The sequence below is a fragment of the Yoonia sp. genome (assembly GCF_036770585.1).
GTDB lineage: Bacteria > Pseudomonadota > Alphaproteobacteria > Rhodobacterales > Rhodobacteraceae > Yoonia.
The window spans coordinates 11,269-64,613 of the sequence record NZ_DAIPIW010000006.1; the positions used below are offsets into that span (position 1 = coordinate 11,269).

The following is a 53,345-nucleotide window of genomic DNA, read 5'->3' on the forward strand; positions in this document are numbered from 1 at the left end:
TCGCCCGAGAAAGGATTTTGACAATGCGTATTCTGATTTCGACCGCCCTGGTGGGGACACTTCTTGCGGCCTGCGGCAGTTCCGGCGGCAGTTCCGGTGAACCGGTTCCGACGACCGTGTCGCGGAATACGCCGGCTGTGAGTTGGGGGTGTACCGACGACTTTTGCGGTATCTCCTACACTGAAGGGGTGCTGGAACTTGCCGATCTTCCGAAAGATGCTGATCTTGCTTACGGCGCATTCGAAGGTGCCGGAAGCAGCAGCGGTGAGATGCTGTTCGCGGTCGAAAGATTGGCATTGGGCCCGGGCTACAGCAGCACTGTCTCTGTCGCATTGATCCGCGACGAGTTTGGCGGAACGGGCGTCTTGTACGGCCGTGATTTCCTGTCAGAGCTACCCGCAGGCGATACTGGCTATTCTGGCGACTATGTCGGTCTGGTCACCAATGCCGCCAACGACAACGTCATTTACGTCATCAACGGGGACGCATCACTTTCTTTCGATTTCGGTATCAGCAGCGTTCTGGGGGCTGTCGGCAATCGTACCGTCCTTGGCCCGAGCGGTGATGCGGCTATCGGGGTGACCGCCGGAGACGTCCTGATGATCGGTACAGTGAACTCACAAGGGCTGTTCTCGGGGGTAACTGAGGGTGGCGACATCAGTGCGATGTCTGTCACCGATGCCCAGGACGGCACATTCGACGGCCTGATCGCGGGTCCGGACGGCTTCTGGGTCGTGGGAGGCTTGGATTTCGTGCACAGCCGGACAGGGGACGACTACCTCGAGACAGGTGCTTTCTACCTTGAAGACTGAACCATGCCTTGTTTCTGGCGGTTCACATTCACGGTCTGGCAATTTCGGCGAGCAGGATATCCCTCACGCCCAGCGGTGCCACCGGTCAGGATGCCCTCACGCCGCGGCCAAAGCGCTTCCAAAAACCCATTGATGCCTGAGAAAGGATTTTGACAATGCGTATTCTGATTTCGACCGCCCTGGTGGGAACGCTTCTTGCCGCCTGTAGCATTTCCGGCGGGTCGTCTGGTGAACCGGTTCCGACGACCGTGTCGCGGAACACACCGGCTGTCGGCTGGGGTTGCGTCGGCGACTTTTGCGGCATTTCCTATGAACTTGGGGGGGCGAACCTCGCCAACCTGCCGAAAAACGGCAATCTTGACTATGGCCAGTTCGGTGGCGCCGGAAGCAGTAGCGGCGAAATGCTGTTCGCATCCGAAACACTGGATTCTACGGTCGCCCTGATCCGTGACGACATGGAGGGAACGGGCGTTATTTACAGCCGGCTCGACCGAACGGTGTTGCCTTTGGGTGAGGTCTACTATTCCGGCGATTATGTCGGCCTTGTCACGAACACCGGCAACGGAAATGTCGTCTTTATCATCAACGGGGCCGCCGCCCTCGATGTCGATTTTGCAGGCGGCGATGTCTATGGGGGGATCAGCGGCCGAACCGTCCTCGGACCGACCGGCGACGCGGCCATCGGTGTGACGTCCGACGACGTGGTCTTTTGGGGACCGATCAACAGTCAGGGGCTGTTCTCTGGCGTGACCTCGGGGGGCGACATCAATGCGCTGTCCGTCACCGATGCCCAAGCGGGGACTTTCGACGGCCTGATTGCCGGCCTGACCGGTGATGAGGTGGTGGGTGGACTGGATTTCGTGCATAGCCGGACGGGGGACGACTATCTCGAGACGGGCGCATTCTTCCTGCAGGACTGACCGGGGCTGCGTTTCTGATCGAAGCAGGTCACGGTTCCGCAATCTTGGCGATTGTTGCATGACTTCACTTGCGCCCAGCGGTGCAAGCGGCCACCATGCTTGCATATCGACTCAAAGGAGAGCTGCTTGGCCACCAGTGCCCTGACCCCGCCCGCCGAAGCTATCTCAGAATCCATGCTGGATTTTCCCGATAACTTCCTTCTCATCGATCTTTGCGGGGAATATGACCGCAACCTTACCACAATCGAGAACGCCCTTGGCGTGCAGATCATCCGGCGCGGCAACCATCTTGCCGTGCATGGCGAGACCGAGGCGCGCAAGGATGCCGAAAATGTGCTGCGCGCGCTCTATCACCGGCTAGAGGCCGGGCGGTCGCTCGAAGCAGGAGATCTCGACCGTGAATTGCGGATGGGGGTAGAGCCTGCGGATGGCGGCGCGCGTGACGGCGACCAGATCGAGTTGTTCAAGGGCGAGACTGCGCGGGTCGAGATCAAGACCCGCAAAAAGCTGATCGAGCCGCGCACGGATGCGCAGAAGGCCTATGTGAAGGCACTGTTCGATAACGAACTGGCCTTCGGCATCGGGCCTGCGGGCACCGGCAAGACCTATCTGGCCGTGGCCGTCGGCGTGAACATGCTGATCAGCGGCCATGTCGACAAGATCATCCTGTCGCGCCCTGCGGTCGAGGCGGGCGAAAAGCTCGGCTATCTGCCGGGCGACATGAAGGACAAGGTCGATCCTTACATGCAGCCGCTTTATGACGCGCTGAACGATTTTCTGCCGGGCAAGCAGTCGGCCAAGATGATCGAGGAAAAGGTGATCGAGATCGCGCCGCTTGCTTTCATGCGCGGGCGGACGCTGGCGAATGCCTTTGTCGTGCTGGACGAGGCGCAGAATGCCACCACGATGCAGATGAAGATGTTCCTGACCCGTCTGGGCGAAGGCTCGCGCATGGTGATCACCGGCGACCGGACCCAGATCGACCTGCCGCGCGGGGTGGCCTCGGGCCTGTCGGATGCCGAACGCCTGCTGCAGGGCATCCCCAAGATCAGCTTCAACTATTTCACCTCGAAAGATGTGGTGCGGCATCCGCTGGTGGCGGCGATCATCGAAGCCTATGAGAAAGATGCCGAAAGCTGACGCGGCCCGCCGATGACCGTCGATTGCATCATCGAGGACGACCGCTGGGGCGATATCGACGCACTGGCGGACATCGCGACACATGCGGTGCTTGACCGGTTGGGGCTGGAACCGTCGGTCTTCGAGATCAGCCTTCTGGCCTGCGATGACGCGCGCATCGCCGCGCTGAACGCCGACTTTCGCGACAAGCCGCAGCCGACCAATGTGCTCAGCTGGCCCTCGGACGAGCGCGGCGCGGTGGTGGACGGGGAAATGCCGATGCCCCCGCAGATCGGCCCCGATACCGAATTGGGCGACATCGCCATCGCCTTTGACACCTGCGCGCGCGAGGCGGCCGCCGCGGCCAAGCCACTGCGCGACCATACCATCCATCTTCTGGTCCATGGCACGCTGCATCTTCTGGGTTTCGATCATCAGCGTGACGGGGATGCCGCACTCATGGAAGGATTGGAGACAGAAATCCTTGGCAAACTGGGTATTGCTGACCCATATAAGGATTAGGCGGCAAGGACCGCGGTTGATTTGAAGGGCATCAATGGGCGACAACGGCGTGGGTCCCTCTAGCGCAGCGCATGGCGCGCATGAGGAGACGACAGAACCATCACCGGGATTGTGGTCCCGGCTGCGACAGGCGATCGTCCTGCCGAAAGCCGACCAGAGGACAGCGCCGCATCCAGATGACAAGCCACGCGCGGCCGGTTCGGTGCTCGGGATGCTCAACCTGCGGCGGATGCGCGTCGAGGATGTATCGGTCCCAAAGCCCGATATCGTGGCGGTGCCTGTCACCATCGACAAGGAAGAACTGGTCGAGGTGTTCCGGACCAGCGGCCTGACCCGCGTGCCGGTCTATGATGGCACGCTGGATACGCCGCTGGGGGTCGCCAATCTCAAGGATTTCGCGCTCAAGCACGGCTTCAACGGCAACTCGCCGCTTGATCTGCGCGCGATGGTGCGCCCGCTGATCTTCGTGCCCCCGTCCATGCCGCTGGGCGTCCTGCTGCAAAAGATGCAGGCCGAGCGGATCCACATGGCCCTTGTCATCGACGAATACGGCGGGACCGACGGGCTGGTCACGATCGAGGATGTCATCGAACAGGTCGTGGGCGAGATCGAGGATGAACACGACATCGAAGAGGCCAAGTCCTGGGTCATGGAAAAGCCGGGCTGTTATCTGGCGCAGGCGCGCACGGATCTCGAGGATTTCGAGGCCGAGATCGGCATGGCGCTGACAGATCACGATGAAATCGATGAGGAAGAGATCGACACGCTGGGCGGTCTTGTCACGATGCTGGCGGGCCACCTGCCCGCGCGGGGCGAGGTGATCGTGCATCCCGACGGCCCCGAGTTCGAGGTGGTCGATGCCGACCCCCGCCGGATCAAGCGCCTGCGGGTGCGGATTGCCGCCAGACAGAATGGCTGACATCGTCGCTTGGTTTGCGGGCCAGCGTGGGCGGGTCCGGTTTGCCGTGCTGGCCGCCTTGGGTGTTGTGGCGGGCCTGGGGCAGGCGCCCCTTGATCTATGGCCGGTGACATTGATCGCCCTGGCCTTCGTGCTGGTCCTGTCGGACGGTTTCGGCGCGCCGCGCAAGGCGGGTGCGGCGCTGTGGGTTTTCGGGATCGGCTACTTCGGGTTCTCGCTGCGCTGGATCGTCGAGCCGTTTCTGGTCGACATCGCCCGCCACGGCTGGATGGCGCCCTTCGCGCTGGTTCTGATGGCGGCTGGCGCGGGGCTTTTCTGGGCGCTGGCAGGATGGGTGACGGCGCGCTTGCGGCTGGGGCGCTGGGGCCTTGCGATGACGCTGACCGGGGTCGAAGTCCTGCGGTCGCTGATCCTGACCGGCTTTCCATGGGCGCTGCTGGGGCATGTCTGGATCGAAACATCGGTCGCGCAACTGGCCGCTTTCGGCGGTCCGCATCTGCTGACACTGGTGACAGTCGTCGCCGCACTGGCCCTGGCGGGGCTTTTCGCGCGAGGATGGCGGATCGTCTCTGGCGTGGGGCTTGCGGGACTGGCCGTCGCAGCCTTGACCCTCGCCCCGCCGCAGAATCCCGGCGACATCGACGGCCCCATCGTCCGCATGGTGCAGCCCAATGCGCCGCAGGCGCAGAAATGGGATCCGGCCTATCGCGATCTGTTCCTGAACCGGTCCGTGCGGCTGACCGCCGAAGGGGATGTGCCCGATCTGGTGGTCTGGCCCGAGACATCGGTGCCCTATCTGCTCAATTTCGTGGAAGACGATCTGTCCCTTCTCGCGGATGCCGCGCGCGGCGCGCCGCTGGTCTTCGGCATCCAGCGGTTCGACGACGACCGGAACATCTTCAACAGTCTGGTGCTGATGGAAGCAGGGGCAAAGATCACCGCCATCTACGACAAGCGCCATCTGGTGCCCTTCGGCGAGTATTTTCCCGGCGCAGGGCTGCTGGGCAATGTCGGCATGGCGGGATTGGTGGGCAGCGGCTTCACCCCCGGCACGGCCCCTGCGTTGATCGACATTCCGGGCATCGGATCAGCGATCCCGCTGATCTGCTACGAAGGCATTTTCGCCGAAGAGATCGTCGCCGACATCTCGCACCGCCGGCTGCTCTTGCTGATCACCAATGACGCATGGTTCGGCAAGGCGGCGGGGCCCTTGCAGCATCTGGCTCAGGCGCGGCTGCGTGCCATCGAACAGGGGCTGCCGATGGTCCGTGTCGCCAATACCGGTGTCAGCGCGATGATCGACCCCTATGGCCGGATCACTGCGTCGTTGCCGCTGGGTGTGGACGGCGCTTTGGATGCACCCCTGCCGCCTGCCTTGGCGCCGACACTTTATGCGCATTTCGGCGATGGTCCCGTGATCACCGTGCTGATCCTTTTGCTGGGCGCTGGATTTCTGCGCCGAAAACGGGATAGCGATTGACCTTTCAGGGTCACCCCCATATGGCAAAAGGCACCCTGCCGCCACAACGGCTTCCTGACGTGGCGGCGTAACTTTCATCGGAGCACTTCATCAACATGGCACGGCAAGACTATATCTTCACCTCGGAATCCGTCTCCGAGGGGCATCCCGACAAGGTATGCGACCGCATCTCTGACGCAGTTCTGGACGCTTTCCTGAGCGAGGAACCCGAGGCGCGCGTCGCCTGTGAAACCTTTGCCACGACGAACCGTGTCGTGATCGGGGGCGAGGTCGGATTGTCCGATCAGGACAAGCTGAAGGACTATGTGGCGCGGGTCGAGGATATCGCACGCAACTGCATCAGGGACATCGGCTACGAGCAGGACAAATTCCACCACGCGACCTGCGAGATCACCAACCTGCTGCATGAACAATCCGCGCATATCGCCAAAGGTGTGAATGCCGCCAAGGACAAGGACGAAGGGGCGGGCGATCAGGGGATCATGTTCGGTTACGCCACCACCGAAACCGAGGCGCTGATGCCCGCGCCCATCCAATATGCCCATGCCATCCTGCGCCGTCTGGCCGAGGTCCGCAAATCCGGTGCCGAGCCGACCCTGCGCCCCGACGCGAAAAGCCAGATCTCGCTGCGCTATGCAGGCGGCAAACCGGTCGAGGTGACTTCCATCGTGCTGTCCACCCAGCATGCGGATGAAGGCCAGACCAGCGCGGATATCCGCGCCATCGTCGAACCCTACATCCGCGAGGTCCTGCCCGAAGGGTTCATCACCGACGCGACGGAATGGTGGGTGAACCCCACAGGCACCTTCGTGATCGGTGGCCCTGACGGGGACGCAGGGCTGACGGGGCGCAAGATCATCGTCGATACCTACGGCGGTGCCGCACCGCATGGTGGTGGTGCGTTTTCTGGCAAGGATCCGACCAAGGTCGATCGCTCGGCTGCCTATGCCGCGCGCTATCTGGCCAAGAACGTCGTGGCCGCAGGCATGGCGGAACGCTGCACCATCCAGCTGTCCTATGCCATCGGCGTGGCCAGACCGCTGTCGATCTACGCCGACACCCATGGCACCGGCGAGGTCGATCCGGCGGCGATCGAAAGGGCCGTCGCCCGCGTTATGGACCTGACCCCGCGCGGCATCCGCCAGCATCTGCAACTGAACCGCCCGATCTACCAGCGCACCGCCGCCTACGGCCACTTTGGCCGTGCGCCCGAGGCCGACGGCGGCTTTTCTTGGGAAAAGACCGATCTGGCCGACGCCCTGGCGAAGGCCGTCTGACAAGGCGGGGCGCTGTGGACGGCGCCCCTTGCCCTTGGTAAAGCCCCGCGCATGAGCAAGACCAACCACCCATCGGGCGCGCCATGGCGCAATTTCTATGGCCGCTTTCGCGGCAAGACGATCCGTGCCAGCCAGCAGGAATACCTCGACAGCGATCTCGCGGCCTTGTCGCCGGGACCGGTCGGCTGGGATGTGAACCCCGACCGCAACCCTCTGGACCTTGACGGCCCTTTTGGCGGCAAGCCGGTCTGGCTGGAAATCGGTTTCGGCGGGGGCGAGCATCTGGTGCATATGGCGAAGACCTATCCCGACATCGGGCTGATCGGCTGCGAGCCTTTCATCAACGGGGTCGCGATGCTCTTGGGCAAGATCCGGCAGGCCGGGGTCGCCAATCTGGCGGTCCATCCCGGCGATGCGCGCGATCTCTTCGATGTGCTGCCGGCGCAGAGTATCTCCAAGGTGTTTCTCAATTATCCCGACCCCTGGCCCAAGAAGCGCCATCACCGCCGCCGCTTCGTGACGCCCGAGCATCTGGAGCCGCTGCATCGCGTGATGCAGGCGGGCGCGGAACTGCGGGTGGCGACCGACATTCCCGACTATGTCCGCCAGACGCTGGAACAGGTGCCGCGGCATGGCTTTGCATGGTTGGCTGAAACCCCGCGTGACTGGCGTGCGCCTTGGGGCGACTGGATGTCGACACGCTATGAGCAAAAGGCCCTGCGCGAGGGGCGCACCCCCCATTATCTGACCTTCCGCCGGTTGTGAGACCTGATGCCTCCGGCGGGAGTATTTTGCGCAAAGCGAGGCCGGGGAATGGACCCTTGTGAGCGGCTGCGCTAAGAGGCGGGCAAGCAACGAAGGAAGCCCCCCATGTCCGGCCACGGCACCCCGATCCCGATGACATCCCGCCCTTGCGGTCCGCTGAGGGGCACGGCCCATGTGCCGGGTGACAAGTCGATTTCGCACAGGGCGCTGATCCTTGGCGCCATGGCGGTGGGCGAGACGCAGATCACCGGATTGCTGGAAGGCGAGGATGTGCTGGATACCGCCAAGGCGATGCGGGCCTTCGGGGCCACGGTGACCAACCATGGCGGTGGCGCATGGACGGTTGCGGGCGTCGGTGTCGGCGGCTTTGCCGAACCTCAGACCGTGATCGACTGCGGGAATTCCGGCACCGGCGTGCGCCTGATCATGGGGGCGATGGCGACCTCGCCCATCACGGTGACATTCACCGGCGATGCCTCGCTGAATGGCCGGCCCATGGGGCGGGTGACCGATCCGCTGGCGCTCTTCGGCACGCAGGCTGTCGGTCGCAAGGGGGGCCGTTTGCCGATGACGCTGGTCGGCGCCGCCGATCCGGTGCCGGTGCGCTATGTGGTGCCCGTGCCCTCGGCGCAGGTCAAATCGGCGGTGCTGCTGGCGGGGCTGAATGCGCCGGGCCAGACCGTGGTGTTCGAGAAAGAGGCAACCCGCGACCATACCGAACGCATGTTGCAGGGGTTCGGTGCGACGCTGACCGTCGCGGACACCGACGAAGGCCGCGTCATCACGCTGACCGGCCAGCCCGAGTTGCGCCCGCAGACCATCGTCGTGCCGCGTGATCCCTCGTCGGCGGCGTTTCCTGTCTGTGCGGCACTGATCGTGCCCGGCTCCGATGTGCTGGTGCCGAATATCGGTTTAAACCCGACGCGGGCCGGGTTGTTCACCACGCTGCGCGAGATGGGCGCCGATCTGACCTACGAAAACATGCGCGAGGAAGGGGGCGAGCCGGTGGCCGATTTGCGCGCGAAGTTCTCGCCCAACTTGAAGGGCATCGCCGTGCCGCCGGAACGTGCCGCCAGCATGATCGACGAATATCCGGTGCTGTCGGTTGTCGCGGCCTTTGCCGAAGGCGTGACCGACATGCAGGGCGTGAAAGAGTTGCGCGTCAAGGAAAGCGACCGGATCGATGCCATGGCCAAGGGGTTGCGCGCTGCGGGCCTGCAGGTGGACGAGGGCGAGGATTGGTGGAAGCTCACCGGTCTGGGTCACGGCAATGTGCCGGGCGGTGCGACCGTGGCCAGCCAGCTTGATCACCGGATCGCCATGTCCTTCATGGTCATGGGCATGGCCACGCAAAAGCCGATGCGCGTCGATGACGGCAGTCCGATCGCCACCTCCTTTCCGATCTTCGAACGCCTGATGGCCGATCTCGGGGCGCAGATCGTGCGGGCCAACACGGCATGATCTTCACTGTCGCCATCGATGGACCTGCCGCAGCGGGCAAGGGGACGATCTCGAAGGCGGTGGCCGCGCACTTCGGCTTTGCGCATCTGGACACCGGGCTGCTTTACCGCGCGGTCGGGGCGAAGGTGCTGGGCGGGGCCGATCCGGTGGTGGCTGCAAGATCGCTCGATCCCTCCGATCTGGAAAACGCCTCCCTGCGGACCCCCGCCGTGGCGCAGGCGGCCAGCGAGGTGGCGGTGATCCCCGAGGTGCGCGCCGCTTTGGTCGATTTTCAGAAGGCCTTTGCCCGCCGCACGGGCGGTGCGGTGCTGGACGGTCGCGACATCGGGACGGTGATCTGCCCCGAGGCAGAGGTGAAGCTCTTCGTCACCGCCAGCCCCGCCTGTCGCGCCGAACGCCGCTTTGCCGAGTTGCGCGCGGGGGGGATGGATGTTGTCTACGAGACAGTGCTCGAAGACGTGAAAGCCCGCGATGCCCGCGACAGTGGCCGCGTGGCCGCACCGTTGAAGCCCGCCGAGGATGCGGTGCTGCTGGATACCTCGGACCTGACGGTCGCCGCAGCCGTCGCACGCGCGATTGCCGTGGTCGCCGCCCATCCCGCCGCCCGCGACAGCGTTTGACATGCCCCCGCCAATCGGCAACATCACGCCATGGCAGATCAGAAAATCGACACCCGCAGCCTTGGCCTTGATATCGGGCTCAGTTTCTCGAAATGGCTGACAGGCGCCGAGAACCTGCACTACGGCTATTGGAAGGGGCTGGAGGTCTGCGCTGCCAATCTCGGGACGGCGCAGGCGGCCTATACCGACCTGCTGTTCGAGCGGCTGCCGCCGCAGCCCTGCCGCATCCTCGATATCGGCGGTGGTGCGGGCGAAACGGCGCGCAAGCTGATCGCGCTGGGCCATCAGGTCGAGATCGTGGTGCCGAGCGCCTATCTTGCCGAACGCTGTCGCCGCAACGCGCCGCAGGCGGTGGTCCACGAGGCGACATTCGAAGACGCGCGGCTGGAAGGCCGGTTCGATGTCTGCCTTTTTTCGGAGAGTTTCCAGTATATCCCGCTGGATCAGGGGCTGGCCAAATGTCTCGATCTGCTGGCCGAAGGGGGCAGGATCGTGCTTGCCGATTGTTTTCGCAGCGAAGGCTTCACGCCTGACAAGGTCCATGCCGTCACGGGCGGGGGGCATCCCATCGCCGCGTTTCGCAAGACGGTTGCGCAGTTGGGGTTGCGTGGCAGCGACGAGATCGACATCACCACCGATGTGGCACCTTCGATCGACCTCGAGCAGGGGCTTTTCAATGTGATCGGCTATGCCATCACCCGTGTGGATGGTGAACTTGCCGACAAGCGGCCCAAGACGCGCCGCGCGATCCGGTGGACCCTGCGCCGGTTCCTGAGCCCGCGCAGGCGCGCGCGGCTGGATCAGCGCTTGAACCGGCAAACCCGGAACGCCGCAGTCTTTGCGGCGAACAATATCTACCTGATGATGGTCCTCAGGCCTGTCTGAAGACCCTTGCAAACAAGGCCGAGGCAGCCTATACGCCCCCTGTCGAAGCGTCGGGACAGGCGCGGGCAGATGACTTGGGCAGGGTCGGTATCAACCGGCCCTCTTTGTTTTCTTTCCGCAGCGGCGTGATCGTCCAACTGAAACCTCGTCTCACCTTTGGTGAGCAATCCATCGAAAGACCGGCGGAGACAACCGCACGGCCCGTATAAACCAAACGTTAGGAAAACGACGCCACATGGCTAACACAATGGACGAGTTTGAAGCACTCTTGAACGAAAGCTTCGAAATGGACACACCGAGCGAGGGCTCGGTCGTCAAAGGCAAGGTCATCGCAATCGAAGCGGGCCAGGCCATCATCGACGTCGGCTACAAGATGGAAGGCCGCGTTGATCTCAAGGAATTCGCAAATCCCGGTGAAGTGCCTGAAATCGCAGTCGGCGACACTGTCGAAGTGTTCCTGCGTCAGGTCGAGAACGCCCGTGGCGAAGCCGTCATTTCCCGCGAAATGGCCCGCCGCGAAGAAGCCTGGGACCGTCTGGAAAAAGCCTATGCCGATGAAGAGCGTGTCGATGGCGCGATCTTCGGTCGCGTGAAGGGTGGTTTCACTGTCGATCTCGGCGGTGCGGTCGCCTTCCTGCCCGGCTCTCAGGTCGATGTGCGCCCCGTGCGTGACGCGGGCCCGCTGATGGGTCTCAAGCAGCCGTTCCAGATCCTGAAGATGGACCGTCGCCGTGGCAATATCGTTGTCTCGCGCCGCGCGATCCTCGAAGAATCGCGTGCCGAACAGCGTGCCGAAGTCATCGGCAATCTGACCGAAGGTCAGGAAGTCGACGGCGTGGTCAAGAACATCACCGAATACGGTGCGTTTGTTGACCTCGGCGGTGTTGACGGCCTGCTGCACGTCACCGACATGGCATGGCGCCGCGTGAACCACCCTTCCGAGATCCTGTCGATCGGCGAGACGATCAAGGTGCAGGTCATCAAGATCAACAAGGAAACCCACCGCATCAGCCTTGGCATGAAGCAGTTGCAGGCCGATCCATGGGATGCCGTCGAAGCCAAGTTCAGCCTTGGGTCGGTCCATCAGGGCCGCGTGACCAACATCACCGACTACGGCGCATTCGTCGAGCTGGAGGCCGGTGTCGAAGGTCTGGTGCACGTCTCGGAAATGTCCTGGACCAAGAAGAACGTCCACCCCGGCAAGATCGTCTCGACCAGCCAGGAAGTCGACGTCATGGTTCTGGAAATCGACAGCGCCAAGCGCCGCGTTTCCCTTGGTCTCAAGCAGACACAGCGCAACCCGTGGGAAGTCTTTGCCGAGACCCATCCCGAGGGCACCGAGGTCGAAGGCGAAGTCAAGAACATCACCGAATTCGGTCTGTTCATTGGCCTCGAAGGCGACATCGACGGCATGGTCCACCTGTCCGACCTGACATGGGAAGGCCGTGGCGAGGACGTGATCGGCGACTTCCGCAAGGGCGATATCGTCAAGGCGAAAGTGTCCGAAGTCGACGTCGAGAAAGAGCGTATCAGCCTGTCGATCAAGGCGCTGGACGGTGATCCCTTCGCCGAGGCCACCGGTGGCGTGAAGCGCGGTTCGGTCATCACGGTCGAAGTGACCAAGATCGAAGACGGCGGGATCGAGGTCGATTATGAAGGCGCGAAATCCTTCATCCGTCGCTCTGATCTGTCGCGTGACCGGTCCGAGCAGCGCCCCGAGCGTTTCCAGGTCGGTGACAAGGTCGACGTCCGTGTGACCAACATCGACAGCAAGACCCGCAAGCTGGGTCTGTCGATCAAGGCGCGCGAAATCGCCGAGGAAAAGGAAGCGGTCGAACAGTATGGGTCGTCCGATTCCGGTGCCTCGCTTGGCGATATCCTTGGTGCGGCGCTGAAGGGCGACGACTAAGTCCGACCTGACGGTCTGAATTCGGCCCCCGCCGCAGACACCTGCGGCGGGGGTTTTCTTTTGCCGGGTCCTCGACAATCGCGGCGGGGTCTGGGATTTTGCGCGCATCCCGAAAGAGACCCAAGCCATGCCGACCACCCTGATCGTCCTCGCCCATCCCGACCCCCGTTCGTTCAATGCCGCCTGGGCGCGCGCCACGGCAGAGGCCGCGACTGCGCAAGGGCACAAGGTCATCTGGTCGGACCTTTATGCGATGGGGCTTCATCCGGCAGAGGCGGCGGCGCGTTAAGACGGCTGGGGCGATGCGCCGTTCGACCCCCTCAAGGCGCAAGAGCAGCGTGCGGCGACCGGTGATCTGCCTGACGAGATCGCGGGCGAGGTCGCAAAGATCAAGGCCGCCGACCGGATCATCTTTCACTTTCCGATGTGGTGGTTCGCGCCGCCCGCGATCCTGAAGGGATGGTGCGACCGCGCCTTGGCCCACGGGGCGCTGCACCGTGTCGATGCGCGGTTCGACGCAGGGCTTTCCCGAGGCAAGAAAGTGCTCTTTTGTGTGACGACCGGCGCGAAGGCGGCGGAAGCCGCGCACAATGGCAAGGAAGGCGACGCCCGTCTGCTGCTTTGGCCGCTGGCCTATACGATGCGCTATTTGGGCTTTGACGTGCTCGCGCCGCGCTTTGTCCACGGGGTGCACGGCTATTTCAAAGAGGCGAGACGTGACGCGCTGGAAACGCGCCTTAGCCAGGTTCTTGCAGATCAGGCGCAGGTCGTGGCGCAGTTCGACGCCTTGCCTCGGATCGCGTTCAACGCTGACACGGATTTTGACGAAGAAGGAAAATTGCGCGCCGACCGGCCCAGCTATGGCCCGTTCATCCGGCATGATCCCTAGTCTGCGCCTTGCGGGCGGTTCTGGCCGCGAATCGGTGTGCAGGTTGGGAATTCGCAACGCGTGGTTTGCGTCACGCGGGTGCATGGTTGGGGCGCTCAAAACCGGATTTCAGGGCGCTGGCAGCTTGTTTTCGACCAAAAGCACGGAATGCGACTATTTCACCAAAGCCGCAATTTGCCTATAGTCGTTTGAAAAGCAGGGAAAACCTGCACATAGTCTTAGGTGCTGGGAGGCCAAACGATGATCCGTTCCGAACTGATCCAGAAGCTCGCCGATGAGAACCCGCACCTTTACCAACGCGACGTTGAAAAGATCGTGAACACGATCTTCGATGAAATCATCGAGGCGATGGCGCGCGGCGACCGGGTCGAATTGCGCGGGTTCGGCGCCTTTTCGGTCAAGAAGCGTGACAGCCGTGTCGGGCGCAACCCGCGCACCGGCCAGGCGGTCGCGGTCGAGGAAAAGCACGTTCCTTTCTTCAAGACCGGCAAACTGCTGCGGGACCGTCTGAACGGCAAATAAGGATCCCGGCGGTTGCGCTTGGCCGGCATTTGCCTATCTCATGGGAAGATACGCAGGCTGGGACAAGCCGCTGCGACAAGGTGAAGAGGCCAACATGAAAACCATCCGCTATACCTTTTGGGCGATCATCGGCCTCTGCCTGATCCTGATCGGCTTGGCGAACCGCGATATCGTGACCGTGCGCGCGATGCCCGAGGCCCTGGGCAATCTGCTTGGTCTTTCCCCCGATATCCAATTGCCGATGTTCGTCGTGATTTTTCTGGGCGTCGGGGTCGGTCTGATGATCGGCTTCCTGTGGGAATGGGTGCGTGAACACCGCATCCGCGTCGATGCCCGCGGCAAGGCGCGCGAGGTCGAAAGCCTGCGCCGCGAGGTCGCGCAACTGCGTGGTGCCTCGGGGCGCAGTGCCGATGGCGATGACGTGTTGGCGCTGCTCGAACAGTCGAAATGACCCGGACCGACATGCGCGTGAAGATCTGCGGTCTGCGGACGGCGGATGATGTTGCCGCTGCCGTGGCAGCGGGTGCGGGATATGTCGGCTTTGTCTTCTTTCCCAAATCACCGCGCAACGTATCGGTTGCCGAGGCGCGCGCGCTGGCGGCAGACGTGCCCGCAGGCGTGGCCAAAGTGGCGCTTGTGGTCGATGCGGGTGACGCCCTGCTGGACCAGATCACATCCGAAGTGGCGATTGACGTGCTGCAGCTTCACGGGTCCGAAAGCCCTGAAAGGGTGGCAGAGGTGCGCGTCCGCTATGGGCTGCCGGTGATGAAAGCGGTTGGCGTTGCGGATGAAGCCGACCTCGCGGCTTTGGCAATCTATGCGCGGGTCGCCGATCAGCTTTTGGTCGATGCCAAACCCCCAAAAGATGCGGACTTGCCGGGCGGCAACGGCCTTGCCTTCGACTGGCGGTTGATCGCGGGGCGCCGCTGGCCGGTGCCATGGATGCTGGCGGGCGGGCTGGATGCAGGCAATGTCGCCGAGGCGATCCGGCTGACGGGCGCAAGGCAGGTGGATGTCTCATCTGGTGTCGAGGCAGCACCGGGGGTGAAGGATGCAGCGAAGATCGGTGCATTCTGTCAGGCGGCCTTCGGGGGTTAGGAACAAATTAACCTTCACCACAGAGATTGCCGTCATGTCCACGGCAATACCTCCTCAATCGCCCGAAGCCTGGTTTCGCCATCTCTTCAACGCGCAGGCAGCGCGGGATGGCGGTGTGGTGCGCCGCAAGACCCGCGACATGGAGCGGATGGTGGGACGCAAGCTCTTTGCAGCCGAAATCGCGAGACGCGGCTTCACGGCAGTCGAAAACGCTGATCAGGTTCTCGTCTTCTGCAATCGTGAACCGTTACGTCAGATCGCCGGAGAGCCAATTTCTCGCGAGAAATTGGCGTCAAATCCTCGGCGAGGATTTGACTGATCCGCGCAACCTTGGGCGCTTTACCTCCGACCATTGACCCGTTACTTCTGACACTTGCGAAAACGGTAGGTGTCTTATGGCAAATGATCTCTTCAACAGCTTCATGACCGGCCCGGATGAACAGGGGCGCTTTGGCCAATTCGGCGGGCGCTTCGTGTCCGAAACGCTGATGCCGCTGATCCTCGAGCTGGAAGAGCAATACGAACACGCCAAGACAGATCCGACCTTCTGGGCCGAGATGCACGATCTGTGGACCCACTACGTCGGCCGCCCCAGCCCGCTCTATTTCGCCGAACGTCTGACTGATCATCTGGGCGGCGCCAAGGTCTATATGAAGCGCGACGAGCTGAACCATACCGGTGCGCACAAGATCAACAACGTGCTGGGCCAGATCATCCTTGCCCGCCGCATGGGCAAGACGCGGATCATCGCGGAAACCGGTGCGGGCCAGCATGGCGTTGCGACCGCGACGGTCTGTGCCAAGTTCGGGCTGAAATGCGTGGTCTACATGGGCGCCCATGACGTCGAGCGTCAGGCACCCAACGTTTTCCGCATGAAGCTGCTGGGGGCAGAGGTCATCGCTGTCACCTCGGGGCGCGGCACGCTGAAGGATGCGATGAACGACGCGCTGCGCGACTGGGTGACCAATGTGCGCGACACATTCTATTGCATCGGCACCGTCGCTGGCCCGCACCCCTATCCGGCGATGGTCCGCGATTTCCAGTCGATCATCGGCAAGGAAACCAAGGACCAGATGCAGGCCGCAGAAGGCCGCCTGCCTGACACGATCATCGCGGCCATCGGGGGCGGATCGAACGCCATGGGGCTGTTCTATCCGTTCCTTGACGACACATCCGTCCGCATCATCGGTGTCGAGGCTGGCGGCAAGGGCGTGGACGACAGGATGGAACATTGCGCCTCGCTGACCGGCGGACGCCCCGGCGTGCTGCATGGCAACCGGACCTATCTGTTGCAGGACGAGGTGGGACAGATCCTCGAAGGCTATTCGATCTCGGCGGGTCTCGATTATCCCGGCATCGGGCCGGAACATTCCTGGCTGCACGACATCGGCCGCGCCGAATACGTGTCGATCACCGACAAGGAAGCGCTGGAAGCCTTCCAGCTGTGCTGCGCGCTCGAGGGAATCATCCCCGCGCTCGAACCCTCGCACGCGCTGGCGCATGTGATGAAGATCGCGCCCGACCTGCCGAAAGACCACTTGCTGGTGATGAATATGTGCGGCCGAGGGGACAAGGACATCTTTACGGTGGCCAAACATCTTGGCTTCGACATGAAACTTTAGGGAAAGGCCTAAACTTTCGTTTAGGGGCGTTCGCCATGTGTTTACGGGTCGCCGCCTAAACCCGATACTACTATCGAAATCGGTCGGTGATCGGTTTGCTCGGGTCAACGTCTTGCAATCCTGCCGGACGTCGACACTGAAAGGACTGACACAATGAAGAAACTCTTGCTCTCCACCACCGCAGCCTTCCTGCTGACCACATCAGCCGTATCTGCCCAATCGTCTTACGTGGACCAGGTGGTTCGCACGCTGCAGGCGGAAAACTATGACAGCATCGAGGTCAAGACCGGCCCGACGCAGTTCAAGGTCGAGGCGATCCGCAATGGCATGAAGCTGGAAGTCGTCTATGATTCGTTGACCGGCGCAATTCTGGAACAGGAAATCGAACGTGCGGATTCCGATGATGCCGACCGCAGGGGCGTTTCTTTCGAAACGGAAGACGAAGATTTCGTCGGCCGGTCGGACGATGACAATGATGACGACGACGACGATGATGACCGCGGCGACGATGGTCGCGGCGATCGCGATGACGATGACGACGATGATGACGACGATGATGACGACGGCGATGATGACGATGACGACGATGACGATGACAACGACGATGATGACGATGATGATGGCGACGACAACGATGATGATGACTAGGACTGATCCATTGTCGTCACATCTGAGGAGCGTCGCTTGAGAGCGGGAAAGTCGGCAAAATGCTAAAAAAGCTCGCCATCTGTATGGCTCTGGTTGGGTCGCCGCATATCGCGGCGGCCCAGCAATCGACTCAGGTCTCGATTGAACAATCTATTATCGGCCAGCTTGAAAACCAGGGCTTCTCGGGTTTCACGGTAACGCGGACGTGGCTTGGTCGGGTCCGTATCGTGTCATTTCGCGACGCCATGCGCCGAGAGATCGTTTTTGATCCCCGCACCGGTGAAATCTTGCGGGACTTCTGGCGCGAAGTCGGTGACGATGACGACGACGATAGCGCCTCTGCGCCCCGTATTCTCGATCCTGACCGCGGTGGTGGCGGCGGCTCTGGCGGCGGTGGCGGTGGTGGCTCTGGCGGCGGCGGTGGCTCTGGCGGTGGTGGCGATGACGACGACGATGACGGCGATGATGACGATGACGATGACGATGATGACGGTGGCGATGATGATGACGATTGATCGCCAGCCCAGGCGCGGGGCCCCGGCCTTTTGATCAATACCAAAGTCATTATCGCGATCCTTGTGGTGCAGGTCCTTTGCACCATTTTCTTCGTGTTTCAGATCCTCAGCTCGATCTTTGGGCTGGGGCCCTATAGCTGGCAGCTTTACGAATTCATCGAGATCGGCGCGGCGGTCGGTTTGATCACCGGTGTCATTCTGGGCTCGTTGGTGCTGCGCCGCACCATGGCGCGCAATGCCCTTGTCGAGGATCAGTTGAGGCTGGCGTCGGGTGCCTTCATGGAGGTTCTCGAAGAACGGTTCATGGCATGGGAGCTGACACCGGCCGAGCGTGACGTGGCGCTCTTTGCGATCAAGGGCATGACGACACAGGAAATCGCGGGCCTGCGCGGCGTCAGCGACGGCACGATCAAGGCGCAGACGAACGCCATCTATCGCAAGGCCGGTGTGACCGGACGACCGCAACTTCTGAGCCTGTTCATCGACGAGTTGTTGGCTGCAAGCTAGCCCGCGACATCCAGCGCATGACGGCGCAGCACGTCGATCGGGACGATCTCAAGCGCCCGCACATGGGTTGCATGCAGGTTGACCTGCGGCGCACAGCCTTCCTCATGGGCTTGCAGGAACCGGCCCGCACAAAGGCACCAGCGGTCCCCGGCCTTCAGCCCGGCAAAGCCGTATTGGGGGCGCGGGGTGCTCAGGTCGTTGCCGACATATTTCGAGAAGGCCAGAAATTCGTCCGTCATCACGGCGCAGACGGTATGGCTGCCTTGATCGGCGGCACAGGTGTCGCAGGCGCCGTTCCGGAAAAAGCCGGTCATCGGTGCGGTCGAGCAGGGTTCCAATGCGCTGCCGAGAACGTTGAAGGACGGGTCCTTTTCCATGCGTGGTCTCCTTTGGCGTCAACCTAGCAGGAAAGTCCTAGCAGGCCATGCCCTGTGACGGATCTTCCCATGCGACCCACCGTCCGTGGAAATCCGCACGCCCGAGCGCAAGTCTCTGATCGCCGGGCCAGAGACGCAAGGTCAGTGCCGCACCGCGCGTGCCGCCGTCATTCTCCATGCCGAACCACGCAAGCGGGGATGATGGGCTGGCGCGCGCGCCTGCGGCGGCGATCATGTCAGTGCCGCGTGTCTTGGCGGTCTCCGGAAAATACTGCCATGCCACAGTCGAATAGATCAGATGCAGCACGCCGTCCTGCATGGCCAGCCGTCCGGCCAGCCAGTCGATTGCATCGCCCTTTTCAACCCGCGTCCCTGCGGCGGCAATGGCGGCGCGGGTCAGGGACAGCCTCTCTGGCTGATCCGGCCAGAGGTAGGCTTGCAGCCGCAGGGCATCTGCGGGATCGGTCGGATCAAGCGGATTGAGGTCAACCCCCGCCCTTGCGATCACCTTGGGCGGGGTGTCGGGCGGCTTGGGTCCCTGCCATGCCGGCGTCAGGGTCAGCGCGGCATCTTCGGGGCCGAAACGCTGTCCGGCGATGTCCATGCCATAAAGATCCCACTGCAGGTTCAGACCGCCGCTTGCGCCCAGTTCCGAGGTGCGGATCGGCAGGCCAAAGCGGTCTGCAAGCCAATGTCCGACCGCGATCAGAACCGCAGAGCGCCGCACCTCGTTGGTCTGTGGCGCAGAGTCAAGCCAGCGGTCGATCTTGTCGGTCTGCGCGGTTAGAACCTGACTGACGGTCTCCCACAGCGCGTCATCGCTGACCTGACGCGGCGGATAGACAGTTGCCAGCAGGGGATCACCTTGCAGGTGCAGCGCATGCAGCGCCCCCGCAAGACGCAAAGGGACAGATTGGTCGCGGGGCCCGATCGCGCCCTCCCAACCGAAGATCCGGTCGGTGATCGCAGTGTCGGGCCAGATCCTTGTCGCACAAAGCCGCATCAATCGCCCCATGAACGGTGATCCAAGGCTTTCACAGGCAGCGGATTGGACGGCAAAGGCCGCCGCGACATGGGCAGGCGTCACTTGAACCGGTCCATCAGCTTTTGCAGCGGTGACCGGTCATCCGCCAGCGACGGCTCTGGCGGCGTGTCGGGCTTGGCCTTGGGCGTCGACGTTGACGAACGCGGCGGCGCCACGCGCAAAGCGATGGCGTTCAGGAACCTTGCCCCGTCGCCTGCCACCAAAGCGGGGATGCCGTCGCCGATACCGCGCAAGAGATCGTCCAGCCATGCCTCGTCCGCCTTGGGAAAGTCGCGCAGCACATAGCCCGGGACGGCGTCCTTGTGTCCGGGATGCCCGACGCCAAGGCGCACGCGGTCATAGTCCGCACCGATATGCGAATGGATCGACCGCAAGCCGTTGTGACCGGCATGGCCACCACCGGTTTTCAGCCGCACCTTGCCGGGCGCAAGGTCGATCTCGTCGTGAAAGACGACGACATCCGCCGGGTCCAGCTTGAGATAGCGCATCGCTTCGCCCACCGACTGACCCGAGAGGTTCATGAAGGTGTCCGGTTTCAGCAAGGTGACCTTCGTGGACCCGAACCGACCCTCGGCCACTTGCCCCTGAAATCTGGCGCGCCACGGACCAAAGCCATGGTCGGCGGCGATCCGGTCCATGGCCATGAACCCGATGTTATGGCGGTTGCGCGCGTATTTCGCGCCGGGATTTCCAAGACCGACAAGTAATTTCATGGCCCCAGTCTAATCGGGCGCAAAGCCAAGCACCAGCGGCGACAACCCCGCATGAAGAGTTGTGGTGGCCGTGCGCTTCGTGCCACTCTTGCGCCAGTCAGATCACCACGTCCGAAGAATTGCGATGTATGACAGGATCCTCGTTCCCATGGCGCTTGACCATGGCGTGTCAGACAAGACCTTGCGTGTCGCCCAAGGGCTGGCCAGCGGCAAGGGCGAGATCATCGCCCTGCATGTCTACGAATCGCCGCAGAAATCCGTCGGCCCCTATCTGGAACAAAAGGCCATCGAGGCAAGCATGGCGCAGGCGAAATCCATCCTTGCCGAAAAGACCGCGCAATACGCCGGTGTGCGGTCCGAATTCGTGACAGGGCATACCGCCCGCACGATCATCGACTATGCGGCGGACAATGGAGTGGACTGTATCGTCATGGGGTCCCACAAGCCGGGCCTTGCCGACTACTTTCTGGGATCGACCGCCGCGCGCGTGGTGCAACACGCCCATTGCGCGGTTCACGTGGTCCGCGACCGATCCTAGACGGGCCGCGCACACCCTGGCTGCCTGATCGCAGCGCATAAAAAAGGGCGCCCTTCGTGGCGCCCCTTTTCGATTTCATCCGTGCGACGGATCAGTCTTCCGCGGCTTCCTCGGCCTCGGGCTCGTCGTCATCGCTGGCAAGCACGGCACGCGGTGCCGAGATATTCGCGATCACGAAATCCCGATCGATCACAGGCTTTGCGCCTTCGGGCAGGGTCACGTCGCTGATATGGATCACGTCGCCCATCTGCGCGTTGGCCAGATCGACCGTGATATGGTCGGGGATGTCGCCTGCCAGAACCTCAAGCTCGACCTCGGGGCGGACAACCGTCAGCACGCCGCCTTTCTTGAGGCCGGGGCAAGTGGACTGATTGTCGAACTCGACCGGAATGAAGATCTTGACGCGGCTGGTGCGCTTGAGGCGCATCAGGTCGATGTGGACCGGCAGGTCCTTGACCACGTCGCGCTGCACACCGCGGCAGATCACGCGCACATCGTCGTGACCTTCGACCTTGAGGTTGAAGAGCGTCGACATGAAACGGCCCTTGCGCAGGGTCGTCAGCAGATAGTTGAAGGGGATGTTGATGGATTGTGGCTCTGCGCCACCGCCATAAACAATGCCAGGTACGTCGCCATTGCGGCGAGCTGTGCGGGCGGCCCCCTTGCCTGTCCCCGCGCGTACCGTGGCGTGAAGATCCGGGATCTGTCCAGCCATAGTAAGTCTCCGATATGATGGGGCCCGCCTCCAAGGGTGTCCGAGCCCGATGAAGCCTGCGCTATAGGGCCTTTGTGGCGGATTGAAAAGAGGATTTATCGGGGACGCAACTTTGGTGGTTGCTTTGGGGATTTTTCCGATCCATCGATGCGCGCATGTCTGTGATCACCGCTCTTGGAATCTCCTACCGCCCTGCTGCGGCCTTTGTGATCGTCGGCTATTTCTGGGGGTGCTTTGCCGCCTATGTGCCGGTGATCAAGGCGCAGCTTGGCGCATCGGATGCGGTGTTCGGCACGCTGCTTCTGGGGTCGGCGCTGGGGCTGGTCTCGGCGATGTGGCTGGCGCCGCGGGCGGACCGGTTCTTGGGCAAGCGCAGCATGCAGGCCGCCGCCGCACTTTTGGCGATAGCGTGGCTGTTTCCCGGACATATGACGGTGCCGATGCTCTTTGCGCTGTCGATAGCCTTTGTCGGTCTGGCGTCGGGGCTTTTGGACGTGGTGATGAACGCCCGCGTCAGCGAGCTTGAGGCCCGCCACGCGCGCCCCCTGATGAATGCCAACCACGCAATGTTCTCGGTCGCCTATGCGGCGGGCGCGCTGATCGTGGGTTTCACGCGCGAGGCCGGTATTCCCCCCGGTCCCGTCTTTGCCGCCTTCGGTCTGGTGACGCTGTGTCTGTTGCCGGTGCTGCGGATGGATGTGACCTTCGTCGCGCCCGAGGACGGCTATACCGGACGCTACCCGCTGGTGCCGATCCTGCTTTGCGGCGCCATCGTTCTTGTGGCCTTCATGTCGGAAGCCACGGTCGAGGCGTGGTCGGCCCTGCATGTCGAGCGCACATTGGGCGGCGGCGCGGCAGAGGGCGCGCTGGGTCCGGCGATGCTGGGGCTGACGATGGCTTTGGGGCGGTTCTCGGGGCAGGCGGTGGCCGAACGGTTCCGCGAGGTGAATGTGGTGGTCGGCGCGTCGATCCTTGCCGCCAGCGGGGCGGTGATCGCGGCACTGGCCCCTGCACCGATGGTCGCATACTTGGGCTTCGGCATCCTCGGCCTCGGGGTGTCGGTGATCGGCCCCCTTGGGCTGGCGCTGGTGGGCAAGCTGGTGGCCCCGCATCTGCGGACCGAGGCGATCAGCCGGACCGCCGTCATCGGGTTTTCGGGGTTCTTCTTCGCACCCGTCGCGATGGGGCTTCTGTCCGAGGCCCTTGGGCTGCGCGTGGCGTTTCTCTGCGTGGCGGGGCTGCTGCTGGTGGCAGTGCCCTTGGCGCTGGTGACGGGCACGCGGCAAAGGCCGGTGGTCCAATGAAGAAGAGGGCCGGAGCCCTCTCCTTAACTGTTCGACGACATCTAATTTACGTTAAATTAAAAGAAGCATACTTCAGGTACGGGCTCTTCGTTACATGGGTCAGTCACAGTGCCGCCCCGCCGTTCTTCTTCATCTCCACCGAGGTTAGCGCCAATAACCAGCAGCCCGAGGATTGCCAGCACAATGATCGCCGGATCGACCGATGACCCTGCGGCCGCGACCTCTTCTTCGACGATGACGGGTGCTTCCATGATCTGGTCGGACAGACCACCGGCGAGCGAAACTGTCGCCACGGATGTGATAGCGACCGCAGCCGCCATAGTTTTAAAAAAGTTCATTTTGTATTCTCCCTGAATTTATAAGTTTGCGTGGATGTGACCATTGTGCCGACCATGCAGAGTTTGCCAGATGAAACGCAATTGGCGGCAAGCCATTCTTGGACTGCGAGAGCAGGCACCGCAGCGCCTGCCCGGGCCTCATTTCCGATTAATTCGGTAATCCGATTAAGAACTCACACTGAGCTTCGCTTTGGCATGGCTCAGCCAGGGGCGGAGGATCCCCCGCGTCGTCGCCACTATCCGAAGACGCGGCGAAGACAAGCAAACCAAGAATTGCGATCACCACCAGCGCCGGATCGATCGATGACCCTGCGGAAGCGACCTCTTCCTCGACGATGACGGGCGCTTCCATGATCTGGTCGGACAGACCACCGGCGAGCGATGTTGTCGCAACAGAAGCGATTGCCAGTTATGCAGCGAGTGTTTTGAAAGTGTTCATTGACTATAGGTCCTTCCCCAAGTTCCAATTTACCAAGCTAACACCTGAAGGCTTTTCCAAAAATGGACCTTACGTCAAGCGGACGGCACGTCGTCTGGCATCGAATGCTGCAAATGTGACGTGAATGGCGCAAGTGATTTCGGCTGGTCAACACTGTTCCCGCGCCCACCAGCCATCTGAATTCCGCCTGAAGTGGGACCGGCCCGTCTAGTCGTCGAAGATCGCTTCCAGCAAGCACTCTTCTGGCGTTCCGCAGTCGTCACTCTCTGATTGCGAGGCCGAAAGAATCAGCAGACCAAGAATGGCAAGCACGATCAGCGCTGGATCGACTGACGATCCGGTGGTTGCGGCTGCCTCTTCCACCACGACAGGGGCTTCCATGATCTGATCCGAAAGGCCGCCCGCGATAGCAGCCGATCCCAAAGTCGCGATAGCCGCGCTCGCGGCAATTGTCCTAAGCATTTTCATGGTGACAATATCCAGTTTCAATAGTTGCTCGGGGAACCCGACGCGAAAGCATTCCAGCAGAGTTGAAAAAAGGTCAAACGATTTCGTGACGCGAAAAAGGCAGGGTGCAGCGCGACAAACAAGAAGGGCAGCCATCGCATGATGACTGCCCTTTAGGTGATCCATTCGGATCAGGAATACTTATTCGCCTTCCTCTTCGTCGTCGCTATCGAGGCTCGCGGCCAGCAGCAGCGCGGCAAGGATGCCGACAACGATGATCGCGGGGCTGATCGAAGAACCGGCAGGTGCCATTTCTTCCTGAACGACCACGGGGGCTTCCATGACTTCGTTCGACAGACCACCGGCGAAAGCAGTGGTGGACAGGGCTGCGATTGCCGCAGCGGCTGCAAGTGTTTTGGTGATGCGCATCTCGATGCTCCTCATTAGGTTTTATTGGCCGTATCGGCCAAGAGTGGCGCGACCGGGTCCGCCCATCGCCTTATCTGATCCATCGGTAGGGTCAAGAATCGCCCGCAGGCCCGCACGAATAATTCCCAAGCTGTGGCGGAAATATCCTTGTTTAGTCGGCGTTTGCGCGGTCATTCTGATCGTAGGCCGCCCAGACCATCAAGAGCGCGAGAACCGTGATCAGGATTTCGGTCGGCCCCAGCGACCCGGTGACCGCCCTGTCCGGCACCTCTTGCGCGACGACGGGCGGGTCGAGGGTTTGGGCCACACCTTGCGTGCCAGGCGATGCCACCAGCGCGACCGCGGCCATGATCGACGTCATCTTGCGCATCGCGGTTTTCCTTGTGTCTACCTTATGCCCAGCGGCCTTCGAAATCCTGAGGGATCAAGAGGATGTCCCGATCCAGCGTCTTGACGTCGCGCCGCCCGCACAGCGCCATCGTCAGGTCGAGTTCCTTGTGGATCACCTCCAGCGCCTTTGTCACGCCCTTTTCGCCCATCGCACCAAGGCCGTTGACGAAGGCGCGCCCGATATAGGTGCCCTTTGCCCCCATGGCGAGCGCCTTGAGCACGTCCTGACCGGATCTGATCCCGCTGTCGAAATGCACTTCGACCTTGTCGCCCACGGCATCCATGATCGCAGGCAGGGCGCGGATCGACGACAGCGCACCGTCAAGCTGCCGCCCGCCGTGGTTGGAGACAATGATCGCATCGGCCCCCAGTTCGGCGGCCTTTTTGGCGTCCTCGGCATCCAGAATACCCTTCAGGATGACCGGGCCGCCCCACATTTTCATCAATTGGGCCACGCGCGCCCAGTCAAGCGAATGGTCGAAGGCTTCGGCCGTCCATGACGCAAGTGATGACGGGTCCGAGACCCCCTTGGCGTGCCCGACGATATTGCCGAAAAAGCGCCGCCTGGTTTGCAGCATCTCGATCCCCCATGGCCATTTCGTGGCCAGGTTGGCCATGCTGGCAAGCGTGAACTTCGGCGGCGCGGACAGGCCGTTCTTGAGGTCCTTGTGCCGCTGGCCAAGGATTTGCAGATCAAGCGTGATGATCACCGCCGAACAGCCCGCAGCGCGCGCACGGTCGAAGAGACGTTTCATGAAATCGTCGTCCTTCAGCGTGTAGACCTGAAACCAAAAGGGTTTTTCGGTGTGCGCCGCCACATCCTCGATCGAGCAGATGGACATCGTCGACAGGGTGAAGGGCACGCCGAACTTTTCGGCGGCGCGGGCGGCCTTGATCTCGCCATCGGCGCATTGCATGCCGGTCAGACCAACGGGGGCAAGCGCGACGGGCATCGTGACATCCTGTCCGATCATCGTCGACGCCGTGGTCCGGTTGGTCATGTCCACCGCGACCCGTTGCTTGAGCCGGATCTTGTCGAAGTCCGAGGTATTCTCGCGGAAGGTCTGTTCCGTCCAACTGCCGCTTTCGGCGTAGTCGTAGAACATCTTGGGGGTGCGGCGGCGGTGCAGGCGCTTGAGATCATCGATGGTGGTGATCACGGGCATGACGAAAATCCTTGAATTGGTAATGAAACATTACCGATTGGGGAATTTCGCGCAAGTCGGGATTGTGCATAGCCGCTGCACCGGCTGTGCAGACCGCAGATGATCTGGCAGGTCAGGCGCGGTGCACGCCCTCGGCAAGCGAGGCGACGAATGCCAGCACGTCTTGCGTGCTTTCGCCCGCGCCGATCTTCGCCACAATGGCCGACCCCACGACCGCCCCGTCGGCGACAGAGGCGATGGCCTCGGCGGCCTCGGGCGTCTTGATGCCGAAGCCGACGATCACGGGCAGGTCGGTCTTCGACTTGATCCGGGCCACTTCGGGCGCCACTTCGGTGCTTTGCGCATCGGCCGTTCCGGTGATCCCCGTCATCGAGACGTAGTAGACGAAGCCGGAGGTGTTTTCGAGAACCTTGGGCAGGCGCTTGTCGTCGGTCGTCGGCGTTGCAAGCCGGATGAAGTTGATCCCCTTCGCCTGCGCGGGCAGGCAAAGCTCGTCGTCCTCTTCGGGCGGCAGGTCCACGATGATCAGCCCGTCGATCCCCGCAGCGACCGCATCGTCGAGAAACCGATCCACCCCGCGCGAATAGATCGGGTTGTAATACCCCATCATCACGATCGGTGTCGTATTGTCCGTCTTGCGCAGCGCGCGCGCATAGTCGAGCGTCTTTTCCAGCGTCTGCCCGCCTGCCAGCGCGCGCTGACCGGCAAGCTGGATCGTCTCGCCATCGGCCATCGGGTCGGTAAAGGGCATCCCCAGTTCGATGATGTCCACGCCTGCACCCGGCAGGCCTTTGACGATCTCGAGTCCCTTGGCATAGTCGGGGTCGCCCGCCATGACGTAGGCGACGAAGGCTTTTTTCCCTTCCGCCCGCAACTGCGCGAATTTGGCGTCGATTCTGCTCATGACTGGGTCCGTCCTCAAAAACTCGGGATGGTTTGCTTGATGGCGTTCGGAAAATCAATGGCTGCGGCTGTCTTTTCCGGCCATCAGACGCCTTGCGGGGCAGGTCGCCACACCCTAGAAGCGCGGCAAGCTGCAAAGGAGTGCTGGCATGGGTTTCAAGATGGGCATCGTGGGTCTGCCGAATGTGGGCAAATCGACCCTCTTCAACGCATTGACCAAGACGGCCGCCGCGCAGGCTGCCAACTTTCCCTTCTGCACGATCGAACCCAACGTGGGCGAGGTCGCGGTGCCGGATGCGCGCCTCGACAAGCTGGCCGCGATTGCGCAATCCAAACAGATCATTCCCACGCGGATGACCTTCGTGGATATCGCGGGTCTGGTGAAAGGCGCCAGCAAGGGCGAGGGTCTGGGCAACCAGTTTCTGGCCAATATCCGCGAATGCGACGCCATCGCCCATGTGCTGCGCTGTTTCGAGGATGACGACATCACCCATGTGGATGGTCGCGTCGATCCGGTGACGGATGCCGAGGTGATCGAGACCGAGCTGATGCTGGCTGACCTCGAAAGCATCGAGAAGCGGCTTCAGAACCTCGTCCGCAAGGTGCGTGGCGGCGACAAGGATGCGGTGCAGCAGGTGCGCCTGCTCGAGGCCGCGCAGGCCGCGCTGGAACAGGGCCAGCCCGCCCGCACGGTCAAGGTCGACACGGACGACGCGAAGGCATGGAAGATGCTGCAACTGCTGACCACCAAGCCGGTGCTCTACGTCTGCAACGTCGAGGAAGAAAGTGCCGCCAAAGGCAACAGCCAGTCCGCCCGCGTGGCCGAAATGGCCGCCGCGCAAGGCAATTCCCATGTGGTGATCTCTGCCCGGATCGAGGAAGAGATCAGCCAGCTTGACGCGGAAGAGGCCGCGATGTTCCTGTCCGAGATGGGGCTGGAAGAACCCGGTCTCGACCGGCTTATCCGCGCGGGCTATGCGCTGCTGCATCTGCAGACCTATTTCACGGTGGGCCCGAAAGAGGCGCGCGCCTGGACCATTCTCGAAGGCACATCCGCGCCGCAGGCCGCGGGCGTCATCCACGGGGATTTCGAAAAGGGCTTCATCCGCGCCGAGACGATCGCCTTTCAGGATTTCGTCAGCCTGGGCGGCGAACAGGCCGCCAAGGAAGCCGGCAAGATGCGGGCCGAGGGCAAGGGCTACATCGTCAAGGACGGCGATGTGATGCACTTCCTGTTCAACACCTGACGCGGGCGTTGCACGGTGCGGACATAACTCTGCCCCAATGGCTTTGCATCCTGTTGCGGCCATCTCAGGAGGATGATCATGACCCTGTTCCGCCTATCCATCGCCGCAACACTTCTGGCGGGCCTTGCCGCCTGCAACAGCACCGGTATGACGGGGCAGTCCTTTCCTGACCGGCAACAGGTCAGCTATCGCAGTGCCGATGGTGTGACCCTGCGCAATTATGCCTGCGTGCCCGGCGCGAATGGCGCCCGCGCGCATAACTACGTCGATGGTGAAATCCTTGAGGCCGAGGCGCGCTTTCGCCGCGAAAGCACCGGCGGGATCGGGTCGGGGCTGGGCGTCGCGGCAGAGGTCCGGCAAGAGGTCGCACGGATCGCGCGGATTTCCGAGATCGACTACAAATGCGCCTATCTGGGCAGCCGCGACGCCTAATCGCCTTTCAACTGACGCCTGATCGCCTCGGCCCGTTTCGGGGCCAGTGTCGGTGCGGTCTGGTGCATCTGCTGCACCTTCGCCTCTGCCCCGGCGATCAGGCCCGCGATGTGCCGGGCCTCGGGCAGGTTTTTCCAGTATTTCTTGGGCATCTCCGAGGTCATCGCCTGCACCTTCAACCTTGCGGGATTGAAGATGTTGCAAAAGTAGGTGCCCCAAAGGTCTTCGGCGGCATCCTCGGGCAGGTCCGGCCGCGGCTGGCCGGGGTGGAACGACAGGTTGCCGTCGACGAATTGCGCGGTCACGTCCGGTGTGGCGATCATCCAGTCCATATCGGCAAAGCGGCGGGCGAAGAACGGGGCGGTAGGCTCGACCGTGTGGTGGGTCGGCTCGAACCATGCCGCGAAACTGCGCCTTGCGCCGCCTTGCCGCAGGTCGCGGAACCGCACAAAGGCCTTCATCTTGTGTTTGCAGCGCTGCACGCCCTTTTCCATCTGGCGCAGCTTTGCAAGGTCGGGGTCCGCGCGGTCGCCCATCAGGCCCGGCTGATACCGCAACCGCCAGAGAAACGCATAGAGGCGGGCAAAGCGCTGCGGGTCCTTGTGCCAGACGACCGTATCGGCAAGTGCCACATAGCTTTGCGGCACCTTGATCCGCCGCGTCGCGGGAGGCAGCGGGGTCTGCGTGGCAAAAAGCCCCGAGGCTGTCCCCTCGAAGTCCCACAGGATATCCTCGGGCGGGATCGCCGCAGCCAGCAGGCGCCGCGCCGCATCGCGCCATGCGGTATCCGTTCCGACACGGGGCAGGGGGACGGTGAACATCTAGAAAAGGCTCAATTGTTCGGGGGGCGGGGCAAAGCGGGCGCGCAGGTCCGCGCTGTCGGTCAGACCGCCGGGCGACCAGTCACGGGTGGTGATGAAGGCGCGCGCCTTCTTCAGCGACGCACCAAGGCGTTGCAGGTCGGCGTAGCGCAGGGTCCGGTGGCGGCGAGTTGTCAGGATGCGCCCGACACTGCGGGTGCCCAAACCGGGCACGCGCAACAGCATCTCGCGCGGGGCGCGGTTCACATCCACCGGAAAAAGGTGCCGGTTCTGAAGCGCCCAGGCCAGTTTCGGATCGACCTCCAGGTCGAGGTTGCCGTCAGGGCGCGCGGCGGTGATCTCGTCCACGGCAAAGCCGTAGAACCGCAACAGCCAGTCGGCCTGATAAAGCCGGTGTTCGCGCATCAGCGGCGGTTTGATCAGGGGCAGTTTGGCGGTTGCATCGGGGATCGGTGAAAAGGCCGAATAATAGACCCGCTTGAGCTTGTAGTCACCGTAAAGCCGCGTCGATTGCCCAAGGATCGTGGCATCCGTCGCCCTGTCGGCACCGACGATCATCTGGGTCGATTGCCCCGCAGGCACAAAGCGTTTGCCGCGCTTGCCGCTATGGCTTTTCTCGGATGCGGCCTCTTTCAGGGCGCGCACATCGCCCATCGCCTTGCGGATCGTGGCGGGGTTCTTTTCGGGGGCATAGGCTTTGACGCTGGCCTCGGTCGGCAGTTCGACATTGATCGACAGGCGGTCCGCATAGAGACCCGCCTGTTCGATCAGCTCGGGGGCGGCGTCTGGAATGGTTTTCAGGTGTATATAGCCGCGAAAATGCTCGACCTCGCGCAGGCGGCGGGCGATCTGGACCATCGCCGCCATCGTGTCGTCGGGCGACCGGATGATGCCCGAGGACAAAAACAGCCCCTCGATATAGTTGCGGCGGTAGAATTCGATGGTCAGTTGCACGACCTCGTCCACCGAGAACCGCGCGCGCGCCACGTTCGACGAGACGCGGTTGATGCAATAGGCGCAGTCGTAGATGCAGAAATTCGTCATCAGGATCTTCAGCAGGCTGATGCACCGCCCATCCGGCGCATAGGCGTGGCAGATGCCCGACCCTTCGGTCGAGCCAAGGCCCTTGCCGTCGCGGCTGTCGCGCCGCGCGGTGCCGCTGGACGCGCAAGAGGCGTCATAACGGGCGGCGTCGGACAGAATCGCGAGTTTGTCTTTGAGAGAAAGCGTCGGCATATGTTCATGCTATGTTCTTGTTTCCGGTTCGGCAAGTCGGCTTCGCCGGGGTGATACATTTTGGCACGCACCCGGGCCGCCCGCCGTGGCGTTGATCTTGCAATGCGGCCTGCTTTGGGGCATCCGCCGGTCTGGTGTCGCAGGAAGGCGTGCATGAAACGACTGGTCCAGCATCTGGAAGGCAAAGAACGCGCCCTGCGCGGGTCGTTCGACGGTGACCTGTCCACGCCCGCAAAACGTCGCCGCGCGCAGCGCCTTGCGACATGGGTTGATCACGGGATTCTTCGCGCGCTCTGGCACAACTTCAGCACGGTGGCGCCCGGCGTCTATCGGTCGAACCATCCCGATCACAAACGCCTTGCCGCCTATCGGGCGCGCGGCATCAAGACCATCCTGAACCTGCGCGGGGCCCTGCACGAGGCGCCGAACGTGCTGGAGGCCGAAAGCTGCAGGCAATTGGGTCTGACGCTGGTCACGGTCTCGCTTTCAGCGCGTCAGGCCCCCAAGCGCGACAAGCTTCTGCAACTGGTCACAGCCTTCGAGACCCTGGAAAAACCGGTGTTGATCCACTGCAAATCCGGCGCTGACCGCACCGGTCTGGTCTCGGTGCTTTATCTGATGATTCATCGCGGCGAACCGGTCGAGACCGCGATGCGGCAGTTGTCGCTGCGCTATCTGCATATCCGTCGTTCGGCGACGGGGATCTTGGACCACTTCTTCGACGTCTACGCCGCAAGAAACGCCAGGTCGCCCATCGACATCGTCGACTGGATCAGGGACGAGTATGACCGCGACGCGCTGATCACAAGTTTCGCGGCCAAACAGGCATCCCTGAAATGGTGGCAGGGCTGGCGCTAGGTCAGGGGGTTGCCGCCGCCTCGTCCCGCTTGCCTGCGAAACGCGCCGCCCAGTCCGTGCGTTCTTCATCGGTGATCTTGCGAAAGAGGTTCTCGGGCACCGTAAAGGCGTGACCAGCGGGCAGGGTCTGCAGCGCTGCGGCCACATCGGCGGGCCAGCTCTTATCATCGGTCTGCATCGCGTCGATCATCGTCTTGGCCGCGTCGGGAATGAAAGCCGCCGAGAGCACCGCGTAGATGCGGATCAGGTTCAGGGCGAGGCGCACCTGCATGGCTGCTGTCTCTGGATCAGTCTTGAAGGTGGTCCAGGGGGCGTTGGCTTGCAGGTATTCGTTGCCCAAGACCCAGATCGCGCGCAACTCGGCGGCGGCCTTGCGCACCTCGATCCGGTCCATGCAGCCTTCATAGGCGCGGATGCGGGTGGTCAGATCGGCGATCAACCGGTCCTCGGCAGGGCCATAGCTGCCGCCCGCCGGCACAGCTTCGCTGAATTTCGACCGGCAGAACTTGGTGATCCGGCTGACGAAGTTGCCCAAGACATCGGCAAGGTCCTTGTTCACATCGGTCTGGAAATTCTCCCATGTGAATTCCGCATCCGAGCTTTCGGGCGCATGGCTGAGCAACCACCAGCGCCAGTAGTCGGCGGGCAGGATCTCCAGCGCCTGATCCATGAAGACGCCGCGCCCGCGCGAGGTGCTGAACTGGCCGCCATCATAGTTGAGGTAGTTGAACGACTTGATGTAATCGACCAGCTTCCACGGCTCTTGTGATCCAAGGATCGTGGCGGGGAAGGAGAGGGTGTGGAACGGCACGTTATCCTTGCCCATGAACTGGGTGTAGGTCACGTCATCCGCGCCCTTGTCGGTGCGCCACCAGCGTTCCCAGTCGCTGCCCTTGCCTGCGTCCTGCCATTCCTGCGCGCAGGCGATGTATTCGATGGGCGCGTCGAACCAGACGTAGAAGACCTTGCCTTCCATGCCGGGCCAGTCCTCGGTCCCCTTTTTGACCGCAATCCCCCAGTCGAGGTCGCGGGTGATGCCGCGGTCCTGCAAGCCGTCGCCATCGTTCAGCCATTTCTTGGCGATGGATGTGGTCAGGATCGGCCAGTCTGTCTTGCTGTCGATCCATGCGGCCAGATCGTCCTTCAGGGCCGACTGGCGCAGGTAGAGATGCTTGGTCTTGCGCACCTCCAGATCGCGCGACCCCGAGATGGTCGAATAGGGGTTGATCAGGTCGGTGGGGTCAAGCTGCTTGGTGCAGTTGTCGCATTGGTCGCCACGGGCGCTCTCGAAGCCGCAGTTGGGGCAGGTGCCCTCGATATAGCGGTCGGGCAGAAAGCGGCCATCGGCGATGGAATACATCTGCTCTTCATCGACTTCGCGGATCAGGCCCATCTCGGCCAGACGTCCCGCGAAGGCTTGCGTCAGCCTGTGGTTCTGCGGGCTGGAAGAGCGGCCGAAATGGTCGAAGGACAAACGGAAGCCATCGGCGATCTCGGCCTGCACGGCGTGCATCTCGGCGCAGTAATTCGCCACCGGCTTGCCCGCCTTGGCGGCGGCAAGCTCGGCCGGGGTGCCGTGTTCGTCGGTGGCGCAGAGAAACAGGACCTCGTGGCCACGCTGACGCAGGTAGCGGGCGTAAAGGTCGGCGGGCAACTGGCTGCCGACAAGATTGCCGAGATGCTTGATCCCGTTGATATAGGGAATGGCGGAAGTGATCAGATGGCGGGCCATGGACATGTCCTTGCAGGTTTGTCTGGCGTTCTAGCGGGGTGAGGGGGCAGATGCCAGAGGCTGGTCAGGCGGGTGATCCATCCCTATATTCGAGGGATAAGCGAATCCTCTGGTGGACCCCGATGCTGAAGCGCCTGATCCTTGCCACCGCCCTGACGCTGACGGGTCATGCCGCATCGGCGCAGGATGTCTATGTCGGTGGCAGCGTCGATTACATGCTGCCCCATGATGGCGACACGCAGGTGGTGATCTCGGGGATCGCGGGCATGGGCTTTGATGCCGGTCCGGTCGGTGTCGGTGCCGAGGCCGAATATGGCCTGCGCGCGGGGGGTGACGCCGACTATGACACGGCCCGTGTGCGCGGCTGGGTCAGCTATGACTGGGGGCATTACACCTTACGTGCCGGTGGCGGGATCACCGAGTATTACTTCGACGATACCAATTACGGCGGCTATCACGCCCTGCTCGGCGCCGAGCGCGACCTGACGGACCGCCTGAGCCTGCGGGGCGAATTCATCCGTGATTTCGTGGATGACGCCTTTGCGGCCGGCATCACGACGACCCGTGTCGGGGTCGTGTTCAATTTCTGACCGCTGACCGATCGTCCCGATCACACCCGATGCGGTGCCGGCCTGCGGGGGCGGATGCCTCCGGCGGGAGTGTCCCGGGAGAAAGAAGACAGATCAGCTTTGCGAGGGGCGATCGTCCTGCGGTGCCTCGGGTTCGCGGCTGCGGCCCAGAAGCCGCCCGATCAGAAAGCTGGTGCGCGGCGCGTAGACATAGCGTGTCCTGCCTTCGGGGGCGCGCCTGACCCGCATCCGCCAGGCCGCAAAGACGATCAGCGCCACATGCCCGACCGAGATCAGATAGAACAGGGCGGCGGGGCCGAAGCCCTCGATCAGGGCCGAACTGGTCAGCGGGGCCGCGATGGCGCCCACAGCGTAAAAGAACATCAGCGCGGCTGACAATTCCACCCTCTCGTCCGAGGTCGCAAAGTCATGGGCATGGGCGGTGGCGACCGAATAGATCGGAAAGGTCGTCGTTCCGAAAAGGAATGCCGCCAGAAAGATGCTGGTCGTGCCGAGGTCTGCGGTCACAACCGTCGCGATGCAAGAGACGATCGCCGCGACCGACAGCCAGACCATCACCCAGCGCCGGTCGTATTTGTCCGCAAGCCAGCCCACGGGGTATTGCGCCAGCGCGCCGCCCGCGACGTAGGCGGCAAGGAAGGTCCCGATCTGGCTGGCGTTCAGGCCGACCTCTTGTCCGTAGATCGGGCCGACCATCCGGAACGATGCCCCCGAAAGCGCCGCGACCAGCACCGCCGCCACCGCCATGGGCGAGCACCGCCACGCCAGTTTCGGACGCAGGCGCGTCGCCTTGGGGGTTTGGGGTTGCGGCAGCCGCGTCAGCGTCAGCGGCAGCAGCGAGGCGCAGCAGAGGATCGTCAGCAGGTTGTAGGCGATATAGGTTTCCAGCGTGGCCAGCGCCCCGATCATGAACTGCGCCACGAACGACCCGCCGATATCGACGATCCGGTAGCTTGCCATCGCGCGCCCGCGCGTTTCGTTGGTGACCTTGGCCTGCAACCAGGCCTCGATCACCGTATAGCAGCCCGCCACGCAGATGCCCGAGGCGATCCGGCAGATCGCCCATGCCACCGGGTCGATCACCACCACATGGGCCGCCAGCCCGATGGCCCCCATCGCGGTGAAGGCGGCGAAGGCCCGGCTGTGGCCCACATCGCCCATCAGGCGCGGCGCCCACCAGCAGCCGATGAAGAACCCCACGAAATGCGCCGATCCCAGAAAGCCGACCTCGGTCTGGCTGAACCCCACATCCAGCCCCGTCAGCGCATCGAGCGGACCGACGCCTCCGGAAGAGAGTTGCAGCAGCGTGACCGAGAGAAACAGGGCCGCAAAGGAAATCATCATGCGCATACAAGCGGCCTATGCGGTTCAACCCCACAGGACTAGTGGCTTTTCGACAAATCCGTGTCGTCTTTGCCCCCTTGCCCTTGGGCGGCATCCCACTAGGGTCTGCGCGGCATGTCAACGATAGGAAGACAGATGAGAAAACTCCCCCTTGGTCGCACGGATATCATGGTCAGCGAATGGTGCCTGGGCACGATGACCTATGGCAATCAGACGCCCCAGGACGACGCGCACCGCCAGATCGACATGTGCCTCGATGCGGGGATCAATTTTCTCGACACCGCCGAGATGTATCCCGTCAACCCGATCAGAGCCGAGACCGTGGGCCGCTCGGAAGAGGTCATCGGCAACTGGATCGCCAGAACCGGACGGCGGGACGAGATCGTGGTGGCGACCAAAGTGTCGGGCGACAACCCGGGCTGGGTGCGCGACGGGCACGGCTATGATGGTGACGTGATCCGGCAGACGGTCGATCAGTCGCTGAAGCGGTTGCAGACCGATGTGATCGACCTTTACCAGATGCACTGGCCGATGCGCGAGTCCTATATGTTCCGCCAGAACTGGACGTTCGATCCTTCCGGCCAGAACCGCCAGCAGACGTTGGATCACATGATGGATGTGCTGGAGGCACTGGGCGAGGCGGTGCAGGCGGGCAAGATCCGCGCCATCGGCATGTCCAACGAAAGTGCATGGGGCATGACCAAATGGGTCGATCTGGCCGAGGCGGCCGGTCTGCCGCGCATGGCGAGCGTGCAGAACGAATACTCGCTTCTGTGCCGGCTTTACGACACCGACATGGCCGAAATGGCGGTGAACGAGGATGTGACCCTGCTGTCCTTCTCGCCGCTGGCCTGTGGCGTGCTGACGGGCAAATACCAGAACGGTCAGGTGCCCGAAGGCAGCCGGATGTCGATCAACGGCAATCTGGGCGGGCGCGTGACCGAACGGCTCTGGCCTGCGGCGCAGGCCTATCTCGACCTTGCGGCGGAACATGGGTTGGACCCGGTGCATATGGCGATGGCCTGGCAGCGGACGCGGCCCTTCCCGATTTCGGCGATCTTCGGGGCCACCACGGCGGCGCAGCTTGAACAGATCCTTGCGGGCAAGGATGTCATGCTGTCGGATGACCTTGTGGCCGGGATCGACGCGGTCCACAAGGCGCATCCGATGCCCTATTAGGCTGACAGTTCCCCCTTGAGACCGCGCCGGATTTCGGCAAGGCTCGCGGTCAAACAAGGGGGAGGCTGCCATGCCGCTGCAAATGAACCGCGAGGTCTTCATCACCTGCGCTGTGACGGGGTCGGGATCGACGCAGGACAAAAGCCCGCATGTGCCGCGTTCAGCCAAGCAGATCGCCGACAGCGCGATCGATGCCGCCAAGGCGGGTGCGGCCATCGTGCATTGCCATGTGCGTGACCCCGAAACCGGCAAGCCGAGCCGTGACGTGGCCCTTTATCGCGAGGTGACCGAGCGTATCCGCGAGGCGGAGGTGGACGTTGTCCTGAACCTGACCGCAGGCATGGGCGGCGACATCATTTTCGGCGGCGTCGAAACCCCGCTGCCGCCCGTTGCCGGCACCGATATGGTGGGCGCGACCGAGCGTGTCGCCCATGTCGCCGCATGTCTGCCGGAAATCTGCACGCTCGATTGCGGCACGATGAACTTCGCCGAGGCCGACTATGTCATGACCAACACGCCGGGCATGTTGCAGGCGATGGGGCGGATGATGACCGATCTGGGTGTCAAGCCCGAGATCGAGGCCTTTGATACAGGCCATCTGTGGTATGCCAAGCAACTGGTGAAGGACGGCATCCTCGACGGTCCGGCCCTGGTGCAGCTTTGCATGGGCGTGCCTTGGGGCGCGCCGGATGATCTCAATACCTTTATGGCGATGGTCAACAATGTCCCCCCCGACTGGACCTTTTCGGCCTTCGCGCTGGGGCGCCACCAGATGCCTTATGTGGCCGCATCCGTGCTGGCGGGGGGCAATGTGCGTGTCGGGCTGGAAGACAACCTGATGCTGGATCGCGGCGTGCTGGCCACCAATGCGCAATTGGTCGAGCGGGCTGTCGGGATCATCGAAAACCTCGGGGCACGTGTGATCGGGCCGGATGCGGTCCGTGCCAGGCTAGGCCTGACCAAACGCGCGCCGGTTACAGCATGAGGGGGCTGGTTCTTGCGGCCCTGCTGGTCCTGACCGGATGCGGTGTGCTGACCGTCTACCGCGATACGGATGTGCCGATTTCCTCGAAGGCGGTCTTCGATGTGGAACGCTACATGGGTCTCTGGTACGAGGTCGCCCGCTTCCCCGTGCCCTTCGAGGCGGGCTGCGTCGGGGTGACTGCCGAATATGCGCTTCGGGACGACGGCACGGTCTCGGTCCTGAATATCTGCCGCAATCCCGATGGGTCCGAAAGGGCGCGCATCGAAGGCACGGCGACCCCCGTGGCGCCTGCGCGGCTGAAGGTCCGCTTTGCCTCGGTGCCCTTCGTGGTGGGGGATTACTGGGTGCTCTGGACGGACGAGGACTATCAGACCGCTGTTGTCGGGGCGCCCAACGGGCGGGCGGGGTGGATTTTGAACCGCACACCTCGGATTCGTGCCGACCGTTTGCAGGCGGCGCGTGATATTCTGGCCTTCAACGGCTATGACCTGAGCCAGTTAGAGGAGGTTGCACAGTGAGAAAACTTATCTTCGGCAGTATTCTGGCCCTTGCCGCCTGCGACGGGACCGGTGCGATGGGGCCAGGCGGCGCACCCAATGGCGGCATGCGCGAGTTTCTGGTGATCGGCGGCCGGATGACCTTCGAGGATTGCCGCGCCCGTGGCGGTCTGATCATCCGTGACAGCAATACGAATATGGTGGCCTGCGATCCTCAAGTGCGGGGCGAGCCTGTGCCGGCGGATGAATTCGACCATCCCGAAAATCCCGTAGGAACCTGACCATGCAAAAGGGCACGGCGGCCATCATCGGTGGTGGCGTCATCGGCGGCGGCTGGGCTGCCCGCTTTGTGTTGATGGGCTGGGACGTGCGCGTCTTTGACCCCGACCCAGAGGCACAGCGCAAGATCATTGAGGTGCTGGCCAATGCGCGCCGGTCGCTGCCGGGGCTGTCGGATGTGGCCCTGCCACCCGAAGGCACCTTGCGTTTCCACGACACCATGTCGGCGGCTGTCGATGGCGCCGACTGGATACAGGAAAGCGTGCCCGAGCGTCTGGCGCTGAAGCACAAGGTCTATCAGACCTTGCAGGAACATTGCGCCGAAGGTGCGATCATCGGGTCCTCGACCAGCGGTTTCAAACCTTCCGAATTGCAGGACTGCGCCACGCGCCCCGCACAGATCATTGTCACGCATCCCTTCAACCCGGTCTATCTGCTCCCCTTGGTCGAACTTGTCCCGACCGACAAAAACCCGCCCGAACTGATCCAAAGGGCCAAGGATATCCTGACCGGCATCGGCATGTATCCTTTGCATGTCCGCGCCGAGATCGACGCCCATATCGCCGACCGTTTCCTCGAAGCCGTCTGGCGCGAGGCGCTCTGGCTGATCAAGGATGGCATCGCCACGACGACGGAAATCGACAACGCGATCCGCTATGGCTTCGGGCTGCGCTGGGCGCAGATGGGCCTGTTCGAGACCTACCGCATCGCCGGTGGCGAGGCGGGGATGCGCCATTTCATCGAACAGTTCGGCCCCTGCCTGTCATGGCCATGGACCAAGCTGATGGATGTGCCGGAACTGACGGACGACCTGATCGACGCCGTGGCGGGGCAGTCGGACGCGCAGTCCGGCATGTATTCCATCCGCGAGCTAGAACGCACCCGCGACACCAACCTTGTCACCATCCTGCGCGGTCTGAAGGCGCAGGACTGGGGGGCGGGCAAGCTGCTGAATGCGCAGGACGCCCGCGTCGCGGGTGTGCCTGCGCTGCCCGATGACCTGACCCGGCCCATCGTGACGGTGGAACGCGCCGTGCCGCTCGACTGGACCGACTACAACGGCCATATGAACGAGGCCCGCTATCTGCAGGCCTTCGGTGATGCGACCGACCGGATGATGCTGCTGGTGGGGTGCGATGCGGATTATATCGCCACAGGCGGCAGCTATTTCACCGTCGAAACCCATATCCGCCATCTGGACGAGGTCCATGCCGGGGCCGTGATCCGCGTCGAAACGCAGGTGCTGCTGGGCGAAGGCAAGAAGATGCACCTGTTCCACCGCATGTATCAGGGCGACCGCGAACTGGCGACGGGGGAACACATGCTGGTGCACGTCAGTCTCGAAACCCGCCGCGCCTGTGATCCCGCGCCGCATGTGGCCGGCACTCTGGCGCGTGTCGCAAGCGCCCACACCGCCCTGCCGCGCCCCGAGGGTGCAGGCAAGGCCATAGGCGTCAAAGGTTAGCCGACCGAGGTGATCAGCCCGTTCAGGTAGCCTGCCAGATCGCGCTGGCTGACGCTGGCCTCGCGCACCAGCTGGTCGAAATGCGCGGTGATCGCCGCGACCCTTTCGGTATCGCGGAACACCAGATAATTGCGCCCGATGTAGATGACCGCCAGCAGCGGGCCGAAGACGGTGATGGGCGCCGAAAAGAGCTTGCGGTCATCGAAAAGGTGCAGGCGCAGGGTCGGGTAAAGCTGGCTGTGCAGGTCGCGCAGGTGCGCAAGCTCGGTCCAGCGGATATGCACGGGCAGGCCCTTGTAGTAGCCCGTCCCGCTGGCGAAATTCTCCAGCTCGGACAGCGGGATCGCGACTTCGTAGTCCGAGCGCGCACTGCGCATCCAGTTCAGACGGTCACGGGCCGCGCCGATGGCCTGATCGATCGTCTTGCCCAGTGACGGCGCATACTCCCAGCGCAGCATGTCCTCGGTCTTGAGCATGTCGGGCAGGGCGGCGGGCACATGGCGGATCTTGTATCCCGCCGCCTCTTGATGCCACGCGAAGATCTGATCATCGACCATGGCGCGGGGGGCCTCGGTCATGGCGATGGCCGTCGCGACAAGGTCCGCGGCGCGTTCCGGTCGATCCGACAGCCCCAAGAGCCAGTCCGCGCTGACCCCAAGTGCGGCCGCACATTCCGCCACAAGCTGGCCGTTGGGCACCCGCGCGCCGGTGTCCTTCAGAAGCTGCGACAAGGTGGACCGATCCACACCCGTTTGACGCGCAAGGTCGCTTTGCGTCATGCCGGTCAGCGACATTGCCTGCCGCAGGCGGTCGCGGAGCATCTGTGCCCTCTGCCGTTTGTCGAGTTTATGCATCATTGCAGATAATAATCACATCTGCGGCCTTTTGTGAACTAGTCTCCAAATGGTTCACGGGTGCGTGATCCCCTACTCTGCACGCCATGGGACAGAAACGCATGACAAACCAAGTCGGAACAGAGTGGCCGACAATAGTTTTGATTGTGGTCTGCTACGCCGCATGGGGCCTCGCGTTGTGGTGGCTTCCACTCACCTTCGGCATCGTTTCTGGAGGTGTCGCGATTGCCTTGCATGCATCATTGCAGCACGAGGTGATCCACGGACACCCCTTTCAGCGTCAGTGGCTGAACGATCTTCTGATCTGGCCGCCGCTGATGCTGACAGTCCCATACCCGCGCTTCAAGGCGACACATCTTGCCCACCACCATGACGAGGTGATCACCGATCCCTACGACGATCCCGAAAGCAACTTTCTGGATGGCGGCACATGGGACCGTTTGCCGCGCTGGGCGCGGATGGTGCTGGCCATCAACAACACCGTGCTGGGGCGCGTGACGCTGGGGCCGCTGATCGGAACCGTGGCCTTCCTGCTGTCAGAGTGGCGTATGCCTGATGCTGCCGTCGTCCGCGGCTGGCTGTGGCATGTGCCGGCGGTGGCGGCGGTTGTCGGGGTGGTCGTCCTCTCGCCCATGCCGGTCTGGGCCTACCTGATCGCGGCTTATATCGGCATGGCGATCCTCAAGGTGCGCACCTACCTTGAACATCAGGCGCACGAACGCGCCAGCGGGCGCAGCGTCATCGTCGAAAAGGGCGGGATTCTGGGGTTCCTGTTTCTCAACAACAACCTGCACGTGGTCCATCACATGCACCCGCGCGTGCCGTGGTTCGCGCTGCCCGCCCTTTATGCCAAGCGCAAGGATCACTATCTGCGGCGCAACGGCGGCTATTTCTACGCCTCCTACGGCGAGGTGTTCCGCCGCTATTTCCTGCGCGCCAAAGACCCCGTGGCGCATCCGCTTTGGCGACGGTGACGCAGGTGATCGGGCATCAGCGGTCCCATTGCCTTACAAGGGCGGGCGCCCGCCGAGACGGCTGACCAGATGCGCCTCGTCATCGTTGCGGAAAAAAGGGACTGACGCCAGCGCAGCGCCGTTTGCGATATGGCTGACCAGCTCGGCAAGGACGACCTGCGTGATGAAGGGCAGATCGAACCTGCGGGCCTCGGACAGGGGCACCCATTGCAGATGCGAAAGTTCATCCTCGGCACCGGAGAAATCGTCGGGATCACTGGCGAGTGCGGCGGCGTCAGCCAGAAAGAACCGCGCATCGAAACGGCGCGGGCGACCTTGCGGGGTGACAGCACGAAAGAAGAAGGTCAGCGCGGACAGGTGCGGGATATGCCCGGTGCCGGCAAATCCGCGCCAGCCCTGCGGCGGATCGGGCCAGTGTTGCGGCTGGCCCAGAAGCAGGCCGGTTTCCTCCCACAACTCGCGGATGGCAGCTGCAGAAAGAGCCTCGGGCGGAACCGTGCTTTCGCCAAGAAGCCGTGTCCGGTCCACAGGGTTCAAGGGAGAGGCCGGCAGATCGTGGTCGTTTGCGTCGACAGCACCGCCCGGAAAGACGAATTTGCCGGGCATGAAGGCGGCTCTATCCCCGCGCTGGCCCATCAGCACCGCTGGTCGCGTGTCACGGTCCCGCAGCACGATGATGGTCGATGCGTCGCGGATACCGGTCTTGTCCATCCGATCCTAGCCCCGTTCCGGACCGCCGAACCCGTGCATCCGCCGCGCCCATTGGATGCCGACGACCATCCCCTTCATGCGCGGCAAAAGCGCCAGCGACAGGACGACCGCCAGAACCGAGAGGGTGATCGCCATGGTCAAGGGCTCGGGCCGGAACTGGACCCACATGAAGTGGATGACGAAACCGATGATGTGCCCGACCACAAGGATCGTCAGATAGGCCGGTCCGTCATCGGCGCGATGGTGAAACAACTCTTCCCCGCACGCGGGGCAGGTATCGGCGACCTTCAGGTAACGCGCGAAAATGTGGCCCTTGCCGCAGTGCGGACAGCGGCACTGCAATCCGCGCAGCACGGCCTGACCGGTCGGGCGTTCGGCGTCATGCGTTTCGGCGTGCGTTTGGGTATGTGTCATGGGTGGAGCTTCCTTTCGCCCCTTCAGCACATGAACCAACCGCACCCCAAAGGAAAGAGGGCGCGCGGATATGGCGCGGCCGGGGCTGTGAAAATATTTGCGACACAAGCGACGGAAACGCCCCCGCACCGCGTTGGAAGACTATCGGCAGCTTGGATTGCTGCCCGGCAACAAGGAAAAAGGACACCCACATGAAACGTCAAATTTTGCTGGCAACGGTCGTTGCAGGTCTGGTCATTGCGGCGGGCGCTGCCTTTGCGCAGGGTCGGGGCGAGGCGCGTCTTGATTTCGCGACACTTGATCTGAACGGCGACGGGATGCTCTCGCTGGAAGAGTTGCAGGCGCAGGGCGCGGCCCGCTTTGCCGATATGGACACGAATGGCGACGGCGCGCTGTCGGCGGAAGAGATGATTGCCGCCGCCGGTCAGCGCGCCGCCGAGCGCGCTGACCGGATGATCGCTCGCTTCGATGCCAACGGCGATGGCATGTTGCAAATCGACGAGATGCCGGGCCGTGGCGGTGACCGCGCGGCGCGGATGTTCGACCGTGTGGATGCCGATGGTGACGGTATGATCAGCCAGGAAGAGTTTCAGGCCGTCAAGGAACGCATGGCCGCGCGGCGCGGTGAGCGTGGCCATGGCCCGCGTGATCGCGGCTAGCGGCGACCGGCGGGGGCATGGTGCCCCCGCCCGATTGCGTGAAGGTGGGATAAGGGCTAGCACCGCTGACGATGAACGCCGGAACCGATCCCTTTGCGGCCGTATCCGATGCCGCCTTGCTGGTCGCCTTCGCCAATGGCGAGCCGCAGGCCGCGCGGGTCCTGACCGCGCGCCTGTTGCCGCGGGTGCTGGGGCAAGCGACGCGGATGCTGGGCTCGCGCAGCGAGGCCGAGGATGTGGCGCAAGAGGCGATGTTGCGCCTCTGGAAGGTCGCGCGGGACTGGCGGCAGGACGAGGCACAGGTCAGCACATGGCTTTACCGTGTTGTGGCCAATCTGTGCACCGACCGTCTGCGCAGGCGGCGTGGCGGGATCGGGCTGGATCAGGTGCCCGAACCGCCGGACGACAGCCCGAGTGTCGCGGCGCGGATGCAGGACGACCGGCGCATGACCGCCCTTGCCGAAGGGCTGGCGGCGCTGCCGGAACGGCAGGCGCAGGCGGTGGCGCTGCGGCATCTGGAGGGGTTATCGAACCCCGAAATCGCACAGATCATGGACATCAGCGTGCGGTCCGTGGAAAGTCTGACAGCACGCGGGAAACGCGCCTTGGCCGATTTGCTGGCGGGACGGAAGGCAGAACTGGGGTATGGCGATGACACGCCCGAATGACGACTTTTTGGAAGACCTCTTTGCCCGCGCGCAAGGGGACCGCGCGACGCCACAGGACGATCTTGTGGCGCGGGTTCTGGCGGATGCCGATGCGGTGCAGGCGGGTCTTGCGACACAAACTGCAAGGCCGGCGCCCCCCGGTCTGTGGTCGCGGATGCTGGTGGCCTTGGGTGGCTGGCCTGCGGTCAGCGGGCTTGCGGCTGCCACGGTCGCAGGTGTCTGGATCGGCGTCGCCCCGCCTGCGCCGGTCGCGGATGTGACGGCGGATATCCTGGGGACGACCGTGGCGGTGCCGCTGGTCCCCTATGATCTGGGGCTGAGTGCAGGAGAATTCGCAGATGGCTGATCCGGACCCCGCCCGCAGACCCGGGCCCGCCCGCCTGTGGCAGATCGTGCTGGTGCTTTCGCTTGCGTTGAACCTTGCGGTGGCCGGTGTGGTGGCCGGTACGGTGCTTTCGGGCCGGACAGGCGACGGGTCGCCGCGCAGTTTCGATCTTGGGATCGGGCCGGTCGCGCAGGCGCTCGACCGGCAGGAACGGCGCGAGGTGGGCCGGATGCTGCGGCAGGCGCGTGTCCTGCGCGATGTCAACCCGCGCGGGCGCGTGGCCGAGATGATTGCGGTGCTGCAAACCGAACCGCTTGATGCCGACCTGTTGCGCGCCATCTTCGCGCAACAGGCTGCCGATGTGGCCCGGCTGCAATTGCGCGCGCAAGAGGCCCTGCTGACCACCATCATGACCATGTCCCCCGAAAGGCGTGCCGCCTTCGCCGCCGCCCTCGCCGAACAGATGGAGCGCGCCCCGGGGCGCGGTCTGCGCCCCTCAGGCGGCTGACTGTGACATGGCGACCTGATTGCGGCCTGCGGTCTTGGCGCGGTAGAGCGCGCGATCGGCGCAAGAGCAAAGCTGCGTCAGCGGCAGGTCAGGTGTGGTGCCCGCATCGCTGACGGCCACCCCGACCGAGACGGATACATGGATGCTGCCGGCACCCTCGCCGATGGCGAAGGGTGTGTTGCCGATGATCCGCCGCAACCTGTCTGCGGCCAGCCGCGCCTGTTTCGCCGTGGTCTGCGGCATGGCGACCAGAAACTCTTCCCCGCCGATGCGACCCAAGAGATCGACCGCGCGCAGGTTGTCGCGCAACCGATCCGCAAGCCCCACAAGCACCTGATCACCGGCCGCATGGCCATGGGTGTCGTTGATCGCCTTGAAGTGATCGATGTCGATCATCATCACCGCGAACTGCCTTTCGGAACTCAACGCCTCTTCCGCCATGCGCGTCAGGTGCGGCATCAGATAGCGGCGGTTGTAAAGTCCCGTCAGCGGATCGGTCAGCGCCGCCTGCAGCCCGTCGCGCACGGTGGCGCGCAAACCGTCCTGTTGCAGCTTGCGCCCGACGAGGGCGCGGATGCGCAGGTCCAGTTCTGCGCCGCTGACATCGGCGAAAACGACATCCTCTGCACCCAGATCAAGGTGCATCGCCGCCTCGGACCGGCCATCGCGGGGCAGGATGACCATGAGGGCCGAAAGGCGGGTCGCCGTGCGCGAGCGCAGTTCGGACACCAGATCGAAGCGCGGCATATTGGTTTGGGTGGTCTTGCGCAGGTCGAGGATCACCAGATCGGGCCTTGGTGCATCTTCGCCCAGCGCCAGCAAAGCCCGTATGTCGCTTGTCTGAAAGGTGGGTCCCCAGGCCTCGGCCAGTTGGGCAAAGGCCCTTGGCATCTTTTCGCCCGTGTCCTGTGCAAAGCGGATCTTGGCCGTGCGCGAAAACGGGCTGCGCGCATCGTCGAAGCCAAGCGCGCGGCTGGTGCTTTCACGCAAGGCAAGTTCCTGTCCGGCGCTTTTGATCCGCAACAGCGATCTGATCCGCGCCAGCAGATAGGCATCTTCCACCGGGGCCGGCAGCACGTCATCCGCCCCGGCATCAAGTGCCGCAAACCTGGCCCGTGCGGTATCGGCGCCACCCATCGCAATGATCGCAAGTCCGCGCGTCACCGGGTTGTCGCGCAGCCCGCGGCAAAAGGCAAAGAGATCAGCGCCGATGCTGGACAGGTTGATCAGCATCAGGTCGGGCCGGTGCTGCATCATCGCCTGTTCCGCCTCGATCCGCGTGGCGCAGGCCGTGACGCGGAACTGTGCGGTCTGCATCTTGACCTTAAGCACGATGCGGTTCGTCGGCACCGCATCCACGATCAGAATTCGCGCTGTCATCCGTTGCAACCTTTCTGGCTGTCGTCCATCGTCTGGGCCACAGTCTCGCCAAGACAGGTTAAGAAATTCTTTCCAATCGCAGAGGACAGCGCATGAACGCCGACCGTGCCGAGATCATCGCCCTTCAGGCCCTCGCCTGGCTTGTCGGCAACGACGCGCTTTGCCCTGTCTTTCTGGGCGCGACGGGGGGGTCGGAACAGGACCTGCGCGCCCGTGCCGCCGATCCCGATTTTCAGGCCTCGGTGCTGGAGTTCATCACGATGGATGACGCCTGGGTCGTCGCCTTTTGTGATTCGGTCGGTCTGGCCTACGATCAGCCATTGCGTGCCCGCTATGCCCTGCCGGGGGCCGAGCAGGTCAGCTGGACCTAAAGGTCGATCCGCACCACGCCGTCAGGGTCCGCCGCGCGGCTTTGGCACAGGATCATCGTGGTTTCGCGTTGCGCCTGTGACAGGACGAAGTCGCGGTGCTCGACCTTGCCCGCCACCACCCCGCATTTGCAGACACCACAGAGCCCGTCGCTGCATTTCACATCTACATCGACGCCCGCGCCGATCAGCGCCTCCGAGGCGCTTTGATCAGCGGCGACCGCGATTTGCCGCCCGTCGCGCAAGGCCAGCGTGAAGGCGTGGCTCGTGTAATCGGGCAGGTCAGGCACCGCGAAATATTCCAGATGCCGCGCCTCTTGGGGGAAACCATTGGCCTCTGCCGCGGCCATGACCGCGGCCATATAGGCGTCCGGCCCGCAGGTGTAGATATGCGCGCCCCTGGTGTAGCGGGTCAGGGTGGCAAGTGCTGCGCGCGACCCTTCGGCAGAGATGTGCAGGCTCACGCGATCGGCCCAGGGCATGGCTGCAAGATCACCCAGAAACCCAGCCTCGGCCCTTGTCCTGATACTGTAGTGCAGGGCGAAATCCGCGCCGATGGCGTGCAGCCTGTGCGCCATGGCGATCATCGGGGTGATGCCGATGCCGCCACCGAAGAGCAGCGTCCGTGTGGCATCCTCGACCAGGGGAAAATGGTTGATGGGGTGCGAGACGAAGACCCGCCGCCCTTCGGTAAAGATGCGGTGCATCAGCTTTGACCCGCCGCGCCCCGCATCCTCGCGCAGGACCGCGATCTGGTATGTGCTGCGGTCGGCAGGGTCGCCGGACAGGGAATACTGGCGGAAGAACTCGGGGGCGATCACCACGTCGATATGCGCACCTGCGGTGGCGGGCGGCAGGTCACCACCGTCGGGCAGGGCGAATTCGTATTTCGTCACCGTCTCGCTGATCTTTTCGGCCTTGGTGATGACGACGGCAATCACGGGCGAGTGGCCCGGCGCGGGGGCGTAGATATGTTCAGGCGGCTGCCCTGCGGCCCGCCGCGCCTTGTGTTCCCTGGCAGTGATCATCGCTTGATAGGCCGCGATCCCCGCCTCGCGGTCCATCGGGAAGGGCCAAGGGTAGGGCGGCGGGGCAAGCGGTGCGGGATAGACCGCAAGGGTCTGGTCCGCATAGCGCAGGTCAAGGCCTGTTTGCAGATCGCGCCGGTTTACCGGATGGCGGCTGGGGCGGTAGGCGCCGTCGTCCTCCATCTCGAGGTTCCACCACCAAGTCTTGACCTGATTGATGCGGCCCTTGCCCAATCTGTCGTCCAGTTTCGCCAGCGCCTTGGCCGCCTGCGGGACGGTCATCGCCAGCTTGCGGAACGGGGCCTCGGCGAAGAGACCCTCAAGGTTCCACGGGCAGGTTTTCATGCAGCGCCCGCACATCGCGCCGTTCTTCTGGCTGACGCGATAGGTGGTGCATTTCTGGCTGTCGGACTTCCAGATCTCATAGCCGTTGAACATCAGCTTCGGCCCCGCCGTGATCGCCCCCGAGGGACATTCACGGGCGCATTTGTTGCAGGCCTCGCAGAACCTTTGCAGGCCGAAGTCGATGGGCCTGTCATGGGCAATCGGCATGTCGGTGGTGACCACACCGGATTTCAGGCGCGGTCCGAGGAAAGGGTTCAGGATCACCTCGCCGATGCGGCTGACCTCGCCCAGACCGGACAGCAGCAAAAGCGGCGGGTGCAGGACCTCTTCATCCATCGCCGAATGGACTCGTGCCTCGTATCCCAGATTGCGCAGGTGTTGCGCCAGCACCCCGCCCAAAAGCGAGAACCGCAGGTAGGCGCGCATGGACTGCGCACAGGCGATCCAGTCGTCGCCCGATGCGCCCTCCATGGTCTCGTGCCCCTGATCGATGATCATGGAAATGGCGTGCGCGTGATAGGGGGTGATCGGGTCGCCCTTGGCGTCGTGGCTGTAATAGGCGAAATCGGGACAGGCGCTGAGCCCCACGGCATCGACACCGAGAAAATAGAGGGCGGCCTTGATATTGGCGGCGTTCCGCGCGGGCGTGTTTTCAACGCGGTCCGGTGCGGGGGTCCCGTTTTGCAGCAGCACGAAGGCCCCGAGTGTCGTGCGAAAGGCGAAGGCCGAGGCCGATTTGCGCACGAAATTGCCGTTCTTCGTCGCCTCCTGCACGGGTTTGCCAAGGTCGCCGAACAGGCCGCGCGCGAACATGTTGGCGCGTTTGGGCACGCGCGCGACATTGGCGCGGTCGATATAGGTCGTGGGGGCGTCCACGCGTTTCAGGGTCTCGAAGGGATGCGGGCCGCGGTGGTAGTCGCGCTTGGCGAAGGGATCGCGGGTGCGGGCGGATTTGGCATGGGCGCCAAGCCCGGTCCGGTAGCTGGCGGGTGGTTTCTGATGCGGGGCCAGCGGTTGGTCCGCGGTCAGTTCCAGCGTCGTGGTGACCGCCGCAAGGCCATAGCGGTCACCGGTGAAAGGATTGCGCAGCACGCCGCTTTCGTCGGCGACAAGTCCCGCCTGCAAGGCAAGCGCGCCCAGATGCACGTCGCTGGCGGCCATCGAATGCGCCCGTGCCCCGTAACCCAGCGTGCGGATATAGCTGGCGAGCGTCACGGCGGTTTCCATGCCCCGCAGACAGGCCCTGTGGGGCAGGGCATCCCTGATCCAGTCTGCCCCCGTCTCGTCCGGATCGGGGTCGCGCGGGTGATCGTAGAGAAACACGATGGCATGGGTGTGGTGGCGGCAGTCCTGCGGTGGCATCGCCATGCCCTCGCGCAGGTTCGCAAGGATCACGTCGATCCCCGCTGCAAGGGTCGACGGCTGCACCCGGCCGAGTGTCTCGGCCAGTCCGGCGACATCGGGATTGATAAGCGGTTCGGCTAACCATGCCTCGGGCGGGATCTTGCAGGTGCCCACCATGCCCGCATCACAATAGTAGCCGAAAGCCTTGAGATGATTGGCCCTTTCCGTCGGGCTGTCCGGTATGTCCGCGATCTCGCGCTTGATAAGGCCGTCGCGCGTGGCGTCCAGCATCGCCTGATAATCCTGCATCGCGTTCACGATACTCGCCGGGTCCTCGGGGCGGCGGAACGCCAGCCCCGCCATCGGTGCCAGCGCCGCAAGATCGACATGGCTCCGCCGCTGCAGCGCCTCCAGCGGGAAGGGGCCGAGGTGCATGGGCCGGGACTTGTAAGAGCGCAGTTTCAACATCGGTTGACACCGTCCGTCCGGCGGGGTCCGGTGTCAATGGCAGGAGAACGAGGCAGACCATGATCAAGGGCATCATCTTCGACAAGGACGGCACCTTGTTCGACTTCAACGCCACATGGGGCGCTTGGGCGCGCCAGATGCTGGCAGAGGAAACGGGCGGTGATCCGCTGCTGTTCGCACGTCTGGCAGAGGCGCTGGGCTATGACGCCGCCGCAGGACGGTTCGAGGCCGGAAGCATCGTCATCGCCGCGACCGTGGCCGAGGTGGCCGATGTGTTCCAATCCGTCCTGCCGGCCCTTGACCGGGATGCGTTACTGGACCGGATGAACGCCGCGTCGGCCATGGTCGCGCAGGTCGAGGCCGTGCCGCTGCGCCCCTATTTCGCCGGACTGCACGGGTCGGGCCTGAGGCTGGGGATCGCCACCAATGATGCCGAAGCCCCCGCGCGGCAGCACCTTTTGCGGGCCGAGGTCGCCCATTTCTTCGATTTCATCGCAGGCTATGACAGCGGCTTCGGGGCAAAGCCCGCGACGGGACAGCTTTTGGCGTTCTGCGACAGGGTCGCGCTTGATCCTGCGCATTGCCTGATGGTCGGGGACAGCACCCATGATCTGCACGCGGGCCGAGCGGCGGGGATGCGCACCGTCGGTGTCCTGACGGGACCGGCCCTGCAAGACGACCTCGCCCCGCTTGCCGATGTCGTGCTTGCGCATATCGGGCAGATTCCCGCATGGCTGGCGGCAGAAAATCTGCTGGCTTCCTGAATCCGACAGCTTGTGTCGGTTTCCCGTCATCCATTGGGTTCGGGGTCTGCGAAGCTGTGCCAAAGGGCGGCGCGGGGACTGGCAGCATGACGGAAATGGCGACAAAAACGCGGCGGCGCGGTGGTGGACGGGCGGGGGCGGCCACGCGGCGCGGCACGGCGACGATCGAGCAGATGCCGTGGCGTCTGCCGGTCAATACCGACCGCCCGACCGAACCGCTGGACGCGGCAGGCGTGCAGGCGATCCATGAGGGCGCGATGCGCATCCTCGAAGAGATCGGGATCGAGTTTCTGAACGAAGAGGCGCTGGTGCTCTTCAAGAAGGCCGGCTGCATCGTCAACGGCACCAACGTCCGCATGGGCCGCGACTGGGTGATGGAGATGCTGGGCTACGCGCCCGCGCTGTTCGACATCACGCCGCGCAACCCCGACCGCAAGATCACCATCGGCGGCAATCATATCCTGTTCGGAAACGTCTCGTCGCCGCCCAACTACTTCGATCTGGAGATCGGCCGGAAGGTCTCGGGCAGTCGCGCCCAATGCGCGGACCTGCTGAAGCTGACGCAGTATTTCAATTGTATCCATTTTGCAGGCGGCTATCCGGTGGAACCTGTCGATGTGCATGCCTCGGTGCGGCATCTTGATGTGCTTTATGACAAGCTGACCCTGACCGAAAAGGTCGTCCATGCCTACTCGCTCGGGAAAGAGCGGGTCGAGGATGTGATGGAGATGGTCAAGATCGCGGGCGGTCTGAGCGAAGAGGCCTTCGCCGCCAGGCCGCATATGTATACCAACATCAACTCGACCTCGCCGCTCAAGCACGATGTGCCGATGATCGACGGGTGCCTGCGCTGTGTGCGGCGCGGGCAGGCGGTGATCGTGACGCCCTTCACCTTGGCCGGCGCCATGGCCCCTGTCACGATGGCGGGTGCGGTCACGCTGTCGATCGCCGAGGCGCTCAGCGCGATTGCGCTGTTCCAGTATGTCCGGCCCGGTGCGCCTTGCGTGATCGGCACCTTCACCAGCAATGTGGACATGAAATCCGGTGCCCCCGCTTTCGGCACGCCGGAATACATGCGCGCCACACAGATGACCGGCCAGATGGCGCGGTTTTATGGCCTGCCGTTGCGGGCCTCGGGCGTCTGTACGGCCAATGTCCCTGACGGGCAGGCGATGTGGGAAACTTCGAACTCGCTCTGGTCGGCGGTGCAGTCGGGCACGAACATCGTCTATCACGCGGCAGGCTGGCTGGAGGGCGGGCTGATCGCCAGCCCCGAGAAATTCATCATGGACTGCGAAGTCCTGCAGATGATCCAGCGCTACATGGAACCGCAGGTCGTGGATACCTCGCCCGATGCAATCGCCATCGACGCGATCCGCGAGGTCGGCCCGAACGGCCATTTCTTCGGCATCCAGCACACGCAGGACCGCTATGAAAGCGCCTTCTATCAGCCCTTCGTCTCGGACTGGCGCAACTTCGAGGCATGGGAGGTCGCAGGCTCTGTCTGGACGCCCGAGCGGGCGCATGGCCTGTTCAAGGACATCATCGCGGGCTTCGAACCCCCGCCGATGGACGAAGGCATCCGCGAGGAACTGGAGGCCTTTGTCGTGCGCCGCAAGGCGGAAGGCGGCGCACCGACGGATTTCTAGCGGGTCCGGTCCGGCGGTCTACTGGCCGAGACAGGCGGTGAAACTGTCGCCAAGCCGCATCATCATCGCGCCATAAAGCTCGGGTCCCGCCGCAAGCCCGAGGCCGACGACATCCAGCGGCACGGTGTTCGCCGCCGTTCCCTCGACGACGATGGCAGCCCAGCGGTCGGGGATCGAGGTGTCGCTGAAGACGCAAGCGATGTTCTGGTCTGCCATCATCGCACGCAACGCGGCGACCTGCGCCGGACCCGGTGTTTCGGCATTGCCGGTGGCCAGCGCGCCCGAGGCCGTCAGCCCGTAGCGCGCCTCGAAGTAGTGGTAGCCGTCATGGGGCAGGATGTAGCTGGCCCCGGCGACCGTGGCCAGTCTGGCGGCCAGCGCGGCATCGAGGGTGTCGAGCCGCGCGACGGCTGCGGCGGCATTGGCCGCATAGGTTTCCGCGTTGTCGGGATCGATGACCGACAGCGCCTCGGCGATATTGGCGACCCAGACCTTCGCGACGGTCGGATCAGCCCAAGCATGCGGGTCGAAGGCGCCGTGATCATGGTCGTGGTCATGATCGTGGTCGTGATCGTGGTCATGATCGTCATGTGCATGATCATCGCTATGATCGTGGTCATGGTCGTCATGCGCGTGTTCATCACTGTGATCGTGGTCGTGATCCCCGTGGTCGTGATCATGATCATCAGCCTTGGCGCCGATCATCGCCAGATCGCGGAATTCCAGAGCCTCCCAGCCTTCGGTCTGCATCAGCGCGATCTTGGTCGCATCCGGTGCCAGCGTCTCCAGTGGCGCTTCCAGCCATGGCGTCAGCGCCTCGCCCACCCAGAACACCAGATCGGCAGTGTCGAGCGCCGCCGCATCGCTGGGCCGCAGCGCGAAATCATGCGGGTCCGCACCGGGGGGGAGCAGCAGGTCAGGGGTGCC

General features: G+C 63.3%; 60 protein-coding genes, 1 pseudogene and 1 riboswitch. Of the genes and pseudogenes, 41 read left to right on the forward strand and 20 right to left on the reverse strand.

What is annotated here, in order from left to right; genetic code table 11:
* Nucleotides 1-23: 23 nt before the first annotated feature.
* The 21 genes and pseudogenes from V7N12_RS02245 (at nucleotide 24) to V7N12_RS02345 (ending at nucleotide 18,490) form a co-directional block, all read left to right on the forward strand.
* On the forward strand, nucleotides 24-812 hold the full coding sequence (locus tag V7N12_RS02245) for a hypothetical protein (protein ID WP_333712372.1): 789 nt from the start codon (nucleotides 24-26) through the stop codon (nucleotides 810-812).
* Nucleotides 813-967: 155 nt separating this feature from the next.
* A complete protein-coding gene (locus V7N12_RS02250) occupies nucleotides 968-1,732 on the forward strand; it encodes a hypothetical protein (protein WP_333712373.1) in 765 nt (254 codons plus the stop codon).
* A 126-nt stretch (nucleotides 1,733-1,858) separates the two neighbouring features.
* Entirely contained in the window at nucleotides 1,859-2,872 is a 1,014-nt protein-coding gene (locus V7N12_RS02255) for a PhoH family protein (protein WP_333712375.1), read from the forward strand.
* A gap of 12 nt (nucleotides 2,873-2,884) precedes the next feature.
* Nucleotides 2,885-3,373: an rRNA maturation RNase YbeY gene (gene ybeY, locus V7N12_RS02260; RefSeq protein WP_333712376.1), complete on the forward strand. Its 489-nt coding sequence runs from the start codon at nucleotides 2,885-2,887 to the stop codon at nucleotides 3,371-3,373.
* Between the two features lie 34 nt (nucleotides 3,374-3,407).
* Entirely contained in the window at nucleotides 3,408-4,292 is an 885-nt protein-coding gene (locus tag V7N12_RS02265) for a hemolysin family protein (protein WP_333712378.1), read from the forward strand.
* Nucleotides 4,285-5,772 carry an apolipoprotein N-acyltransferase gene (lnt, locus tag V7N12_RS02270; RefSeq protein ID WP_333712379.1) on the forward strand — a complete coding sequence of 496 codons (1,488 nt, stop codon included), beginning with the start codon at nucleotides 4,285-4,287 and terminating at the stop codon, nucleotides 5,770-5,772. Before V7N12_RS02265 ends, lnt begins: the two co-directional genes overlap by 8 nt.
* Before the next feature lie 35 nt (nucleotides 5,773-5,807).
* A riboswitch (SAM-SAH riboswitch) is annotated at nucleotides 5,808-5,857 on the forward strand.
* Between the two features lie 10 nt (nucleotides 5,858-5,867).
* Nucleotides 5,868-7,049, forward strand: a complete 1,182-nt coding sequence (metK, locus tag V7N12_RS02275; protein ID WP_333712380.1) for a methionine adenosyltransferase — start codon at nucleotides 5,868-5,870, stop codon at nucleotides 7,047-7,049.
* Nucleotides 7,050-7,100: 51 nt separating this feature from the next.
* Complete coding sequence (gene trmB / locus V7N12_RS02280; RefSeq protein ID WP_333712381.1) at nucleotides 7,101-7,814, forward strand: tRNA (guanosine(46)-N7)-methyltransferase TrmB; 714 nt, start codon at nucleotides 7,101-7,103, stop codon at nucleotides 7,812-7,814.
* 105 nt (nucleotides 7,815-7,919) lie between these two features.
* Entirely contained in the window at nucleotides 7,920-9,275 is a 1,356-nt protein-coding gene (gene aroA / locus V7N12_RS02285) for a 3-phosphoshikimate 1-carboxyvinyltransferase (protein ID WP_333712382.1), read from the forward strand.
* Nucleotides 9,272-9,895 (forward strand): (d)CMP kinase, encoded by a 624-nt coding sequence (locus tag V7N12_RS02290; protein ID WP_333712384.1) that lies wholly within the window; start codon nucleotides 9,272-9,274, stop codon nucleotides 9,893-9,895. The genes aroA and V7N12_RS02290 overlap by 4 nt, the downstream gene beginning before the upstream one ends.
* A 30-nt stretch (nucleotides 9,896-9,925) precedes the next feature.
* Nucleotides 9,926-10,780, forward strand: a complete 855-nt coding sequence (locus V7N12_RS02295) for a class I SAM-dependent methyltransferase (RefSeq protein WP_333712386.1) — start codon at nucleotides 9,926-9,928, stop codon at nucleotides 10,778-10,780.
* Between the two features lie 235 nt (nucleotides 10,781-11,015).
* Nucleotides 11,016-12,689: a 30S ribosomal protein S1 gene (rpsA, locus tag V7N12_RS02300; RefSeq protein WP_333712388.1), complete on the forward strand. Its 1,674-nt coding sequence runs from the start codon at nucleotides 11,016-11,018 to the stop codon at nucleotides 12,687-12,689.
* 127 nt (nucleotides 12,690-12,816) lie between these two features.
* Nucleotides 12,817-13,578: pseudogene (locus V7N12_RS02305) on the forward strand (NAD(P)H-dependent oxidoreductase).
* A gap of 240 nt (nucleotides 13,579-13,818) precedes the next feature.
* A complete protein-coding gene (gene ihfB / locus V7N12_RS02310; RefSeq protein ID WP_333712390.1) occupies nucleotides 13,819-14,100 on the forward strand; it encodes an integration host factor subunit beta in 282 nt (93 codons plus the stop codon).
* A 94-nt stretch (nucleotides 14,101-14,194) separates the two neighbouring features.
* The gene (locus V7N12_RS02315; protein WP_333712392.1) at nucleotides 14,195-14,551 is read left to right on the forward strand and encodes a LapA family protein; all 357 of its coding nucleotides are present in this window, start codon (nucleotides 14,195-14,197) and stop codon (nucleotides 14,549-14,551) included.
* An 11-nt stretch (nucleotides 14,552-14,562) separates the two neighbouring features.
* Entirely contained in the window at nucleotides 14,563-15,198 is a 636-nt protein-coding gene (locus V7N12_RS02320; RefSeq protein WP_333712394.1) for a phosphoribosylanthranilate isomerase, read from the forward strand.
* Nucleotides 15,199-15,232: 34 nt separating this feature from the next.
* Nucleotides 15,233-15,517 (forward strand): N-(5'-phosphoribosyl)anthranilate isomerase, encoded by a 285-nt coding sequence (locus tag V7N12_RS02325; protein WP_333712396.1) that lies wholly within the window; start codon nucleotides 15,233-15,235, stop codon nucleotides 15,515-15,517.
* A gap of 76 nt (nucleotides 15,518-15,593) precedes the next feature.
* Entirely contained in the window at nucleotides 15,594-16,820 is a 1,227-nt protein-coding gene (trpB, locus tag V7N12_RS02330; protein WP_333712398.1) for a tryptophan synthase subunit beta, read from the forward strand.
* 153 nt (nucleotides 16,821-16,973) lie between these two features.
* The gene (locus tag V7N12_RS02335; protein WP_333712400.1) at nucleotides 16,974-17,468 is read left to right on the forward strand and encodes a PepSY domain-containing protein; all 495 of its coding nucleotides are present in this window, start codon (nucleotides 16,974-16,976) and stop codon (nucleotides 17,466-17,468) included.
* A gap of 83 nt (nucleotides 17,469-17,551) precedes the next feature.
* Nucleotides 17,552-17,983: a hypothetical protein gene (locus tag V7N12_RS02340; protein WP_333712402.1), complete on the forward strand. Its 432-nt coding sequence runs from the start codon at nucleotides 17,552-17,554 to the stop codon at nucleotides 17,981-17,983.
* A 30-nt stretch (nucleotides 17,984-18,013) separates the two neighbouring features.
* Nucleotides 18,014-18,490, forward strand: a complete 477-nt coding sequence (locus V7N12_RS02345) for a helix-turn-helix transcriptional regulator (RefSeq protein ID WP_333712403.1) — start codon at nucleotides 18,014-18,016, stop codon at nucleotides 18,488-18,490.
* On the opposite strand, the gene V7N12_RS02350 is transcribed toward V7N12_RS02345, so the two are convergent.
* Genes V7N12_RS02350 through pth form a run of 3 tightly spaced genes read right to left on the reverse strand, consistent with a single transcriptional unit; the run spans nucleotide 18,487 to nucleotide 20,625 of the window.
* The gene (locus tag V7N12_RS02350) at nucleotides 18,487-18,867 is read right to left on the reverse strand and encodes a DUF2237 family protein (RefSeq protein WP_333712405.1); all 381 of its coding nucleotides are present in this window, start codon (nucleotides 18,865-18,867) and stop codon (nucleotides 18,487-18,489) included. The two genes, V7N12_RS02345 and V7N12_RS02350, sit on opposite strands and share 4 nt — an antisense overlap.
* 37 nt (nucleotides 18,868-18,904) lie before the next feature.
* Complete coding sequence (locus V7N12_RS02355; RefSeq protein ID WP_333712406.1) at nucleotides 18,905-19,954, reverse strand: DUF2332 domain-containing protein; 1,050 nt, start codon at nucleotides 19,952-19,954, stop codon at nucleotides 18,905-18,907.
* Nucleotides 19,951-20,625: an aminoacyl-tRNA hydrolase gene (pth, locus tag V7N12_RS02360; protein WP_333712408.1), complete on the reverse strand. Its 675-nt coding sequence runs from the start codon at nucleotides 20,623-20,625 to the stop codon at nucleotides 19,951-19,953. Before pth ends, V7N12_RS02355 begins: the two co-directional genes overlap by 4 nt.
* A gap of 124 nt (nucleotides 20,626-20,749) precedes the next feature.
* Between pth and V7N12_RS02365 the strand changes: the two genes are divergently transcribed.
* Complete coding sequence (locus V7N12_RS02365) at nucleotides 20,750-21,163, forward strand: universal stress protein (RefSeq protein ID WP_333712410.1); 414 nt, start codon at nucleotides 20,750-20,752, stop codon at nucleotides 21,161-21,163.
* Nucleotides 21,164-21,254: 91 nt separating this feature from the next.
* On the opposite strand, the gene V7N12_RS02370 is transcribed toward V7N12_RS02365, so the two are convergent.
* Nucleotides 21,255-21,878, reverse strand: coding sequence for a 50S ribosomal protein L25/general stress protein Ctc (locus tag V7N12_RS02370; RefSeq protein WP_333712412.1), 624 nt, complete (start codon nucleotides 21,876-21,878; stop codon nucleotides 21,255-21,257).
* A gap of 155 nt (nucleotides 21,879-22,033) precedes the next feature.
* Here V7N12_RS02370 and V7N12_RS02375 point away from each other — a divergent pair, with 155 nt between their 5' ends.
* A complete protein-coding gene (locus V7N12_RS02375) occupies nucleotides 22,034-23,182 on the forward strand; it encodes an MFS transporter (protein WP_333712414.1) in 1,149 nt (382 codons plus the stop codon).
* 56 nt (nucleotides 23,183-23,238) lie between these two features.
* On the opposite strand, the gene V7N12_RS02380 is transcribed toward V7N12_RS02375, so the two are convergent.
* Nucleotides 23,239-23,520, reverse strand: coding sequence for a hypothetical protein (locus V7N12_RS02380; protein ID WP_333712415.1), 282 nt, complete (start codon nucleotides 23,518-23,520; stop codon nucleotides 23,239-23,241).
* A gap of 350 nt (nucleotides 23,521-23,870) precedes the next feature.
* On the opposite strand from V7N12_RS02380, the gene V7N12_RS02385 reads away from it, so the two are divergent.
* Nucleotides 23,871-24,083, forward strand: coding sequence for a hypothetical protein (locus V7N12_RS02385; protein WP_333712417.1), 213 nt, complete (start codon nucleotides 23,871-23,873; stop codon nucleotides 24,081-24,083).
* 83 nt (nucleotides 24,084-24,166) lie between these two features.
* Here V7N12_RS02385 and V7N12_RS02390 read toward each other — a convergent pair whose 3' ends face one another.
* The 5 genes from V7N12_RS02390 to trpA all read right to left on the reverse strand — a co-directional run bounded on the left by V7N12_RS02390 (nucleotide 24,167) and on the right by trpA (nucleotide 27,295).
* Complete coding sequence (locus V7N12_RS02390) at nucleotides 24,167-24,562, reverse strand: hypothetical protein (protein WP_333712419.1); 396 nt, start codon at nucleotides 24,560-24,562, stop codon at nucleotides 24,167-24,169.
* Nucleotides 24,563-24,607: 45 nt separating this feature from the next.
* The gene (locus V7N12_RS02395; RefSeq protein ID WP_333712420.1) at nucleotides 24,608-24,835 is read right to left on the reverse strand and encodes a hypothetical protein; all 228 of its coding nucleotides are present in this window, start codon (nucleotides 24,833-24,835) and stop codon (nucleotides 24,608-24,610) included.
* A gap of 151 nt (nucleotides 24,836-24,986) precedes the next feature.
* Complete coding sequence (locus V7N12_RS02400; protein ID WP_333712422.1) at nucleotides 24,987-25,205, reverse strand: hypothetical protein; 219 nt, start codon at nucleotides 25,203-25,205, stop codon at nucleotides 24,987-24,989.
* Nucleotides 25,206-25,227: 22 nt separating this feature from the next.
* Entirely contained in the window at nucleotides 25,228-26,391 is a 1,164-nt protein-coding gene (locus tag V7N12_RS02405) for an alpha-hydroxy acid oxidase (RefSeq protein ID WP_333712424.1), read from the reverse strand.
* Between the two features lie 112 nt (nucleotides 26,392-26,503).
* Nucleotides 26,504-27,295: a tryptophan synthase subunit alpha gene (gene trpA, locus V7N12_RS02410; RefSeq protein WP_333712426.1), complete on the reverse strand. Its 792-nt coding sequence runs from the start codon at nucleotides 27,293-27,295 to the stop codon at nucleotides 26,504-26,506.
* Nucleotides 27,296-27,443: 148 nt separating this feature from the next.
* Here trpA and ychF point away from each other — a divergent pair, with 148 nt between their 5' ends.
* The gene (gene ychF, locus V7N12_RS02415; protein WP_333712428.1) at nucleotides 27,444-28,541 is read left to right on the forward strand and encodes a redox-regulated ATPase YchF; all 1,098 of its coding nucleotides are present in this window, start codon (nucleotides 27,444-27,446) and stop codon (nucleotides 28,539-28,541) included.
* A gap of 78 nt (nucleotides 28,542-28,619) precedes the next feature.
* The gene (locus V7N12_RS02420) at nucleotides 28,620-28,973 is read left to right on the forward strand and encodes a hypothetical protein (protein ID WP_333712430.1); all 354 of its coding nucleotides are present in this window, start codon (nucleotides 28,620-28,622) and stop codon (nucleotides 28,971-28,973) included.
* On the opposite strand, the gene V7N12_RS02425 is transcribed toward V7N12_RS02420, so the two are convergent.
* Both V7N12_RS02425 and V7N12_RS02430 read right to left on the reverse strand, forming a co-directional pair.
* Nucleotides 28,970-29,794: a TIGR03915 family putative DNA repair protein gene (locus tag V7N12_RS02425; RefSeq protein ID WP_333712431.1), complete on the reverse strand. Its 825-nt coding sequence runs from the start codon at nucleotides 29,792-29,794 to the stop codon at nucleotides 28,970-28,972. The two genes, V7N12_RS02420 and V7N12_RS02425, sit on opposite strands and share 4 nt — an antisense overlap.
* A complete protein-coding gene (locus tag V7N12_RS02430; protein WP_333712432.1) occupies nucleotides 29,795-31,030 on the reverse strand; it encodes a putative DNA modification/repair radical SAM protein in 1,236 nt (411 codons plus the stop codon).
* A gap of 153 nt (nucleotides 31,031-31,183) precedes the next feature.
* Here V7N12_RS02430 and V7N12_RS02435 point away from each other — a divergent pair, with 153 nt between their 5' ends.
* Nucleotides 31,184-31,888 carry a phosphatase domain-containing putative toxin gene (locus V7N12_RS02435; protein ID WP_333712434.1) on the forward strand — a complete coding sequence of 235 codons (705 nt, stop codon included), beginning with the start codon at nucleotides 31,184-31,186 and terminating at the stop codon, nucleotides 31,886-31,888.
* Nucleotide 31,889: 1 nt separating this feature from the next.
* Here the strand turns inward: V7N12_RS02435 and metG are convergent, their stop codons facing one another.
* A complete protein-coding gene (gene metG, locus V7N12_RS02440; RefSeq protein ID WP_333712436.1) occupies nucleotides 31,890-33,620 on the reverse strand; it encodes a methionine--tRNA ligase in 1,731 nt (576 codons plus the stop codon).
* 122 nt (nucleotides 33,621-33,742) lie between these two features.
* On the opposite strand from metG, the gene V7N12_RS02445 reads away from it, so the two are divergent.
* Complete coding sequence (locus V7N12_RS02445; protein WP_333712438.1) at nucleotides 33,743-34,210, forward strand: outer membrane protein; 468 nt, start codon at nucleotides 33,743-33,745, stop codon at nucleotides 34,208-34,210.
* Nucleotides 34,211-34,303: 93 nt separating this feature from the next.
* Here V7N12_RS02445 and V7N12_RS02450 read toward each other — a convergent pair whose 3' ends face one another.
* The gene (locus V7N12_RS02450; protein WP_333712440.1) at nucleotides 34,304-35,560 is read right to left on the reverse strand and encodes an MFS transporter; all 1,257 of its coding nucleotides are present in this window, start codon (nucleotides 35,558-35,560) and stop codon (nucleotides 34,304-34,306) included.
* A 129-nt stretch (nucleotides 35,561-35,689) separates the two neighbouring features.
* Here V7N12_RS02450 and V7N12_RS02455 point away from each other — a divergent pair, with 129 nt between their 5' ends.
* The 5 genes from V7N12_RS02455 (at nucleotide 35,690) to V7N12_RS02475 (ending at nucleotide 39,959) form a co-directional block, all read left to right on the forward strand.
* Complete coding sequence (locus V7N12_RS02455; protein ID WP_333712442.1) at nucleotides 35,690-36,733, forward strand: aldo/keto reductase; 1,044 nt, start codon at nucleotides 35,690-35,692, stop codon at nucleotides 36,731-36,733.
* 70 nt (nucleotides 36,734-36,803) lie between these two features.
* Nucleotides 36,804-37,718: a 3-keto-5-aminohexanoate cleavage protein gene (locus V7N12_RS02460; RefSeq protein ID WP_333712444.1), complete on the forward strand. Its 915-nt coding sequence runs from the start codon at nucleotides 36,804-36,806 to the stop codon at nucleotides 37,716-37,718.
* Nucleotides 37,715-38,236 carry a lipocalin family protein gene (locus V7N12_RS02465; protein ID WP_333712445.1) on the forward strand — a complete coding sequence of 174 codons (522 nt, stop codon included), beginning with the start codon at nucleotides 37,715-37,717 and terminating at the stop codon, nucleotides 38,234-38,236. Before V7N12_RS02460 ends, V7N12_RS02465 begins: the two co-directional genes overlap by 4 nt.
* Nucleotides 38,233-38,496: a hypothetical protein gene (locus tag V7N12_RS02470; RefSeq protein WP_333712447.1), complete on the forward strand. Its 264-nt coding sequence runs from the start codon at nucleotides 38,233-38,235 to the stop codon at nucleotides 38,494-38,496. Before V7N12_RS02465 ends, V7N12_RS02470 begins: the two co-directional genes overlap by 4 nt.
* 2 nt (nucleotides 38,497-38,498) lie before the next feature.
* Entirely contained in the window at nucleotides 38,499-39,959 is a 1,461-nt protein-coding gene (locus V7N12_RS02475; RefSeq protein ID WP_333712449.1) for a carnitine 3-dehydrogenase, read from the forward strand.
* Here the strand turns inward: V7N12_RS02475 and V7N12_RS02480 are convergent.
* On the reverse strand, nucleotides 39,956-40,816 hold the full coding sequence (locus V7N12_RS02480; RefSeq protein WP_333712451.1) for a helix-turn-helix domain-containing protein: 861 nt from the start codon (nucleotides 40,814-40,816) through the stop codon (nucleotides 39,956-39,958). The two genes, V7N12_RS02475 and V7N12_RS02480, sit on opposite strands and share 4 nt — an antisense overlap.
* Nucleotides 40,817-40,914: 98 nt before the next feature.
* Between V7N12_RS02480 and V7N12_RS02485 the strand changes: the two genes are divergently transcribed.
* A complete protein-coding gene (locus V7N12_RS02485; RefSeq protein WP_333712453.1) occupies nucleotides 40,915-41,787 on the forward strand; it encodes a fatty acid desaturase in 873 nt (290 codons plus the stop codon).
* A 33-nt stretch (nucleotides 41,788-41,820) separates the two neighbouring features.
* On the opposite strand, the gene V7N12_RS02490 is transcribed toward V7N12_RS02485, so the two are convergent.
* Nucleotides 41,821-42,498, reverse strand: coding sequence for an NUDIX hydrolase (locus V7N12_RS02490; RefSeq protein WP_333712455.1), 678 nt, complete (start codon nucleotides 42,496-42,498; stop codon nucleotides 41,821-41,823).
* A 6-nt stretch (nucleotides 42,499-42,504) separates the two neighbouring features.
* Nucleotides 42,505-42,912: a DUF983 domain-containing protein gene (locus tag V7N12_RS02495; protein ID WP_333712457.1), complete on the reverse strand. Its 408-nt coding sequence runs from the start codon at nucleotides 42,910-42,912 to the stop codon at nucleotides 42,505-42,507.
* A 191-nt stretch (nucleotides 42,913-43,103) separates the two neighbouring features.
* On the opposite strand from V7N12_RS02495, the gene V7N12_RS02500 reads away from it, so the two are divergent.
* The 4 genes from V7N12_RS02500 to V7N12_RS02515 all read left to right on the forward strand — a co-directional run bounded on the left by V7N12_RS02500 (nucleotide 43,104) and on the right by V7N12_RS02515 (nucleotide 45,072).
* Nucleotides 43,104-43,571, forward strand: coding sequence for a calcium-binding protein (locus tag V7N12_RS02500; RefSeq protein WP_333712458.1), 468 nt, complete (start codon nucleotides 43,104-43,106; stop codon nucleotides 43,569-43,571).
* Nucleotides 43,572-43,642: 71 nt separating this feature from the next.
* A complete protein-coding gene (locus V7N12_RS02505) occupies nucleotides 43,643-44,239 on the forward strand; it encodes an RNA polymerase sigma factor (RefSeq protein WP_333712459.1) in 597 nt (198 codons plus the stop codon).
* Nucleotides 44,223-44,585 (forward strand): hypothetical protein, encoded by a 363-nt coding sequence (locus V7N12_RS02510; protein ID WP_333712461.1) that lies wholly within the window; start codon nucleotides 44,223-44,225, stop codon nucleotides 44,583-44,585. Before V7N12_RS02505 ends, V7N12_RS02510 begins: the two co-directional genes overlap by 17 nt.
* Nucleotides 44,578-45,072, forward strand: coding sequence for a periplasmic heavy metal sensor (locus tag V7N12_RS02515; protein WP_333712463.1), 495 nt, complete (start codon nucleotides 44,578-44,580; stop codon nucleotides 45,070-45,072). The genes V7N12_RS02510 and V7N12_RS02515 overlap by 8 nt, the downstream gene beginning before the upstream one ends.
* On the opposite strand, the gene V7N12_RS02520 is transcribed toward V7N12_RS02515, so the two are convergent.
* Nucleotides 45,061-46,452, reverse strand: coding sequence for a diguanylate cyclase (locus V7N12_RS02520; RefSeq protein WP_333712465.1), 1,392 nt, complete (start codon nucleotides 46,450-46,452; stop codon nucleotides 45,061-45,063). The two genes, V7N12_RS02515 and V7N12_RS02520, sit on opposite strands and share 12 nt — an antisense overlap.
* 92 nt (nucleotides 46,453-46,544) lie before the next feature.
* Here V7N12_RS02520 and V7N12_RS02525 point away from each other — a divergent pair, with 92 nt between their 5' ends.
* Nucleotides 46,545-46,823, forward strand: a complete 279-nt coding sequence (locus V7N12_RS02525; protein WP_333712467.1) for a DUF3572 domain-containing protein — start codon at nucleotides 46,545-46,547, stop codon at nucleotides 46,821-46,823.
* Here the strand turns inward: V7N12_RS02525 and V7N12_RS02530 are convergent.
* Complete coding sequence (locus V7N12_RS02530; RefSeq protein ID WP_333712469.1) at nucleotides 46,820-50,005, reverse strand: reductive dehalogenase; 3,186 nt, start codon at nucleotides 50,003-50,005, stop codon at nucleotides 46,820-46,822. The genes V7N12_RS02525 and V7N12_RS02530 overlap by 4 nt on opposite strands.
* 59 nt (nucleotides 50,006-50,064) lie before the next feature.
* Between V7N12_RS02530 and V7N12_RS02535 the strand changes: the two genes are divergently transcribed.
* A complete protein-coding gene (locus tag V7N12_RS02535; protein WP_333712470.1) occupies nucleotides 50,065-50,769 on the forward strand; it encodes an HAD family hydrolase in 705 nt (234 codons plus the stop codon).
* Between the two features lie 95 nt (nucleotides 50,770-50,864).
* Nucleotides 50,865-52,418, forward strand: a complete 1,554-nt coding sequence (locus V7N12_RS02540) for a trimethylamine methyltransferase family protein (RefSeq protein ID WP_443089929.1) — start codon at nucleotides 50,865-50,867, stop codon at nucleotides 52,416-52,418.
* Between the two features lie 18 nt (nucleotides 52,419-52,436).
* Here V7N12_RS02540 and V7N12_RS02545 read toward each other — a convergent pair.
* A partial coding sequence (locus tag V7N12_RS02545; protein WP_333712474.1) for a zinc ABC transporter substrate-binding protein occupies nucleotides 52,437-53,345 on the reverse strand: 909 nt, incomplete at its 5' end.

What these genes read in the sequence shown, in the direction of transcription:
- V7N12_RS02400 (WP_333712422.1), bottom strand. Translation starts at nt 25,205, where the DNA reads ATGCGCAAGATGACGTCGATCATGGCCGCGGTCGCGCTGGTGGCATCG.
- V7N12_RS02390 (WP_333712419.1), bottom strand. Translation starts at nt 24,562, where the DNA reads ATGGCTGCCCTTCTTGTTTGTCGCGCTGCACCCTGCCTTTTTCGCGTC.
- V7N12_RS02375 (WP_333712414.1), top strand. Translation starts at nt 22,034, where the DNA reads ATGTCTGTGATCACCGCTCTTGGAATCTCCTACCGCCCTGCTGCGGCC.
- V7N12_RS02265 (WP_333712378.1), top strand. Translation starts at nt 3,408, where the DNA reads ATGGGCGACAACGGCGTGGGTCCCTCTAGCGCAGCGCATGGCGCGCAT.
- V7N12_RS02370 (WP_333712412.1), bottom strand. Translation starts at nt 21,878, where the DNA reads ATGGCTGGACAGATCCCGGATCTTCACGCCACGGTACGCGCGGGGACA.
- lnt (WP_333712379.1), top strand. Translation starts at nt 4,285, where the DNA reads ATGGCTGACATCGTCGCTTGGTTTGCGGGCCAGCGTGGGCGGGTCCGG.
- V7N12_RS02530 (WP_333712469.1), bottom strand. Translation starts at nt 50,005, where the DNA reads ATGTTGAAACTGCGCTCTTACAAGTCCCGGCCCATGCACCTCGGCCCC.
- V7N12_RS02320 (WP_333712394.1), top strand. Translation starts at nt 14,563, where the DNA reads ATGCGCGTGAAGATCTGCGGTCTGCGGACGGCGGATGATGTTGCCGCT.
- V7N12_RS02250 (WP_333712373.1), top strand. Translation starts at nt 968, where the DNA reads ATGCGTATTCTGATTTCGACCGCCCTGGTGGGAACGCTTCTTGCCGCC.
- V7N12_RS02500 (WP_333712458.1), top strand. Translation starts at nt 43,104, where the DNA reads ATGAAACGTCAAATTTTGCTGGCAACGGTCGTTGCAGGTCTGGTCATT.
- V7N12_RS02435 (WP_333712434.1), top strand. Translation starts at nt 31,184, where the DNA reads ATGAAACGACTGGTCCAGCATCTGGAAGGCAAAGAACGCGCCCTGCGC.
- V7N12_RS02445 (WP_333712438.1), top strand. Translation starts at nt 33,743, where the DNA reads ATGCTGAAGCGCCTGATCCTTGCCACCGCCCTGACGCTGACGGGTCAT.
- V7N12_RS02420 (WP_333712430.1), top strand. Translation starts at nt 28,620, where the DNA reads ATGACCCTGTTCCGCCTATCCATCGCCGCAACACTTCTGGCGGGCCTT.
- V7N12_RS02540 (WP_443089929.1), top strand. Translation starts at nt 50,865, where the DNA reads ATGGCGACAAAAACGCGGCGGCGCGGTGGTGGACGGGCGGGGGCGGCC.
- V7N12_RS02485 (WP_333712453.1), top strand. Translation starts at nt 40,915, where the DNA reads ATGACAAACCAAGTCGGAACAGAGTGGCCGACAATAGTTTTGATTGTG.
- pth (WP_333712408.1), bottom strand. Translation starts at nt 20,625, where the DNA reads ATGAAATTACTTGTCGGTCTTGGAAATCCCGGCGCGAAATACGCGCGC.
- V7N12_RS02425 (WP_333712431.1), bottom strand. Translation starts at nt 29,794, where the DNA reads ATGTTCACCGTCCCCCTGCCCCGTGTCGGAACGGATACCGCATGGCGC.
- ybeY (WP_333712376.1), top strand. Translation starts at nt 2,885, where the DNA reads ATGACCGTCGATTGCATCATCGAGGACGACCGCTGGGGCGATATCGAC.
- aroA (WP_333712382.1), top strand. Translation starts at nt 7,920, where the DNA reads ATGTCCGGCCACGGCACCCCGATCCCGATGACATCCCGCCCTTGCGGT.
- V7N12_RS02480 (WP_333712451.1), bottom strand. Translation starts at nt 40,816, where the DNA reads ATGATGCATAAACTCGACAAACGGCAGAGGGCACAGATGCTCCGCGAC.
- V7N12_RS02510 (WP_333712461.1), top strand. Translation starts at nt 44,223, where the DNA reads ATGACACGCCCGAATGACGACTTTTTGGAAGACCTCTTTGCCCGCGCG.
- V7N12_RS02490 (WP_333712455.1), bottom strand. Translation starts at nt 42,498, where the DNA reads ATGGACAAGACCGGTATCCGCGACGCATCGACCATCATCGTGCTGCGG.
- V7N12_RS02365 (WP_333712410.1), top strand. Translation starts at nt 20,750, where the DNA reads ATGTATGACAGGATCCTCGTTCCCATGGCGCTTGACCATGGCGTGTCA.
- V7N12_RS02325 (WP_333712396.1), top strand. Translation starts at nt 15,233, where the DNA reads ATGTCCACGGCAATACCTCCTCAATCGCCCGAAGCCTGGTTTCGCCAT.
- V7N12_RS02385 (WP_333712417.1), top strand. Translation starts at nt 23,871, where the DNA reads ATGATCTGGTCGGACAGACCACCGGCGAGCGATGTTGTCGCAACAGAA.
- V7N12_RS02405 (WP_333712424.1), bottom strand. Translation starts at nt 26,391, where the DNA reads ATGCCCGTGATCACCACCATCGATGATCTCAAGCGCCTGCACCGCCGC.
- trpA (WP_333712426.1), bottom strand. Translation starts at nt 27,295, where the DNA reads ATGAGCAGAATCGACGCCAAATTCGCGCAGTTGCGGGCGGAAGGGAAA.
- V7N12_RS02395 (WP_333712420.1), bottom strand. Translation starts at nt 24,835, where the DNA reads ATGCGCATCACCAAAACACTTGCAGCCGCTGCGGCAATCGCAGCCCTG.
- V7N12_RS02245 (WP_333712372.1), top strand. Translation starts at nt 24, where the DNA reads ATGCGTATTCTGATTTCGACCGCCCTGGTGGGGACACTTCTTGCGGCC.
- metK (WP_333712380.1), top strand. Translation starts at nt 5,868, where the DNA reads ATGGCACGGCAAGACTATATCTTCACCTCGGAATCCGTCTCCGAGGGG.
- rpsA (WP_333712388.1), top strand. Translation starts at nt 11,016, where the DNA reads ATGGCTAACACAATGGACGAGTTTGAAGCACTCTTGAACGAAAGCTTC.
- V7N12_RS02515 (WP_333712463.1), top strand. Translation starts at nt 44,578, where the DNA reads ATGGCTGATCCGGACCCCGCCCGCAGACCCGGGCCCGCCCGCCTGTGG.
- trpB (WP_333712398.1), top strand. Translation starts at nt 15,594, where the DNA reads ATGGCAAATGATCTCTTCAACAGCTTCATGACCGGCCCGGATGAACAG.
- V7N12_RS02505 (WP_333712459.1), top strand. Translation starts at nt 43,643, where the DNA reads ATGAACGCCGGAACCGATCCCTTTGCGGCCGTATCCGATGCCGCCTTG.
- V7N12_RS02335 (WP_333712400.1), top strand. Translation starts at nt 16,974, where the DNA reads ATGAAGAAACTCTTGCTCTCCACCACCGCAGCCTTCCTGCTGACCACA.
- V7N12_RS02525 (WP_333712467.1), top strand. Translation starts at nt 46,545, where the DNA reads ATGAACGCCGACCGTGCCGAGATCATCGCCCTTCAGGCCCTCGCCTGG.
- metG (WP_333712436.1), bottom strand. Translation starts at nt 33,620, where the DNA reads ATGGCCCGCCATCTGATCACTTCCGCCATTCCCTATATCAACGGGATC.
- V7N12_RS02430 (WP_333712432.1), bottom strand. Translation starts at nt 31,030, where the DNA reads ATGCCGACGCTTTCTCTCAAAGACAAACTCGCGATTCTGTCCGACGCC.
- V7N12_RS02340 (WP_333712402.1), top strand. Translation starts at nt 17,552, where the DNA reads ATGGCTCTGGTTGGGTCGCCGCATATCGCGGCGGCCCAGCAATCGACT.
- V7N12_RS02350 (WP_333712405.1), bottom strand. Translation starts at nt 18,867, where the DNA reads ATGGAAAAGGACCCGTCCTTCAACGTTCTCGGCAGCGCATTGGAACCC.
- V7N12_RS02450 (WP_333712440.1), bottom strand. Translation starts at nt 35,560, where the DNA reads ATGCGCATGATGATTTCCTTTGCGGCCCTGTTTCTCTCGGTCACGCTG.
- ychF (WP_333712428.1), top strand. Translation starts at nt 27,444, where the DNA reads ATGGGTTTCAAGATGGGCATCGTGGGTCTGCCGAATGTGGGCAAATCG.
- V7N12_RS02455 (WP_333712442.1), top strand. Translation starts at nt 35,690, where the DNA reads ATGAGAAAACTCCCCCTTGGTCGCACGGATATCATGGTCAGCGAATGG.
- V7N12_RS02465 (WP_333712445.1), top strand. Translation starts at nt 37,715, where the DNA reads ATGAGGGGGCTGGTTCTTGCGGCCCTGCTGGTCCTGACCGGATGCGGT.
- V7N12_RS02535 (WP_333712470.1), top strand. Translation starts at nt 50,065, where the DNA reads ATGATCAAGGGCATCATCTTCGACAAGGACGGCACCTTGTTCGACTTC.
- V7N12_RS02495 (WP_333712457.1), bottom strand. Translation starts at nt 42,912, where the DNA reads ATGACACATACCCAAACGCACGCCGAAACGCATGACGCCGAACGCCCG.
- V7N12_RS02290 (WP_333712384.1), top strand. Translation starts at nt 9,272, where the DNA reads ATGATCTTCACTGTCGCCATCGATGGACCTGCCGCAGCGGGCAAGGGG.
- trmB (WP_333712381.1), top strand. Translation starts at nt 7,101, where the DNA reads ATGAGCAAGACCAACCACCCATCGGGCGCGCCATGGCGCAATTTCTAT.
- V7N12_RS02380 (WP_333712415.1), bottom strand. Translation starts at nt 23,520, where the DNA reads ATGAACTTTTTTAAAACTATGGCGGCTGCGGTCGCTATCACATCCGTG.
- V7N12_RS02315 (WP_333712392.1), top strand. Translation starts at nt 14,195, where the DNA reads ATGAAAACCATCCGCTATACCTTTTGGGCGATCATCGGCCTCTGCCTG.
- V7N12_RS02460 (WP_333712444.1), top strand. Translation starts at nt 36,804, where the DNA reads ATGCCGCTGCAAATGAACCGCGAGGTCTTCATCACCTGCGCTGTGACG.
- V7N12_RS02520 (WP_333712465.1), bottom strand. Translation starts at nt 46,452, where the DNA reads ATGACAGCGCGAATTCTGATCGTGGATGCGGTGCCGACGAACCGCATC.
- V7N12_RS02475 (WP_333712449.1), top strand. Translation starts at nt 38,499, where the DNA reads ATGCAAAAGGGCACGGCGGCCATCATCGGTGGTGGCGTCATCGGCGGC.
- V7N12_RS02295 (WP_333712386.1), top strand. Translation starts at nt 9,926, where the DNA reads ATGGCAGATCAGAAAATCGACACCCGCAGCCTTGGCCTTGATATCGGG.
- ihfB (WP_333712390.1), top strand. Translation starts at nt 13,819, where the DNA reads ATGATCCGTTCCGAACTGATCCAGAAGCTCGCCGATGAGAACCCGCAC.